The sequence below is a fragment of the Sphingomonas plantiphila genome (assembly GCF_046000505.1).
In the GTDB taxonomy this organism is placed as follows: Bacteria; Pseudomonadota; Alphaproteobacteria; order Sphingomonadales; family Sphingomonadaceae; genus Sphingomonas; species Sphingomonas plantiphila.
In genome coordinates, this window is sequence record NZ_JBELQC010000001.1 from 2,102,896 (window position 1) to 2,159,201 (window position 56,306).

Consider the following 56,306-nt stretch of genomic DNA (forward strand, 5'->3'; position numbering starts at 1 on the left):
GGTTCTTCCAAGAGAAATGCCTGCGCCTCGATCCAATCAGCGAAGAGCTCGATTCTTCGGCGAGTGGGATAGCGGGCAGGACCATAGCCTGCGCCTGGAAGCTCAAGCTGCATTGAGCAAATCTCGTGCGTTCACGAGGTTGTCGCCCTTGGTCGCAAGCGCGAGCTGTAAGCCCCCTTCGATTACCGGCCAGGCTTCGGTGCGTACATCCTCCGCTTCACTTCGGTCGCCCAGGCCGGAAAGAGCCAAGGTGATGTGGCGTCTTGCTTCGCGCAGTGGATCGATAACGAGGTCGGTCGAACCCTTAGTCAATTGATAAGCGATATCGAATTGCGGCTCAGCGGTATCCTTTAGATAGGCGACCGCGCGCGGCTCAGCCAGCATCTCCCCAAATCGATCAACTTGACGCGAATCTCGAACCAGCGGCTTTTTGTCCTTGGTCCCGAACAGCCAGTTCACAAACCGGGTCAGATCTTCCTTTTTCTGGTCGGGTATCGGATCGTGACGGCCGGCGGGAGGGGCGTTTAGGTCAAGGCCGAGGAACTCACGTACACCTTGTGATCGCAAGGAAAGAAACAGCACTGAGAACTTATCCTCGACCTCGGCCCATTCATCTTGGTCGAGGGTTGCTTCTAGTTGGAGAAGTATCTTAAAGGCCACATAATTCAGGCGAACGCTGTCGGTTCTGCTTCCGATCTGCTTCGCCACTTCGCGGTACGAGAGCTGATGCTCCTCGATCAACCCTGTAATAAACTCGGCTTTTTCTGCTGGAGGCCACTCTTTGATACCAGTGACGTGCCTGAATCCCAGATAAGCAGCGATGTCGTCCCGGCTATCTGCGACTAGGAAAGGAACAGCCGTAAAAAGTTCGTTGTGCTCATCAAGGTCGGTACCCTGAAGTCGGTCCTTGAGCCAGCGAGGCGGGTCGATTTCCCCTCGCACCGCCTTCAGCATTAGTTTCAGCGCGGCAAGGCGTCGATTTCCTTCAACGACAGTCTGCACGTCGCCGATATCTGTCTTCTCCCGAACGACCATCAGCGCATCTTGGGTCCAAAATCCCCCAGCGCTTATGAATGAATCGACGAGTTCGTCGAGCGTCCACGCCGCCATGACGCGAAGTAGTTCGTTTTGTCCTAATCGCTCCTTACGTTTAGCGCGACCGATACGTGGATTTTCTGGGTCGAGGCTTAATTCGTCGATATGGGCATATTCAAGTACCTTGCTGATCGCCATGCTCGACCTCGTTCTGCGGTGTTCCGCGCTTCTCGCTGGTGAATTAGTGGAAAAAGTGCCGGTGCAACTGGTTCATGCGGCAAGACCCCGCGCTGGTGTCCTCTCCGATAGTGAGGCAGGCCCGATTAGCGAACGAGCCACCGCGCTGATGACATCTACGTTGACGGCATTGCCCAGTGCTTTGTGCGCAGCTGTCTGGCTGTCGGGAAGATTGGGCAATTCGCCCATGCTTTGCAGTCGAGCGCACTCCCGCATGGTCATGTAGCGACGTTCCCACGGAATGACCGGCACTTGGCTCGTGGTCAGCGCAACGAGCGACGGCGCCGCTGTCGGTCGCTTTATTCGAATACCGGAAGCCCGGAATTGGATGATGGCTTGCCACAAATCGCGCGGGCCAGCCTTCCAATTCCATTCTAGTTTCTGGAAGCTGGGCGCGAAATCGCGTATCGAGGGTAGCCACGCGTCAATAACCTTTCGATGCGTCCGGTAGAACTGCCGGTTCTGACGTATGAAGTCGATCTTCCATTTGGGAAATGTAGCGGTATCGTCTCGCGCATAACTTGGCAATCGAGCCAAAACATCTTCGTCATCGAGACCATGGAGTGATTGCCCGAAGGCTCCTTTGAAGGACCGAATGGTCGATAAGCCACGCTGCCGGGGGGTAGCCATGACTATTGGGTAGGTCGCGCCAAATTCCATCGCCCAAATCGGAAAGGACGGAAGCGCGGCATCGCGCGGCAATGCATCGAGCAACTTCTGCCAAGCTCCCAGATATTCCAGGAAACGCGATCCGAGTGGCCTAGCGCTTGACGGTTGCTCGTCGAGTATCGAGCGAATGTCGAGATCCTCGGCGCTGTGTGTGGGTTCGGGCCAGGCGAAGTGCTGGAGCCCTTTCCTAGCACCCACGATGATCGCCCGGTCACGCACTTGGGGCACGCCAAAGAGATGGGGAGACAGTTTGCCAGAATCGATATCGTAGCCGAGCGCGCGCAACCGATTTTCGATGTTTGTCCACGTCTGACCACCCTTGTGGCGCATTAGATTAGGGACATTTTCGATGAGGAGATAGGCGGGCTTGTGGCGTTTCAGGATTTGGACGACATAGTCGAACAGATCGCCCCATTGGGGGCATTCGAAGCCCAGTTGATCGCCCGCCTTTGAAAATGGCTGGCAAGGGAAACCTGCACACAAAATGTCGTGCGCGGGCACGTTTTTAGCCTCGGCACGAATGTCGCCGACAGGCTCAATGCCGAAGTTCTTTCTGTAAAGCGCCGCAAGCACAGGATCGATCTCAGACGCAAAGACACAGCGATGGCCTAGGCGCGAGAGCGCTTGGTGAAAACCACCAAGGCCCGCAAATAAATCAATAAAACGCAAAGAAGGCGTCATGCGATTATCTTCCGACGACCTTAAGTTTTGTGATAGTACCGTCTATTCTGCCCGCGTTCGGTAAATCGTAGGTGGCAAACCTCTCCATCCCCCGGCTTCATGCTACTCTATTTTCGCATTGATGAACGAAGTCTAAGCGATTGTCGAGCTGGTTTGCGTCCGAACCACGACGTGAAATTTCTGCGTCCCCCTCACCCCGCCGCCTTGGCCAGCCCCCGCGAAATCTGCAGCGCCGCGTTCAGCCGTGCCCTTGGCGTCGCGAACGCGCGCGCCACCACCAGCTTCATGTCCGGGCGCAGCTTGGCGGTGCCGTCCAGGCGCTCGACATAGGCGAGCAGCCCCTCGACGCTGGGGAACTTGTCTTCGTGGAAGGTGACCAGCGCGCCCTTTGGCCCGACGTCGATCTTGGCGATGCACGCCTTTTTGGCGTTCAGCTTGGCCTCGATCAGCAGCAGGAGGTTTTCGGTCTCCTCGGGCAGCTTGCCGAAGCGGTCGATCATCTCGGCGGCGAATTCCTCGATCCCCGCGCGGTCCTCGACATCGTTGAGGCGGCGGTAGAGGCCCATGCGCAGGTCGAGGTCGGGGACGAAGGTTTCGGGGATGAGGATCGGGGCGTCGACGGTGATCTGGGGCGAGAGGTCGCGCGGGCGGTCGCTGGCGATGCCGCCGGCCTTGGCGTCCATGATCGCCTCTTCCAGCATCGACTGGTAGAGTTCGTAGCCGACTTCCTTGATATGCCCCGACTGTTCGTCGCCGAGCAGGTTGCCCGCGCCGCGAATGTCGAGATCGTGGCTGGCGAGCTGGAAGCCCGCGCCCAGTGATTCGAGGTCGGAGAGGACCTTGAGCCGCTTTTCCGCCGCTTCGGTCATCAGCCGCTGGGGGGCGGTGGTCATATAGGCGTAGGCGCGGGTCTTGGCGCGGCCGACGCGTCCGCGCAGCTGGTAGAGCTGGGCGAGGCCGAAGCGGTCGGCGCGGTTGACGATCATCGTGTTGGCGCTGGGGATGTCGATCCCGGATTCGATGATCGAGGTGGAGACGAGCACCTCGTACTTCTTGTCGTAGAAGGCGGACATGCGCTCCTCGACCTCGCTCGGCGCCATCTGGCCGTGGGCGACGACGTAGCGGATCTCGGGCACCTCCTCGCGCAGATAATGCTCGATATCGGGCAGGTCGGCGATGCGCGGGGTGACGATGAAGCTCTGCCCGCCGCGATAATGTTCGCGCAGCAGGGCTTCGCGCAGGACGACGGGGTCCCAGGGCATGACATAGGTGCGCACGGCGAGGCGATCGACCGGCGGGGTCTGGATCACCGACAGCTCGCGCAGGCCCGACATCGCCATCTGCAGCGTGCGCGGGATGGGGGTTGCGGTGAGGGTGAGGACGTGGACGTCGGCCTTGAGGCCCTTGAGCCGTTCCTTGTGGGTGACGCCGAAGCGCTGTTCCTCGTCCACCACGACGAGGCCGAGGCGCTTGAAGTCGAGGCCCTTGGCGAGGACGGCGTGGGTGCCGACGACGATGTCGAGCGTGCCGGCGGCGAGGCCCTCCTTGGTCGCTTTCGCCTCCGCGGCGGGGACGAGGCGGGAGAGGCGGCCGATGCGCAGCGGGAAGCCTTCGAAGCGGGCGACGAAGTTGGTGTAGTGCTGGCGCGCGAGGAGCGTGGTGGGGCAGACGACCGCGACCTGATAGCCGGCCATCGCCGCGACGAAGGCGGCGCGCAACGCGACCTCGGTCTTCCCGAAACCGACATCGCCGACGACGAGCCGGTCCATCGGGCGGCCGGCGCCGAGATCGTCGAGCGTTTCGGCGATGGCGCGTTCCTGATCGTCGGTCTCGCTGAACGGGAAGCGGTCGACGAATGCGGGGTAGGCGCCGGGATCGGGCTCGATCACCTCGCCCGGGCGGACGGCGCGCGCGGCGGCGGTGGCGATGAGTTCACCCGCGATCTCGCGGATGCGCTCCTTCATCTTGGACTTGCGGCGCTGCCACGCTTCGCCGCCGAGCCTGTCGAGGGTCGCGCCCTCTTCGGACGAGCCGTAGCGGGTGAGGACTTCGAGGTTTTCGACCGGAACGTAGAGCTTGTCGCCGCCGGCATAGGTGAGCGCGACGCAGTCGTGCGGCGCCTTCTGCACGGGGATCTGCGTGAGCCCTTCGTAGCGGCCGATGCCGTGCTCGACATGGACGACGAGGTCGCCGGGGGAGAGGGTGGCGAGTTCGGCGAGGAAGGCGTCGGTCGACTTCTTGCGCTTGTTGCGGCGGACGAGGCGGTCGCCGAGCATGTCCTGCTCGGTCAGCAGCGCGATGTCGGGCGCGGTGAAGCCGTGGTCGAGGGGGAGGACGATGAGGGCGACGTTGGCGGAGTCGCGGCCGCCCGCCGCGGCGCCGAGCGCTTCCTGCCAGCCATCGGCGAGAACGGTGCTGGTCAGGCCGTGATCGGCGAGCAGGCCCTTGAGCCGCTCGCGCGAGCCGGTGGAGTAGCTGGCGAGGATCGGTTTCTTGCCGCCCTTGCGCAGCTTGCCGAGGTGATCGGTGACGGCGTCGTAGATGTTCGACTGGGCGGCGCGCTCGGGGGCGAAATCGCGCGGGCCGTCGACGTTGAAGTCGAGGACGGTGGGGCTTTCGGGCTCGTGGAACGGGGTGGCGAGATGGGCGCGGGCGGCCTTGAGGCGCGTCTCCCACTCGGCGGGGAGGAGGTAGAGCTGGTCGGTGCCGAGCGGGCGGTAGCTGCCGGCGTCGGTGGACTGGGCGCGGACGCGGTTGGCCTGATAGTCGGCGATCGCCTCGAACCGCGCTTCGGCGGCGCCGGCGTCCCCGGCGTCGCGGATGACGACGGCGTCGGCGGGGAGGTGGTCGAACAGCGTTTCCATCCGCTCTTCGAACAGCGGGAGCCAATGCTCCATGCCGGCGAGGCGGCGGCCGTCGCTGATCGCCTGATACAGCGGGTCGCCGGTGGCGGTGGCGCCGAACTTCTCGCGATAGCGGGCGCGGAAGCGCTTGATCGTGTCCTCGTCGAGCAGCGCTTCGCTGGCGGGGAGGAGGGTGAAGCCGTCGATGCGGCCGGTGGTGCGCTGGTCGGTCGGGTCGAAGGTGCGGACGCTTTCGATCTCGTCGCCGAAGAAGTCGAGGCGCAGCGCCTGTTCGGCGCCCGAGGGGTAGAGGTCGACGAGGCCACCGCGCACCGCGAACTCGCCCGAATCATGGACGGTGTCGGTGCGGACATAGCCATTGGCGAAGAGCAAGGCGGAGAGCTTGTCGAGCGAGATGCGCTCGCCGGGCGCGAGGCGCGCGGTCATCTGGCGGATGCGGAAGGGGGTCAGCGTGCGCTGGCTGGCGGCGTTGACGGTGGTGAGGATCAGGCGCGGGCGCTTCGGCGCGGTCTGCAGCGCGGCGAGCGCTGCCATGCGCTCGGCCATGACGCGCAGGGTGGGGCTGGCGCGGTCATAGGGCAGGCAGTCCCAGGCGGGGAACTGAACGATCTCGAGCTCGGGCGCGAAGAAGGTGGCGGTGGAGGCGACGGCGCGCATCGCGGCTTCGTCGGGGGCGATGTACACCGCACCGCTGGTCGAAGCGCGCGCGAGATCGGCGAGCAGCCAGGGGAGGAAGCCCGTGGGGACGCCGGAGAGGGTCAGCGGCGACTTGGCGGAGAGGATGCGGTTGAGGTCGGGCATCGGATCTTTCTAGCCCTCCCCCTTGAGGGGAGAGGGTTGGGAGAGGGGCGTTTGGAGAGTTCGTCGCACTGCCCCTCTCCCCGACCCTCTCCCCTGAAGGGGAGAGGGAGTTAGTCGGCGATCGGCACGTAGTTCAGCGTCTTGAGCGCGGCCATGATCGTGCCCTGATATTCGGGCGGAACGGGCTGCGCGCCCATCGCCCAGGCCATGATGTCGACATCCTGTTCCTCCAGCAGCGCTTCGAACAGTTCGATCTCGGCATCGTTCCAGCCGGCATGGTGCGCGTCGAAGAATCCGCCGATCATCAGGTCGGCTTCCTTGACGCCGCGGTGCCAGGCGCGGAAGCGAAGGCGTTTGATGCGGGTTTCGCGGTCCATTTTTCTCAACGCAAATTGGCCGACGGCGCTGGAATGCGCTGTCGGCTGGGGTCACTGGGCAAATAAGCAGGGCTGGCCAAAAAAGCCAGTTCCCCTGCGAACGCAGGGGGCCAGGGTCGCAAGCGATGCGCCCGATAACCTGGGCCCCTGCTTTCGCAGGGGAGCAAGATCGCCTAATCCAGTTTCCGATGCGGCCCGAAATCCTCAATCCATTGTTCGCCGAAGTGACCGCGCTCAAGGGCGTGGGGCCGCAGCTGGCCAAGCCGCTCGAGCGGCTGGGGCTGGCGCGGGTGGTCGACGTCGCGTTTCACCTGCCCAGCGGATATATCGACCGCCTGCCGCGCGAGGAGCTGGATCAGGCCGATGTCGGGCGGACGATCGCGATCCGGCTGACGCCGGTGAACTATCGCATGAGCGGGAGCGCGCGGGCGCCGGCGCGGGTCGAGGCGACCGATGCGCGCGGCAATTACGTGACGCTGGTGTTCTTCGGCGGGAATAGCGGCTGGGCGAAGAAGCAGCTGCCGCTGAACGAGGCCAAATGGGTGTCGGGCAAGCTCGACCAGTACGGTCAGGAGCTGCAGATCGTGCATCCCGAGGTGGTCGCGCTGAGAGAGCCGCGGCCGGGCGGGCGCGAGGCGGTGTATCCGCTTTCGGAGGGGATGACGTCGAAGCGGCTCGCCGATTTCGCCGCACAGGCGGTCGAGCGCGCGCCGGAGCTGCCCGAATGGATCGAGCCGAGCCTGAAGGATCGCAAGGGCTGGCCCGAGTGGCGTGAGGCGCTGGCGCGGATCCATGCCGACCCGGCGGACGCCAAGGCGCGCGACCGGCTGGCCTATGACGAGGTATTCGCCAACCAGCTGGCGCTGATGCTGGTGCGCGGCGCGGCGCGGGCGAAGAAGGGGCGGGCGTTGCAGGGCGACGGGCGGCTGCGCGATGCGCTGCAGCTGCCCTATGCGCCGACCGGGGCGCAGGCGCGCACGATCCGGGAGATCGAGGGCGACATGGCGCAGAGCCGCCCGATGCTGAGGCTGCTGCAGGGCGATGTCGGCGCGGGCAAGACGCTGGTCGCGGCGATGGCGCTGCTGATTGCGGTCGAGGCGGGGGCGCAGGGGGCGATGCTGGCGCCGACCGAGATCCTCGCGCGGCAACATTATGAGACGCTGCGCAAGCTGTTCGCGGGGCTGGGCGTCGAGGTCGCGATCCTCACCGGGCGCGACAAGGGGCGGGTGCGCGAGGCGACACTGATGGGGGTTGCGGACGGGTCGATCGACATCCTGATCGGCACGCATGCGATCTTTCAGCAGGGAGTCGACTATCGCGACCTTGGCCTTGTCGTGGTGGACGAGCAGCATCGCTTTGGCGTGGCCGAGCGGATGATGCTGCAGGCCAAGGCGAAGACCGCGCCGCACCTGCTGGTGATGACCGCGACGCCGATCCCGCGCACGCTGCAGCTGGCGACGCATGGCGAGATGGACGTCAGCAAGCTCGACGAGATGCCGCCGGGGCGGATGCCGATCGAGACGAGCGTGATCAGCGAGGAGCGGATCGAGGAGGTCGTCAACGGCCTCGCGCGGCATCTGTCGGGTGGGGGGCAGGCCTATTGGGTATGCCCGTTGGTCGAGGAGAGTGAGAAGACCGACCTCGCCGCCGCAGAAGCGCGGGCCGAGGCACTGCGCGCGCGGTTCGGCGAGCGGGTAGGGCTGGTGCACGGGCGGATGAAGGGGCCGGAGAAGGACGCGGTGATGGCGCGCTTTTCGGCGGGCGAGATCGGCGTGCTGGTCGCGACGACGGTGATCGAGGTCGGGGTCGACGTCCCCAATGCGACGCTGATCGTGATCGAGGCGGCGGACCGGTTTGGCCTCGCCCAGCTTCACCAGCTGCGCGGGCGGGTCGGGCGCGGCGGGGGGCGGTCGGTGTGTGTGCTGCTGCGCGGGGGGACGTTGAGCGAAACGTCGCGCGCGCGGCTGGCGCTGATGCGCGAGACCAATGACGGGTTTCGCATTGCCGAGGAGGATCTGCGGCTGCGTGGTGCTGGCGAGATGCTGGGGACGCGGCAATCGGGCGAGCAGACGTTCCGGCTGGCCCCGCCGGAGAAGTTCGCCGAGCTGATCGCGGCGGCGACCGACGATGCGCGGCTGCTGGTCGATCGCGATGGCGGGCTGGACGGCGCGCGCGGGCAGGCGGCGCGGGTGGCGTTGTATTTGTTCGAGCGGGATGCTGCGGTGGGGTTGTTGCGGGCGGGGTAGATCGGCTGCGATCAAAGCCGACATTAGTTCCGAAATAGCTGGTATATAAACCCCTTGCTACCCTTGCGGTCTGGGTGCCCCGCCAAGTGCGGGGCTATATATTTTCTGAGCAAATCGGCACACAGAAACTGAGATGTGAGCAGACTCTCAACCCAAGGAAGGCGTTCGATCATTGGGTAGATCATCGAGCCTTCCGCGAAATATGCAGCGTCGAGCAGCTTCTGGCGCGCTGTCTCGAAGGGAAGCTGACGTAGTTCTTCGATCCCGTCGATCATCAAACGTATTTCGGAAATCTCTTCTGGAGATTTCGCATAATCGATCCTGAACGCATCAGCTTCAGCGTACCAGTTCAGCCTATTCAGCTCCGCCTTGCTGATTTTCCCTGCAATCCAAGCTTCGGCGCCTCGCAAGCCATCTCTCAAACCGTCTTGCGGGATAAGATTCTGATGTTTCCAGCAGCAAGCAATGAGGAAGCGATGTAACTGCGGCACCTGCTTACGTAGAAAACGCGGTTGTTCGGCGTGCAGCGCCGCGAGCATTTCCGGCGCGTTGTTAGACGATTCCCATTCCTCGAAGGTCATCAGCGCACGATAGCGGGGCTGTCGCAATCCCGCATCTACAAGATTGGCCACTGAAAAATGGGTGCTCAGCCCGCCTTCAGCATCTGCGCGAGGAGCTCGTAATAGCTCGCCAGATCGACCGCGTGGTCGAAGCTTACCCCGATGCGGCCGCCGAGCGCCCAGCGGATTTCGGCGGGAACCGCGCCGGCGACGGGGAGCATGACCCGCAACCGGTCGCCCTCGGCGAAGGGGTGCTCGCAGCGGGCCATCAGGCCGTGAGGGGAGATGTTGACGATCAGCAGCGTTTGCGGCTGGGCATCGGGGCCGAAGGCGCGGGCGCGGTAGTGGACTTCGTCGCGGTCGCTGGTCCGACGGTCGGTGTCGACCGCAGTGGCGCGCACGATGGACGAGAACTGGTAACTCACACTGGACCCCAGGATTCGTGGCTCGATACCAATGTGGGTAGGCTGGCGAGCGTAAACACCTCCGCAACCAGATTGGTTACCAGTAGTTACTTACGTAGTTCTACGTGGGCGATTATTCCGCGCGGAGCAGTCCGTGATGCTTCTTGCCCGCCGAGACGCGCACCTCCGCCGCACGGACGGTGAGCGTCGCGGCTTCGTCGCTGACCTTTTCGCCATCGATGCGCGCGCCGCCGCCCTTGATCAGGCGGCGGGCTTCGCCCTTCGACGCGGCAAAGCCGAGACCGACGAGCGCGTCGACGACGCTGATCTCGCCGCTGACCGACAGGGTCGGGAGGGCGTCGCCCGAGGCGCCTTCCTCGAAGGTCTTGCGCGCGGTTTCCTCGGCCGCCAGCGCGGCGTCGCGGCCGCGGCACATGGCGGTGGCTTCGGTGGCGAGGATCTTTTTCGCCTCGTTGATCTCGGCGCCCTGCAGCGCTTCGAGCCGGGCGATTTCGGCCAGGGGCAGATCGGTGAACAGGCGCAGGAAGCGGCCGACATCGCGGTCGTCGGTGTTGCGCCAGAACTGCCAGTAATCGAAAGCGGGGAGCGCGTCTTCGTTGAGCCACACCGCGCCCGACATGGTCTTGCCCATCTTGCCGCCGTCCGCCGTGGTGATCAGCGGGGTGGTGACGCCATAGACTTCGGTGCCGTCGACGCGGCGCGAGAGTTCGATGCCGTTGACGATGTTGCCCCACTGGTCCGACCCGCCCATCTGCAGGCGGCAGCCGGCGCGGCGCGACAGCTCGAGGAAGTCGTAGCCCTGGAGGATCATGTAGTTGAATTCGAGGAACGACAGCGACTGTTCGCGGTCGAGGCGCAGCTTGACCGAGTCGAAGCTCAGCATGCGGTTGATCGAGAAATGCTTCCCGATGTCGCGCAGGAACGGGATGTACTCGAGCTTGTCGAGCCAGTCGGCATTGTCGACCATCACCGCGTCGGTGGGGCCGTCGCCAAAGGTCAGGAACTTCTCGAACACCGTCTTGATCGACGCGACATTGGCCGCGATGACCTCGTCGGTCATCAGCTTGCGGGCTTCGTCCTTGAAGCTCGGGTCGCCGATCTTGCCGGTGCCGCCGCCCATCAGCACGATCGGCTTGTGCCCGGTCTGTTGCATGCGGCGAAGCAGCATGATCTGGACCAAGCTGCCGACATGCAGCGAGGGCGCGGTGGGATCGAAGCCGATATAGCCGGGCACGATCTGCTTGGCGGCCAGCGCGTCGAGTGCGGTGGCGTCGGTGACCTGGTGGATGTAGCCACGGTCGGACAGGGTGCGGAGCAGATCGGATGCGTATTCGGTCATGGTGCGCGGGCGAATAGCCGAGGTGGGGCGGCGAGTCATCTGTTCGCTGGGATGGCTCGTTGACGGGGCGACTGGGTTGGGACAGGCTCAGGGCGAACGGGGCTGGGAGTGGGGATGGTTCAGCATAGGGTGCAACTGATCTGCCACCCGGATACCCCGGCCACTGCCGTCGAGCGGGTCTCCGTTCACCTATCGACGACCCCAATCCCGGGCGAGCTCTGGTGCGAGTTCCATGTCGCGTCGAATTCTCTGTTGCTGCCGCCTGCGGCCAGCCCCGAGCGGACCGACGGGCTGTGGAAAACGACTTGCTTCGAGCTGTTTGCCAGGCCGGCCGGTGGCGACGCCTATTTCGAATTCAATTTCTCACCGTCCTTTCGCTGGGCGGCATATTCGTTCGATGGATATCGATCGGGGATGCAGGATTTCCCCGCGGAGGATCCAGATATCTGGGTGACGCCGGGACCTCCGCATTTCTTTCTGGCCGTTGAGGCAATGCCGCGGTTGCCTAGCGTCAGCACCGCGATCGCACTCTCCGCCGTGATCGAGGAGACCGACGGTACCAAATCCTATTGGGCGCTGGCGCATCCGTCCGACAAGCCGGATTTTCACCATCCGGACGGGTTCGTACTGGAACTGCCGGCACCGTAATCGCGCTGACACTAGATCGTTGCAAAGATAAACCATCTGTGCGCCGCCCGAATAGTTTCGTCGCATAACTGTTATTGACAAGAACAATTGCGGATGTGAGTAGTATCGCACCGCAGATCGCCAAGAATCGCGGGTGACAGGGGAGTGTGACGATGGGCCGAGAACAGTTTCGCGCGCGTGGCCGCGCCGCATCCAGCATCACTGCAATTGCAGCATTTCTGAGCTTTACCGCGGCCGCCCCGGCGCTTGCGCAGGACGTGGCGGAGGAGGCCGCACCGGCAGCCGCCGACGAGATCGTCGTCACCGCGCGCCGCCGCGAGGAAAGCCTTCAGGATACGCCGGTCGCCATTTCCGCATTCAGTGCGGAGATGCTGCAGGACCGCCAGATCACGCAGACGCAGGACCTCGAGCGGATCACGCCGAGCCTGCAGTTCAAGCCTGCCGGGCAGCTGTCGGGCAACAGCGCGTCGTCGGTGGTGTTCATCCGCGGCGTGGGACAGGTCGACCCGACCGCGGCGGTCGATCCGGGCGTCGGCGTCTATCTCGACGAAGTGTATCTCGGCCGCGCCGTCGGCGGGGCGATCGATTTCGGCGATATCGCCGGGGTCGAAGTGCTGCGCGGGCCGCAGGGGACATTGTTCGGCCGCAACACCATCGGCGGCGCGATCCTGGTGCGAACGCAACGGCCGATCCTGGGCGAGTTCAGCGGCCGTGCGCGCGTGCGCGGCGGCAGCGACAATCTGATCGAAGGCTTTGGCGTGGTGAACGTGCCGCTGGGCCGGACGGTCGCGGCGCGCGTGTCGGCCGGGGTGCGCAAGCGCGACGGCTATGTCATCCGCGCGTTCGATGGGCTCGATCTGGGTAACGAGAACCGTTACTCGCTCGCCGCGTCGATGCTGTGGGAGCCGTCGTCGGACTTCGACCTGTATCTGCGCGCCGACTACAGCAAGCAGGACGAGAATGGCGCGCCGTTCACCTTTGCCGGGGTGAACGAACAGGCGCCGGTCGCGGCGATCGCCAGTGTCGCGGCGGGCTGCCCGGGCGCGACGATCCCGTTCGCGCCGCTGACGCCGGGCGACCCGCGCTTCGGCGCGCCCAACGTGCCGATGATCAACGACGCGCGCTGCGCCAACGACTTCCAGAACCGCGGGCCGTTCGTGAATGGCGGCACCGCGCCGGTGCAGAGCACGTCGGAAGTGTGGGGCGTCGGCGCCACTGCCAATATCCGGCTGACCGATGTCGCGTCGGTGAAGCTCATCTCATCCTATCGCGAGACCGAATCGCGCGGCATTCGCGACGGCGACAACACGCCGCTGCTGCTGATCACCACCGATGTCGGTGCGCAATCGGCGCAGTTCAGCCAGGAGGTCCAGCTCCAGCTCGACTTCGGGTCGGTCAACGCGATCGTGGGCGGATATTATTTCAACGAGGTCACCGACGAGCGCGCGACCGTTCCGCTCGCCTTCCCGCCCTCGCCGCCGGTGATCGGATCGCTGCTGGCGGGCGGGCCGGGGTCGCGCGACCTTCAGCTCTCGCGCCTCAAGACCGATTCGGTTGCGGCGTTCGGCGAGGTGACGTGGAACGTGACCGACGCGCTCGAGGTCAGCGGCGGCCTGCGCTATACCAGCGACCGCAAGACCTATCGCGGGACGGTGCTCAACCTGTTCCCGGCGACCCAGCCCGACCCCGATCCGCTGCCCACGCTGGCGACCTCGCAGGGCGGGCCGCTCTTCATCTTCAACCGTCCGTTCAAGCAGGACTTCTCGGCGCTGACCGGTTCGGCGAGCATCCAGTATCGCTGGAGCGACGCGATCAGTACCTATGCGTCCTACGCCAAGAGCTTCAAGTCGGGCGGGTACAACACGCGGTACAACGCGGCGCCCGCGGGCAATCTGCCGGTGCCGTTCGACGAGGAAAGCGTCACCAGCTACGAGATCGGCGCGAAGACCAATATCGGGCGGCTGCGGCTGAACTTCGCCGCGTTCCAGGCCGAATATCAGGATATCCAGCTGATCTTCCGCCAGGGCGTCGTGCCGCTGCTGTTCAATGCCGGCGAGGCGCGCATCCGCGGGCTCGAGGGCGAGGCGAGCTATCGTGCGCCCTGGGGCCTGATCCTCGACGCAGGGTTCAGCGTCCTCGACGACAAGATCAAGAGCATCACGCCCGTGCCGGGTGCGACCGCGACGGTGACGCCGAACGACGATCTGCCGTTCACGCCCGACCTGCAGGCGAATTTCGGCATCGGCTACAAGATCGACCTGGGCGGCGGCACCACGCTGACGCCGCGGGTCGATGGCAGCTACACGTCGAAGATCACCTTCATCACCGGGAGCATTCCGCTGATCGAGGAGGACGGCTATTTCCTCGGCAACGCGTCGCTGACGCTCAAGCTCGACAACGGGATCGAGGTGAGCGGCGGGGTGAACAACGTGTTCGACGAACGCTACCTGATCCAGGGCAACGCCAGCCTGGCGACGCTGGGCTATGCCGAGCGGATCTATGCCCGCCCGCGCAGCTGGTACGTGCAGGTGGCTGCGTCGTTCTGATCGGTTGAAGCGGGGAGGCGGTCCGGGCAACCGGGGCGCCTCCCTGTTCCGTCCGCGTTCAGCGGGCCGTCGCGGCGGCTATGGCGGCGGGGACGACGATCGCATCCTCCACCAGGCCGGTCGTGGCCAGGCTGTGGCGCTCCATCGCGGCCTTGCGCAGGCGCCAGCTGACATAGGAAGCGGCTGCGGCAGTCGTGCCGGCGATAGCCGCTGCGGCCCAGCGTCGGCGCCGGGGGGCCAGCATGGCGCCTGCGAACGCCGCGTTGAGCGTGCGCACCACCACCGCCGGGGTGACGATGCGGTCGCCCGTCGTATCCTGTTTGTCGGCGACCAGTTCGAGCAGCGCGAGCGCACCCGATCCGGCCGCGACCATCGGATGCCCCAGCAGCGCGGGAGCAGCGCTGTCGCGCGGCAACCGCCCCGCGCGCGCGGCATTGGCGACAGCGGCCAGCGGGGTCATCGCGCGCGAACCGGCGGCGAGACCGAGCAGGATCGATCTGAGCATCTTTTGTCCTTCCTTTGCCCGTCCAACGGATGAAGCGTGGGACGGGTCCGCCGCATCGCGACAAAGCCGATTGCTTTGCGCGCCAAGTCCCGGCACCCAGCACGCATGGAATTCGGTATCGACCGGCTGCTTGCCGACCCCGCGCTTCTCGGACACCTCAAGGGCCGCCGGGTCGCGCTGCTCGCGCATCCGGCGTCGGTGACGGCGGACCTGACCCACAGCCTCGACGCGCTGGTCGCGGCAGGGCTGAACGTGTCGGCGGTGTTCGGGCCGCAGCATGGCGTGCGCGGCGACCTGCAGGACAATATGATGGAGTCGCCGGACTATACCGACCCGACCTACGGGATGCCGGTGTTCAGCCTGTATGGCGAAGTGCGGCGGCCGACCGGGCAGTCGATGCACACGTTCGACGTGGTGCTGATCGACCTGCAGGACTTGGGCTGCCGCATCTACACCTATGTCACGACATTGCTGTACATGCTCGAGGCGGCGGCGGCGCATGGCAAGGAAGTGTGGGTGCTCGATCGCCCCAACCCGGCGGGGCGCCCGGTCGAGGGACTGACGCTGCTGCCCGGGTGGGAGAGCTTCGTCGGCGCCGGGCCGATGCCGATGCGCCACGGCATGACGCTGGGCGAGATGGGCGCGTGGTTCATCGATCACTTCGGGCTCGACGTCGAGTATCGCGTGATCGCGATGCAGGGGTGGGAGCCGGATGCCGCACCGGGCTTTGGCTGGCCGCCCGAGCGGGTGTGGATCAACCCCAGCCCGAATGCGGCAAACGTCAACATGGCGCGCGCCTATGCCGGGACGGTGATGCTGGAGGGCACCACGCTGTCCGAAGGGCGCGGAACGACGCGGGCGCTCGAGCTGTTCGGCGCGCCGGACATCGACGGCAAGGCGGTGATCGCCGAGATGCGGCGGATCGCGCCGGAGTGGACCGCGGGCTGCACGCTGCGCGACTTCTGGTTCCAGCCGACCTTCCACAAGCATGTCGGCGCGCTGTGCAACGGCGTGTTCATCCATGCCGAGGGGGCGGGGTACGACCATGATGCGTTCCACCCGTGGCGCCTGCAGGCGCTGGGGTTCCGCGCGATCCGGTCGCTGTACCCCGACTACGCGCTGTGGAGGGACTTCCCGTATGAATATGAGTTCGAGAAGCTGGCGATCGACGTGATCAATGGCGGGCCGGGTCTGCGCGAATGGGTCGATGATTCCGCGGCGGCGCCGGGCGATCTGGATGCGGCTGCCGGGGCGGACGAGACGGCGTGGGTCGAGGCGCGCGCGCGGTTTCTTCTCTACTAAAAGCACGTCACCCCCGCCTTGTGCCGGGGTCCACCTGGCCTCGTGCCCGATGCTTCAGCCTCTTGCTTCGCGCCTGCCGCCCGGTGGACCCCGGCACAGGGCCGGGGTGACGAGGGGATTTGGGCGCACGGCGGCACTTCCCCCGCCGAATCAATTCGCCTAACCGGATCGTCATGCTGGCGGGGCTGATCTTTGCGACCGAGGATGCGGGGGACCGGGCGGGGACGCTTGCGGCGACGCTTCCGTTCGGGGGCATGACGCTGCTCGAATATCAGGCGCGGCTGCTGATCGGGGCGGGGGCGGGGCATATCCTGGTCGCCGTCACGCGCGTGACCCCGGCTTTGCTCGGCGCGGTCAATCGGGCGGCAAAGCGCGGCGTGCCGGTCGATATCGTGCGGTCGGCGGCGGAGGCGGCGGCGCGGGCGCATCCGCTGGCGCAGGTCGTGGTGATCGCCGATGGGCTGGTCACCACCGACGATGTGATCGACAAGATGGCGCATGAGGGCAAGGACGCGATCCTGGTGACGCAGGAGCCCGCGGCGTCGCTCGAGCGGATCGACGCACGCAATTGCTGGGCGGGGGTCGCGTGCACGCCGTCGCAGCGAATCAAGGACATCTCCGCCTTTCCGCCGGACTATGATTTTCAGTCGACGCTGTTGCGCGCGATCGTGCAGGCGGGGGCGCAGCAGGTGGCGTTGTCGGCGGGAGCGTTGCGCGCGGGGCATGGCGTCGAGCGCGAGGGCGCGGCGCTCGCCAGCCGCAGCAATGCGGTGCTGGCGGCGCTGACCGAGCGGCGGACGAGCTGGGCCGACCGCTGGGTGTTCACGCGAATCGCGCGCTGGGTGCTGCCCAAGGTGGTCGAGAAGGGCGTGCCGGGCTGGGCGCTGATGATCGGCGGCGCGCTGACCGGGGCGGGCGCGACCGCGCTGATCGCGTTCGGCTTTGCCTGGGGCGCGGCGGTCGCGATCCCCGGGGTGGCGGCGCTGGCGACCGGGGCGGCGCTGTCGGCGCTGCGCGGCGAGGAGAAGCGGGCGCTGACCCAGGAAGCGCTGATCGGCCTGATCGTCGGCGCGGTGGTGGGCGCGCTCGGCCTGATGGAAATGCGCATCGACAAGACGCTGGACGGCGCGATCCTGGCGCTGGTGACGATTGCCGCGACCGCCATCGCCGAGCGGACGCAGGCAGTGATCCGTCGCTGGTGGGGCAGTCCGGCGGCGTATCTGCTGATTGCGACGCCCTTTGCGATCGCCGACCGGGCGAGCTGGGGACTGGCGGCGATTGCGATCTACGCATTCGTCACGCTCGCCGCAGCGGTTGAGGCGCGGCGGGAAAAGCCTTAGTTCGCTCTTAACCGCATTCCGTTATTTCGGAGACCATGTCCGACCCGAATGTCGACATGAGTGACGGCGCCGCCGATCGGGGCGCCCGCACGTTGCTCGCGCATGTCGCGAGCGCGGACGCTGCCGCATATCGCGGGCTGGCGACGGCGATCGACGATTTCTTCCTGCCCGAAGCGGGCCGACTCGACGAGCGGAGCCGCGTCGCGCTGGACCGGCTGATCCGTGCACTCGTCGAGACGATCGAGGGCGAGATTCGCGGCCATGCGGTGCGCCAGCTGGCGACGCAGGGCGCGGGGGGGCTGGCCGATACGCTGGCTGGCGCGGATGGGACGCTGGCGGCGCTGCAGGCCGCAGGGGTGCTGCGCGACCGCGAGCTCATGACCGAGCTGATCGCACAGGTGCGACAGGACCTGCTGGCGAACGCGATGCCGGTGCAGGCGCATGACGATCCCGAGCGTCCGAGCCTGATCAACCGCTTCGTCCAGCATCCCGACCGGGTACTTGCCCAGGGCGCGATGGCGGTGCTGATCGCCGAGAGCCGGCGGCGCAGCCTGCCCGAGGACGGACCGCTAGCGCAGACCGACCTGCCGGCCGAGCTGCACCACAAGCTGGTGTGGTGGGTGGCGGCGGCGTTGCGGCTGCGGGTCGGCGAATCGACCGCAGTCGATGCGGCCGATGCCGCCGTGCTCGACCGCGCGCTGGCCGATGCGGCGCAGCGCAGCCTCGCCGCGCATGACGAGGGCGACCGGCTGGAGGCGGCGGTGATGCGCCTCGCGGTGGCGATCGACGCGCGACCGGACGAACTTGCCGAATTGATGACCGAGGCGCTGGGCGACCGGCGCGTGACGCTGTTCGCGGCGCTGCTCGCGCATGCGCTGGGCGTGGACTATGCGGTCGCGCGCGGGATCGCGTTCGATACCGAGAGCGGCCAGCTCTGGGTGGCGCTGCGCGCGCTGGGGCTGGACCGCGCGGCGATCGCGCGGCTGGGGCTGGCGCTGACCGAAGCCGATCCGCGCCGCGATATCGAGGCATTCGCCGATACGCTCGATACGATCATGGCGGTGGGCGTGGACGACGCGCGCGAGGCGATGGCGCGGCTGCGCCTGCCCGCGGACTATCGCACGGCCCTGATCGCACTGGGGAGCGCCGCATGAACGCGATCGATCCCCATCTGCCGATCGCCATCGGCCGGGTCGGGCGGGACGGGCGGCTGGTCGAAGCCGAGCCACGGCTGGCGGACCTCAACGCGCGCGCGGGTGGCAAGCAGGGCGAACCGCTGGCGATCCCGCAGATCGCGGCGATCGCGCGGCTGACCCAGCGACTGGGCATCGCCATCTCGCGCAATATCGTCGCGGCGGACGGCGAGGACGATATCGACCTGTGGGTCCGCGCCGAGCCCGACGAACTGGGCGTGCGGATCGAAGTGAGCGGATGGCGCCCGCGTGCGGCGTGGCGTGCAGCGGAGGACAGCACGCGCGAGGGCGACTTCCTGCGGGCCGAGGCCGATTGGGTGTGGGAAACCGATTCGGCGATGCGGATCACGCACCTGTCGATCGAGGCGGGCGCGCTGCACGGGTTCGACGCCGGCAAGATGCTGGGCCAGCCGCTGACCCTGCTGTTTGCGCTGGAGGCCGATGACGAGGGCGCGCTGCCGATCCTGACCGCTGCGGCCGAGCAGTCGCGGTTCGAGGGGCAGATCGCCGAACTGCGCGGCACGGGCAAGCGCGTACGCCTGTCGGCCAGCCCGCGCATCGATGCGCAGGGGCGTTTTGCCGGCTTTACCGGTGCCGCCGAGATGGATGAGCCGGAGGCGGAAGCGCCCGCCCAGCCACCCGCGCCGCCCGAGGCGGTGTTCACCACCGAATTCGGCCAGCGGCTCGACCGCGCCTTGCGCCAGCCGCTGACGCGGATCATCGCCAATGCCGACAGTATCAGCGCGCAGGTCGAGGGGCCGTTGCGGACCGATTATGCCGAATATGCCGGCGATATCGCCAATGCCGGGCGGCATCTGCTGTCGCTGGTCGACGATCTGGCGGACTTGAGCGCGATCGAGCGCGACGATTTCGAGGTGGAGTCCGAACCGATCGACCTCGCCGATGTCGCGCGCCGCGCCGCCGGGCTGCTCGCCGTGCGCGCGAGCGAGGCCGATGTGCGGATCGACAAGCCCAAGGCGGACGAATCGATGCCCGCCACCGGCGAGTTCCGCCGCGTGCTGCAGATCATGGTCAATCTGATCGGCAATGCAGTGCGCTATTCGCCCCCCGGTGGATGGGTGTGGGTGCGGATGGAGCGCGAAGGCCCATTTGGCTGCGTGATCGTCGCGGACCAGGGCAAGGGGATTGCAGAGGACGATCAGGCGCGCATCTTCGAGAAGTTCGGCCGCGTCGATCCGACCGAGCCGGGTGGAAGCGGCCTCGGCCTCTATATCGCGCGCCGGCTTGCCCGCGCGATGGGCGGTGATATCACGGTCGACAGCGCGCCTGGACAGGGCGCGCGGTTCGTTCTGACGCTTCCAGCCCGCGAGTAACAGCCATGCCCACCCGCCGTGTGACGCTAGCCGGCCTTGCCGCCGGCCTGACCCTTCCTGCGTTCGCGAAGGAGCCGCCACACGACATCTCGATGGCGCAGGATTTCGACGAGATGTGGGAGACGCTGGCGGCGCGCTACTGCTTCTTCGGCGAGAAGGCGACCGACTGGGCGGCGGTGCGGCGGACTTACCGTCCGATGGCGCTGGCCGCGCCCGACTGGGATGCGTTCGCGGTGGTGATGCGCGGCGCGCTGGGCGAGCTGTACGATCCGCACACCAATATCCGCACCGCGCCGGATGGGACGCCGCGGATGCCGCCGTTCGACCTGATCGTGGCGCGGGATGGGGATGCGCTGCGCGTCACCGCGGTGCGCGCGGACTCAGCTGCGAGCGCGGCCGACATCGCGATCGGGGACCTAGTCACGGGGATCGAGGGACAACCGGTCGCGGAAGCGATCCGCCAGGCGGCACTGCGTTGTCAGGCGCGGCGCGATCCGGAGGCGGATGCCTTCGTCATCAATTCGGTTGTCGCGGGCGGGCGGGCGACCCCGCGTCGGTTGCAGGTCCAGCGCGGGGCGATGGTGCGCGACGTGGCGCTGCCGTTGCGGCAGGGCGGGGAGGTCCCCGATGTCAGCCATCGCCGTCTCGACCACGGCATCGGGCTGATCGCGATCCACAGCTTCTCCGACGATGCCGCGATCGCGGCGTTCGATGCGGGGCTCGCCGCGTTCCGCGAAGCGCCCGCGCTGATCATCGATGTGCGCGACAATGGCGGCGGCGACACGGCGGTGGCGCGCCCGATCATGGGGCGGTTCATCACGCAGACGCGGCCCTACGCACGGATGCGCCGCCGGGCCGGCGCGGGGCTGGGGCCGGCCTGGACCGAAATGGTCGAGCCGCGCGGGCCGTTCACCTATGAGCGCCCCGTCGTCGTGCTGTGCGATCATTGGAGCGCAAGCATGGCCGAGGGCTTTCCCATGGGGATGCGCGGCCTGGGGCGTGCGCACATCGTCGGCACGCGCATGATGCGTCTGGGCGCGGCGGTGTTTCCGCTGCGGCTCGACCGCAGCGGGCTCGAACTGCAATATTCGGCCGAGCCGGTCTATGACGTGCAGGACCGGCCGCGCTGGCTGCTCGAGCCCGATGTGGCGGTACCCGATGGCGCAGACATCCTAGCGGCCGGGATCGCCGAGGCGCAGAGGATGATGGCCGCGGGCTGATCGCTCAGCGCAGCAGCATCCAAAGCGCCATCGCGACCATCATCACATTTTCGGTGAGCGAGACGAAGCCGAGCGGCACGTTGCTGTCGCCGCCCATGCACGCGCATTTGAGCTCGCGCTTCTCGACATAGACCGCCTTGAACACCGACACCGCGCCGACCGTGCCGATAAAGGCGGCAAGCGGGATCGACAGCCAGTGCAGCGCCTGCGCGGTCATCAAGATGCCTGCCAGCCCCTCGGCGAAGGGATAGAGATAGGCATAGGGCACCCAGCGTCGGGCGAGCAGGTCGTAGCCAAGGAACATGGTCGAGAAGCTCTCGACGTCGCGCAGTTTCTGGATCGCGAGCGCGACCATGCTGAACGAGATGAACCATTCGGCCGTGCGAATCGTGAACGGGGTGCCATAGGCGGCATGGCTGGCGGCGAGCGCCATCAGCGCCATCATCCCGAACAGCGCGATGACGGGCGCGTAGCTGGTCTCGCCCTTTTCGCGGACATGCAGGCCGAAATGGCGGCGCAGATCGTCATGGCCGCCGATCCGCTTGCCGTCGATGAAGGTCTGGGGCGTCGTCTTGACGTCGTGCTCGGCCTTGAATGCGTCGGTTTCCGCGCGCGTGCGTAGCCAATGGTCATCGACCGTGAAGCCCTTTCGCTCGAGCAGCGCCTTGGACTTGAGGCCATAGGGACAGATGTGGCCGGGCATGACCATGCGATAAAGGGTGGCGGTGGGGCGGGCGGGCATCGGGTCACTCCTTGGATCGCGAACGTGCCACCCCCAGATAGGGTCCGTACCATAGTACGGAGTCAAGCCATGACCGCGAATGCTTCCGACATGACCATCGGCACGCTGGCCAAGACCGGCGGGGTGGGGGTGGAGACGATCCGCTACTATCAGCGGCGCGGGCTGCTGAGCGAACCGCCGCGGGCCGGCGGTGTGCGGCGCTACGGCGCGGCGGACGTGAAGCGGCTGCGCTTCATCCGCGGTGCGGCAGAGGCGGGATTCACGCTGGCGCAGATCGGCGAGCTGCTGGAGCTCGACGCCGGGGAGGATCGTGCCGCGGCGCAGGCGATCGCGCAGAGCCGCATCGCCGCGATCGATGCGCAGATGGCGGCACTGGCGCAGGCGCGCGCGGCGCTGGAAGGGCTGGCGCGGCGTTGCGCGGCTGGTGAAGGGGAGGGATGTCCGATCCTGGAGGCGTTCTGATCTCAAGAGGAAGCGGAGCGGGCGAAGCCATCGGCAACCTTATGGCTCGCCCGATGGTTGGTCGGGAGAGCACCCTTCAACTGGCCGGGAATTACCTATCGAACTCCATATGTTCATCACCTATCTACTCTCCTCCGTTATCGCGCTGATGCTCGGTGTGTGCGTTTATGCGCTGGTGACCAAGGCGCGCGCGCATGCGGCCAAGCGCCGGAGCGCCGACGCTTCGGGTTGATGCGGCGAGCTACGCTGCGCGCGGTTTGACCGGGATGCGCAGGTAGCGAACGCCGTTGGCCGTTGCCTCAGGCAGTTTTCCGCCGCGCACATTCACCTGGATCGACGGCAGCAGCAGCTTCGGCACCGCCAGCGTCGCATCGCGCGCCTCGCGCATCGCGACGAAATCGTCCTCGCTCACCCCGTCATGGACATGCACGCTTGCGCGGCGCTGTTCGCCGACGGTGGTCTCCCATCGATACTCCTCCCGTCCCGGCGCCTTGTAGTCGTGGCACAGGAACAGCCGGGTCGCGTCGGGCAGCGACAGCAGCTTGCGGATCGAGCGGTACAGCGCGCGCGCGTCGCCACCCGGGAAATCGGCACGCGCGGTGCCATAGTCGGGCATGAACAACGTGTCGCCGACGAACGCCGCGTCGCCGATGCGATACGCGATGTCGGCGGGCGTATGCCCGGGGACGTGCATCACCGTCACCTCCAGATCGCCCAGCATGAAGCGGTCGCCATCGGCAAACAGCCGGTCGAAGTCCGACCCGTCGGTCTTGAGATCGGTGAGGTCGAAGACGGGGCGAAAGATCTTCTGCACGTCGCGGATATGCTCGCCGATGCCGATCCATGCCCCCGTCCGCGCCTTGATCAGCGGCGCGCCGGAAAGGTGGTCGGCATGGGCATGGGTTTCGAGCACCATCGCGATCCGCCAGCCGCGCGCCTCCGCCGTGGCGAGCACGCGATCGACCGAGGCCGAATCGACCTCGCCGCTGGCGGGGTCAAAATCATGGACCGGGTCGATCACCGCCGCCTCGCCCGTGGCGGGGTCGGCGACGAGATAGGTGATGGTGTTGGTCGGTTCGTCGAAGAACGCTTCGATCACGGGTTGCATGGCTTCCTCCATTCGATGCTTGACAATATATAAGCATGATCTAAATTAGCAATACCTAATGTAAGGAAGTGCAGATGCTCAAGGCTCCGATGGACCTCGCGACCTTTGCGAAGAAGGCGGACGGCGTCGCCGCGCTGCTCAAGGCGATGGGCAATGGCCGCCGCCTGATGGTGCTGTGCAAGCTCGTCGAACATGGCGAGATGAACGTCACCGACCTGGCGCGCGACGTCGCGCTGTCGCAGTCGGCGCTGTCGCAGCACCTCGCCAGGATGCGCGACGAGGGGCTCGTCGCCTTCCGTCGCGAGGGGCAGACGATCTGGTACCGTATCGCCGATCCGCGGACCGAGGCGCTGCTCGCCACCCTCTACCAACTCTATTGCAAGGATTGATGCGATGACGATCAGGGCGATTGCGCCTGCCGATGCGCGGCGCGAAGTGGAGGCCGGCGCGGTTCTGGTCGATATCCGTGAGGCGGACGAGCATGCGCGCGAGAAGATTCCGGGTGCGATCAATGTGCCGCTGGCGCGGATCGGTGAGGTGGCGGCGCTGGGGCGTCCGCTGGTCTTCCATTGCCGATCGGGAATGCGGACCCAGGCCAATGCCGAAGCGTTGCGCGCCGCGGCGGGCGACGCGCCCTGCCACCTGCTCGACGGCGGGATCGACGGCTGGCGCAAGGCGGGACTGCCGACAGCGGTCGACACCCGGCAGCCACTAGACCTGATGCGCCAGGTGCAGATCGGCGCGGGAATGCTGACGCTAATCGGCGTCGTCCTCGGCTTTCTGGTCCATCCCGGATTTTTTGGGCTCTCGGCCTTTGTCGGGGCGGGGCTGACGCTGGCGGGGACGACCGGCTGGTGCGGTATGGCGCTGTTGCTGCGGCGGATGCCGTGGAATCGCGCGCTGCAGGCCGGGTGAGACCAGCATGGGCGCCGCCATCCTGTTGGCGACCATCGCATCGGGCGCGCTGATCGGGCTCGTGCTGGGACTGGTCGGCGGCGGCGGGTCGATCCTGGCCGTGCCGCTGCTCGTGCATGGCGTCGGCGTGACCTCCGCGCATGCGGCGATCGGTACGGCGGCGGTGGCGGTCGCCGCCAATGCGCTGGCGGGACTGGTCGGCCATGCGCGCGCGGGAACAGTGAAGTGGCGCTGTGGCCTGTTGTTCGCGGCGGCCGGAATGGTCGGCGCGGCGGCCGGTGCCGAGATCGGCAAGGCGGTCGACGGCGAGCGCCTGCTGATGCTGTTCGGGCTGCTGATGATCGGCGTCGGCCTGTCGATGTTCCGCAGGCGGCGTGGCGTCGACATGCCCGACGTCCGGCTGACGCGCGATACCGCGCGGCACCTCGTCCCCCGGCTGGTTCCGGCGGGGCTGGGGGTGGGGCTGGCCTCGGGCTTTTTCGGGATCGGCGGCGGGTTCCTGATCGTTCCCGCGCTGATCGCGGCGACGCGGATGCCCCTGACCTATGCGGCGGGAACCTCGCTGGTGGTGGTCAGCGCGCTCGGCGCGACGACCGCCGGCTCTTATGCGCTGTCGGGCTATGTCGACTGGCGTGTCGCCGGGTTGATGCTGGTCGGTGGGGTGGCGGGAGCAGCGACGGGGATCGCGCTCGGCAAGCGGCTGGCGGCGCGCAGGGGGCTGCTGGAGCGGATGTTCGCGATTGTGGTGATCGTGGTCGGCCTCTACCTGATCGTCGCGCGCTGACCGGTCAGCGGCGGCGCATCGCCGCGACCAGGATCGCGCCGACGCCGGCGAGGACCGCGCCGCGCAGTGCCCATTGCCGGTCAGCGACCATGAAGCTCTGCGGTGGCCAGTTGAGCAGATCCAGCCCCTGCGCGACCCACAGCAGGCCGATCAGGATGGCGACAATTCCGGCGAGGACGATGATCGTGCGGCGCATGGAATCTCCGGATCAGAACAGCCTCAAAACGAAAAAGGGACCGCCGCGTTGCGACGATCCCCTTTCTCATGCAAGGCGAGTCTGCCTCAGCGCTGGCCGACGGGCACGTAATCGCGCTGGGTCGGGCCGGTGTAGAGCTGACGCGGACGACCGATCTTCTGGTCGGGATCGCTGATCATCTCGTTCCACTGCGCGACCCAGCCGACGGTGCGGGCCAGCGCGAACAGCACGGTGAACATCGTCGTCGGGAAGCCGATCGCCGACAGGATCACGCCCGAGTAGAAATCGACATTCGGGTAGAGCTTCTTGTCGATGAAATACTGGTCGCTGAGCGCGATCCGCTCTAGCTCGCGCGCGGTGTCGAGCACCGGATCGCTGATGCCGAGCTTGTCCAGAACCTCGGTCGCGGCCTTGGACAGTACCTTCGCGCGCGGGTCGAAATTCTTGTACACGCGGTGGCCGAAGCCCATCAGGCGGAACGGATCGTCCTTGTTCTTGGCGCGGGCGATATATTCCGGGATGCGGTCGGGATGACCGATCTCGCGCAGCATGTTGAGCGCCGCCTCGTTCGCGCCGCCATGCGCCGGGCCCCACAGGCAGGCGATGCCCGCCGCGATGCACGCGAACGGATTGGCGCCCGACGAGCCGGCGAGACGCACGGTCGAGGTCGATGCATTCTGCTCGTGATCGGCGTGGAGGATGAAGATCTTGTCCATCGCCGCTTCGATGACCGGATCGACCTCATATTCCTCGGCCGGGACGCCGAAGGTCATGCGCAGGAAGTTGCCGGTGTAGGACAGCGAATTGTCCGGATACAGGAAGGGCTGGCCGACGCTGTACTTGTACGCCATCGCCGCGATCGTCGGCATCTTCGCGATCAGCCGGTGGCTGGCGATCATCCGCTGCTGAGGATCGGTGATGTCGGTCGAGTCGTGGTAGAAGGCCGAGAGCGCGCCGACCACACCGCACATGATCGCCATCGGGTGCGCGTCGCGACGGAAGCCGCGATAGAAGGTCGCCAGCTGCTCGTGCAGCATCGTGTGGCGGCTGATCGTGTAGGTGAACTTGTCGAGCTCGTCCTTGTTCGGCAGCTCATGGTTGAGCAGCAGATAGGCGACTTCCATGAAGCTCGACTGTTCGGCCAGCTGGTCGATCGGGTAGCCGCGGTGGAGCAGCACGCCGGCATCGCCGTCGATATAGGTGAGGCCGCTCTCGCACGACGCGGTCGAGGTGAAGCCGGGATCATAGGTGAACTTGCCCGTCTGGGCATAGAATTTGCGGATATCGACGACCTCGGGGCCGACGCTGCCCTGCCGGACGGGGTAGGCCTGGTCCCCCATGTTGAGCGTGGTTTCGGTCATCGTCACTTCCTTTCCTTCAGCCGTCCGTTTCATTCGCCCGGGGAGGCCGTCATCTGATCCGCAATACGTCCAAGGCTCTCGTCGCGTCCCAGCAGGACGAGCACGTCGAAAATCCCCGGTGAGGTGCGCTTGCCGGTAAGCGCCGCGCGCAATGGCTGTGCCACCGCGCCCAGCTTGACCCCCGCCGACTCCGCAACTTCGCGTACCGCAGTTTCGAGTGCTTCCGTATTCCAGTCCGCCACCGCGTCAAGCGCGCTGTGCAACTGCGAAATAAGGTTGCGTGCCGGGCCTTCAAGCAGCGGCGCCGCATCGGCGTCGATCCGGAGCGGGCGCATGGCGAAGAGGAAGGCGGCACCGTTTGCGATTTCGATCAGGCTGGCCGCACGCGGCTTGAGCGCGTGCATGCTGCGCTGCAGAAGATCGCGCTGTTCCGCGCTGGGTTCGAACGGAAGGGATTTTGCCGCCAGTTCAGCCAGCCGGGCATCGTCGGCGGCGCGGATATAATGGCCGTTGAGGCTGTCGAGTTTCTTGAGGTCGAAGCGTGAGGGCGACTTGCCCACGCCGTCGAGGGTAAACCATTCGATCGCCTGGGCGCGGTCGATTATCTCGGCATCGCCATGGCCCCAGCCGAGGCGGAGCAGGTGATTGAACAGCGCCTCAGGCAGCACGCCGAGTTCGTCGCGATAGGAATCGACCCCCAGCGCGCCGTGACGTTTCGACAGCTTCGCCCCATCCGCGCCGTGGATCAGCGGGATATGCGCATAGGTCGGCTCGGGCCAGCCCATTGCGCGCAGGATGGTGAGCTGGCGGAAGGCGTTGTTGAGGTGATCGTCGCCGCGGATCACGTGGGTGACGCCCATGTCGTGATCGTCGACCACCACCGCGAGCATATAGGTCGGCGTGCCGTCCGAGCGGAGCAGGACCATGTCGTCCAGCTCGGCATTCTGCACCGTCACTTCGCCCTGGACGAGATCGCGGATCGTCGTCGCGCCCTCACGCTCGGCGCGGATGCGCACGACGTGCGGCTGATCGAGCGGGCCGTCGCTGCGGTCGCGCCACGGGCTGCGAATGCGATAGGGCTGCTTCGCCGCCTGCGCCGCTTCGCGCTGGGCGGCGATCTCCTCCTGGCTCATCCAGCAGCGATAGGCATGGCCGCTCTCGAGCATCGCGTGCGCGACCTCGGCATGGCGGTCGGCGCGGGCGAACTGATAGACTTCCTCGCCATCCCAATCGAGGCCGAGCCAGCGCATCCCGTCGAGGATTGCGGCGATCGCGGGTTCGGTCGAGCGGGCGCGGTCGGTATCCTCGATCCGCAACAGGAACTTGCCGCCGTGGTGGCGGGCGAACAGCCAGTTGAACAGCGCGGTGCGCGCGCCGCCGATGTGCAGGAAACCGGTGGGCGAGGGCGCGAAGCGCGTAACGATGGACGTGCCCGAAGCGGGCTCAGTAACTGCGCTCAAAACCGCGCGACCTCCAACAGGATGCAAGACGGGCCGGACGGGCCCGCGCGCGCCCTAGCACGCAGTTTGGCGGGCATCAAACCGCAGTGGATCGGGGGGATTTCGCGCCGCTTGCCCGCGGCGCGATCCTCCCGCAGTGTCGCATCCGATGGGGAGCCGAGCCGTGAGCGCGCCGGGGGCGGCGCGGGCGATGCCGGGGCCGCCCGGCGCACGTGCCGGCGCGGCGCTGGAACGCTGGCTGGAGATCGAGCGCGGTCAGCTGTTCCTGTGGGTCCCGGTGATGCTCGGCGTCGGGGTCGCGCTGTGGTTCGTGCTGCCCGATACGGCGCGCTGGCGGGCGCTGATCCTGGCGGCGCTGGCGGTGGCAGCGGCGGCGCTGGCAGTTGGACGAGGCGGGCGCGGGGCGCGGGCGCTGGCCTGGGGTGCGGCGCTGGTGGCGCTGGGCTGCGCGCTGGTGTGGTGCCGTGCCGAGCGCGTGGCGGCGCCGGTGCTGGCGCGGCCCGCGGTGGTGCAGGTGATCGGGACGGTCGAGCGGATCGAGCCGCTCCCGGCGCGCGAGCTGGTGCGGCTGCGGATCGCCATCGATGCGGGGTTGCAGCTCCCCCCGCTCGTGCGGGTCAATCTGGCGACCAGGGACATGCCGGTGGGGCTCACTGCGGGCGCGCGTGTGCGGGTGCGGGCGCGGCTGATGCCGCCCGCGCCGTCGGCAGTACCGGGGGCCTATGATTTCGAGCGGGTGGCGTGGTTCGACGGTCTGGGCGCGACCGGGCGCGGCTTCGCACCGGTCGCGGTGATCGCGCCGGGGCGGCCGGACAGCGGGCTGCGCGCGCGGCTGACGGCGCATGTCCAGTCGCGGGTTGCGGGCAGCGCGGGCGGGATCGCGGCCGCGCTGGTGACCGGCGACCGCGGGGCGATATCAGAGGAGGATGCCGAGGCGCTCCGCCGCTCCGGCCTCGCGCATCTGTTGTCGGTGAGCGGGCTGCATGTCACCGCAGTCGTCGGCGCGACGATGCTGTTGGTCCTGCGGCTGCTCGCGCTCAGCCCGACGCTGGCGCTGCGCTGGCCGCTGCCGGTGATCGCGGCGGGTGCGGCGGGGGTGGTGGCGATCGGCTATACGGTGCTGACCGGCGCGGAGGTGCCGACGGTGCGGTCGTGCATCGCCGCGCTGATGGTGCTGGCGGCGATGATGCTGGGGCGGCAGGCGATCACGCTGCGGCTGGTGGCGTTCGGGGCACTCGTCGTGCTGCTGCTGTGGCCCGAGGCGCTGATGGGGCCGAGCTTCCAGATGAGCTTCGCCGCGGTGACCGCGATCGTTGCGCTGTACGAAAGCGAGCGCGTGCGCGGCTGGTTCGAGCGGCGCGAAGAAGGGTGGGGGAAGCGGCTGGCGCGGGGGATCGCCTCGCTGCTGCTCACCGGCCTGGTGGTCGAGATCGCGCTGTCGCCGATCGCGCTCTACCATTTCCACAAGTCTGGCCTGTACGGAGCGCTCGCCAATATCGTCGCGATCCCGCTGACGACGTTCGTGGTGATGCCTTTCGAGGCTGCGGGGCTGGCGTTCGACCTGGTCGGGCTGGGCGCGCCCTTCTGGTGGGTGGCCGAACAGGGGCTGCGCCTGTTGCTGTGGATCGCGCACAGCGCCGCCAATGCGCCCGGCGCGCTGGCGATGCTGCCCGCGATGCCGGGTGGGGCCTATGCGCTGATGGTGGCGGGCGGGCTATGGATCGCGCTGTGGCGCACGCGGGTACGGCTGGCCGGGATCGTCCCGGCGGCAGTCGGTGCAGCCTGGGCTTTGGCGACGCCGATGCCCGACCTGCTGGTCACCGGCGACGGGCGGCATCTGGCGCTGCGCATGCCGGGCGGCGCGCTGGCGCTGCTGCGCGACCGGGCGGGGGATTATGTCCGCGACACGCTGGCCGAGAATGGCGGGGTGGACGCCGAGCTTCCGGCGCTGGCCGAGCAGCGCGACGCACGGTGTAGCGCGGACCTGTGCGTGGTGACGGTGGAGCGCGGCGGGCGCAGCTGGCGAATCGCGGCGACGCGCAGCGGCTATATGGTGCCGTGGCGCGAGATGGTCGCGCTGTGCGCATCGGTGGACATTGTCGTGGCGGACCGCTGGCTGCCCAAGGGGTGCGTGCCGCGCTGGCTGAAGCTGGACCGTGGGACGCTGCGCGAGACCGGCGGGGTGGCGATCACCTTCGGTGCGCGGCCGCATGTCGAGACCGTGCGCAAGCCCGGCGCGCGGCACCCCTGGCTGACGCCGCCGACGGTGATGCCGCCGCGCCCGCCCAGGTCCTGACCCGGCCTAACCGGTGACGCGCGATCCCAGCCGTGCGGCGAGATATTCGAGGTTGGCGACGCGGCGCCACACCGCGCTGTCGGTGATCGCGTCGACGTTGAAGAAGGGGCGCATCGCCGGGAAATCGAGGTCGATCACCCGCGCCATATAGTCGTCGCCCATCGCGCCGCCATGTTCGTCGCCCATCGGGCCGAGGCGGCGGCGCAAGGCGTAGCTGTGGCGGCGGAGCCAGACGGGGCGGATACGGGTCATGAATTCGGTGCGGCGGTGCGCCAGATTGGGCGGGCCGGTGAAGTCATGGCCATAGGCCGAAGGCTGGGCGGCGAGCACCGGGTCGATCGCGTCGAGCAGCATCGCCTCGAACCGCCCGGCATATTTGAGCGGCAGCGGCAGTGTCATCGCCTCGGCCACAACGCGGTGGTCGAGGAACGGCATGAGATAGGGGCTGAAACGCGCCTCCAGACTGATCTCGCGCCCGAACAGCGCGCGGCAGCGGATGCGCGGGTAGAGCTGCTCGATCCGGTTGCGGGGGAGGCGGCCGGTGGCGGGCGGCGGTCCCAGCGCCTCGGCCATCTTACCTGCGATGCGGTCGAGGAAATCGCGGGGGACGAAGCGGTCGGTCGCGTCTGCGGGCGTGAAGCGGGCGAAGAAGGTGCGGGCGATGTCGTGCGTCGTGTAGCGCCGGTCGGGCAGATAGAAGAAATTGCGATAGATCTCGCCGCACCCGCCCGACACTGCGAGCGCGCCGTCGGCGTGGCGGGCGAGCTGCGCGGCGCCGTTGGTGCCGTTGTCGAACAGGTTTCCGAAGGTCGGCAGCCCGTCAAATTGCCGGTAGTTGCGGTCGACCAGTTCGGGGAAGGCGTCGGGCGGCACGCGCCCGTCCTCCTTGTCCAGCCATTCGACCGGGAAGCCGAGCTCGGCGCCGATCGCGTGGGCAATTACCACGTCCTCGTCGGCCGGCACGCCATAGACATAGATGTGCGGCGCGCAGCCGCGCGCGCGCAGGGCGGCGAGGACCAGCCGCGAATCGAGTCCGCCGGACAGCGGCGCGCGGACATTGCCGCCGAGCGCGTCGACATGCGCGCCGACGATGTCGAGCAGCCGGTCGCGATGCTGTGCGATCCGTTCGGGCAGCGGCAGGGCGTCGGCGGCGTCGGGCAGCGGCTTGGCGATCGCATGGCGCACCACGCCGTCCGCCGTCAGTTCGACAACGACGTTCGGGGAGAGCGTCTTGAGCTGTTCGAAGATCGTGTCGTCGCCGGTCGGCATGACGTTGAACACCAGCTCATAGACGCCCTGTGCGTCGAAGCTGAGCCGGGGCTGCGCGCGCGCGGCGGCAAGGAAGGCGGTGGCGAAGCTGCGATCCTGGGTGTCGTGGAACAGTTGGAAGGCCGCGAAATAGTCGCCGAACAGGAAGGTGCGGCCCTGTCGCCGGACCAGCGCCACGAACTGGCCGCCGAGCCGGTCCCAGTCGAGCGCGAGCGGGTCCATGTCGAGCAGCGCGGCGAGGGCGGGCTGGCCGAGCTTTCCGTCGGCGACGAGCGTGCCGGCGATCGCGACGAGATCGTCGCCTCGTTGCATCAGCGTGGGCGGCCCGGCGACGATGTGGCCGGCATGGAGCAGCGTCCAGCTAGGCAGCGCCAGTTCGGTGGGGGCGGGGAAGCCCTGTTCGCCCAGAACGGCGCGCGCTTCGTGCAGCGCGGCCTTCGCGAAGCGCGGATCGTCGTTACGGACGAGGAACAGGTTCGCCATGCTCGCGCCTCTAGCCGATCATGCCGCCGCTGGCGCGGACGAAGTGTCGCGCGGCTTCTGCATCGGCCGCACGCCCGCTTCGGCGCGCTTGCGGGCGAGATAGGTGTCGAGGCCGATCTGCGCGCCGACGAGCATGTAGACAAACGGATTGAGCGCGATGCCGACGAACAGCGATCCCGACAGATAGATGATGTGGCCGTGCTGGAGCGCGGTGGCGAGCGGGGCGATCCAGGCCTGGTCGGGCGGCACGGTGCGATAGCGACGGCGCAGTACCTCCATGCGGAAAATCCCGCCGAGATGGATCATCAGCCACAGGATGAAGCCGGGCCAGCCCTGTTCACCCAGCATCTCGAAAAAGGCGGAGTGATAGGCGCGCGACTTGTCGATTTCCGGGGTGCGGACGACGGTGCGGCTTGCGCCTTCGCCGATCACCTCGACCTTGTCGTACTTGATCTCGTTCTGGCGATAGGCCTCGAACCCGCCGCCGAGCGGATGCTGCTTCACATAGTCCCAGGTCCACTTCCACACCTCGATCCGGGTCGAGGCGGAGGCGTCGGCCTGATAGCTGCCGATCGTGCCCATGCGTTCGGTGAAGCTGGCGGGCAGGAACGGGATCGACGCGACGGCGAGGAAGCCGGCGGCGGCGATGTAGAGGATGCGCCGTTTGACGTCGCGCAGCATCAGCACGGCGAGCAGGGCGATGCAGACCAGCCCGGTCCGCGCCTGCGTTCCCACCGGCATCAGCAGGCAGGCGAAGACGAGCGCATAGCCGAATGCCTTGACCCGCCAGTCGGGCGGGAAGATCGTACCGTAGCGGGTGAACCACAGGATCAGCGGGATGACGCAGATCGCAACGGCGGAAATGATGCTGCCTTCGAATAGGCCCGAGTTGTTGTTCACCAGCAGCTTGAGCTCGCCATAGCCGCCACCGCCGAGCACGGTCTTGACCCCGCCGACGATGATGATGGTCGAGAGCGCGAGGAGCATAAACAGCAGCAGCGCCTCGATCCGCAGGCGCGTGCGCAGGGTGAGGGGGAGGAAGATGGCGAAGGCCAGCGCCTTCCACACCCAGTCCCATTTGAACACGGCGTCGAGCGGGAAATCGGCATTGATCGTTGTGTAGTAGCACCAGCCGAGCAGCGCGAGCATCAGCCCTTGGCGCGGGGCGACGCGGGTATCGCGCTTGTCGTCCATCGCCGCCCAGGACAGCACGGCGAACGCAACCGCCATCGCCGAGATCGGGAAGGCGTTGAGCAGGAAATAGCTCATCCGCTGGGGCGAGACGACGTCGATATAGACATAGGCGAGCACAAAGATGAACGGCCGGCGCAGGCCGAGCGCGAAGATCGCCGCGAGGAAGCCGATAAAGGCGAGATCACGCACGCGGGCGATTCCATCCGCGCTTTGGCGCAGGCGGCTTGCCGTCGGCGCTGTCGTCGTCCAGCGCGTCGCTGTTAAACAGGCGCCAGGCGGTGAGCAGCAGCAAGCCGTGCGTCAGGCCCAGAACCAGATTGTCGATCATCGCGGCGTGCGCCCCTGCTTGCTCCGATCCCCCGTAGCCCGGTTTCGGTTGACGGGCCGTTAAGTGATCGCATGGCAAGGAGGCTGCGATGCGGATTCTTCACGTCCTCGACCATTCGCTGCCATTGCACAGCGGCTACACCTTTCGCACGCGCGCGATCCTGAAGGCGCAGATCGAGCGCGGCTGGACCGTCGCGGGGGTGACCGGGCCGCGCTACAATACCGGCGACGCGCCGTTCGAAACCTATGAAGGCATCGATTTCCATCGCACGCCACAGATGCGGCGGCTGCCACCGGTAATCGGCGAACTGGCGGAAATCGCGGCGTTCGCGCGCCGCATCGACGACGTGATCCGGAAATTCCGCCCCGATATCCTGCACGCCCACTCGCCGGTCCTCGACGCCCTGGCGGCGATGCGCGCAGCGAGGTCCAACGGGCTGCCGCTGCTCTATGAAATTCGAGCCTTCTGGGAGGATGCGGCGGTCGGCAACGGCACCGGGACCGAGGGATCGGCCAAATATCGCGCGATCCGGGGCCTCGAGACCTGGGCGGCGCGGCGGGTCGATGCGGTCGCCGTGATCTGCGAAGGCCTGAAGCGCGACCTGATCGCGCGCGGGGTCGATCCGGCCAAGATCATGGTGTCGCCGAACGGCGTCGATCTGCACCTGTTCGGCGACCCGGCGCCGCGCGACGACGCGCTGGCGGCGCAGTTGGGACTGAAGGACGCCGACACGATCGGCTTTATCGGCAGCTTCTACGATTATGAGGGGCTCGACGATCTGATCGCCGCGATGCCCGCCCTGCTGGCACTGCGGCCGAAGGCGCGGCTGGTGATGGTCGGCGGTGGCCCAATGGAAGAGGCGCTGCGTGCGCAGGCCGCTGCGTCGAGCGCGGCGCATGCCATCCACTTCGTCGGGCGCGTGCCGCATCAGGAGGTGGAGCGCTATTATTCGCTGATCGATCTGCTGGTCTATCCGCGCAAGCACATGCGGCTCACCGATCTGGTGACGCCGCTCAAGCCGATCGAGGCGATGGCGCAGCAGCGGCTGGTCGCTGCGTCCGACGTCGGTGGGCATCGCGAGCTGATTCGCCATGGCGATACCGGCACGCTGTTCCCGCCCGATGATCCGAAGGCGCTGGCCGAGGCGGTGGCGGGCGTGTTCGCGGATCGCAGTGGCTGGGACGCGCAGCGCGCGCGCGGCCGCGCCTTCGTCGAGGCCGAACGTAACTGGTCGTCAAACATTTCCCGGTACGAACCCGTTTACCAAAAACTGATCGATGCCCGCATTCCGGAAGATTCATGGTCGCGTACAGCTTCGTCCACCGCCTGACCCCCAATATCGCGCTCGCGCTTGCAGGCGGAGCCGGCGCCCTCGTGGCGCTGGCGAGCCTGTCGATCCCGGGTCCGACGCTCGAGGACATGGTTCTGGCCAGCGGCATCGCGGCGTTCGTGCCGGCCGCCGAGCCGCCGCTGGGGCTGACGGCGCGCATCTGCATCGGATTGTTCGCGGGCGGGGTGGTCTCGCTGCTGGCGTGGTTCGCGCTGTCCGCGTTGCTGGCGTGGACGCATTCGCGTGCGGTGACGCTGGACGATAATGGCGAACGGCGGCCGGTCGTGCGTCGCGCAGATGCGCATCCCGATGCGCGCCCGCGCGTACCGCTGCGGGCCAGCGAGCTGGAGGCGCCGTCCCGTCGCAAGGGCAAGCCGGTCGAGCCGGTCGCGCAGAATGACGACGTGCTCGAACTGGCGGACGATATCTTCACCGAAGAAGCATTGCCGGGCGAGCCGGTGATCGCGATGGGGCCGCCAAGCGAGGAGACGCGCCCGGTCGCCGTCGAACCTCCCGAGGCGCAGGAGCTGCCCGACAATCTCAACCTGCCCCTGTCGGCGTTCGATCCCGCGGCGATCCCCCCGGTGCCGATGGCACCGCCGCCGCCGTTGCGCCCGCTGCGCAAACGCCATGCGCGCGCATCGATCTATGACGAAGGCGAGCGATTCGAGACGTTCGAGCTGACCCCCGCGGTGCGACCCGCCCCGATGGGCGCGCCCGAAGTCGATCCGTCCGCCATCGCGCATCCGCGGACCGAGGCGAGCGTGCATGCGTTGCTCGAACGCCTGGAACGTGGGCTGGCAGGGCGCAATGCTCCGCCGCCACCTGCACCCGAGCCCCCGCGCGAGCCGCCGCCCGAGCGCCAGCCCGAAGCGAGCCATGGCCTGGAAGACACGCTGTCGCAGCTGCGTCGCATGGCGATGCGCGCCTGAGGGCTAGTCGGCTTCGACCGTCAGCACCGCAATGCGCAGGGTGATCGTATCGCCGACCCGGGCCCGCGAGGTGATGGCAAGATCCGCGACGAGATGTCCGCGCACCGTGAACTCGGCCTCCGGCAGTGCTCCCAGCCACGCGTCGAGCGTGGGTGAGGGGCCGGTTGTCACGGAGAGGTCGTGGCGCGCACCGGTGAAGGTCGCGCTTGCCCAGCGGCTCCAGCTCGCATCGGCGATGGTCAGGTCGATCTTCACCGCCGCCGCCATCTGCAGCAGCGCCCGTTCGAGCAGCACGCCGACATCGGCACCGCGGCTCACGGCGTGGCTCCCGGTCCGGGAAGCGCCGGCGGGTTGGCCAGGAACGCCTCGACTCGCTTGCGCGTGACCTCGCGCAGTTCGCGACCGCGGCGCAGATCGCCGACCAGTCGCGGGTCGTTTACCGCAAGCCGTCCGAATTTGGTCTGCGGCATGTCGTGCCGCCGCAGGAACCGCTCCACCTTTCCCAATATCGCCATCGTCCATTCCTCGTCTCGATGCGTCTCGACTCGAATGTTCAATAAATGTTCTCATTTCCAACTTGTCTAGGAAAAATCCTGCGACTATGGTCCGGTCATGGAGTCAGGCGAGCAACGACAGGCATTGGCGGCGGCGGCGGAGCGGCGCGGGGAATCGCTTGCCGCGCTGTCGCGCCTGATCGGACGCAACGCCGCCTATCTTCAGCAATTCGTGACGCGGGGAAGCCCGCGCTTGCTGGCGGAAGCGGACCGGCGGCGGCTGGCGCGCTATCTCGGCGTGAGCGATGCGGCGCTTGGCGGGCCGGTGGCGGAAGGGCTGGTCGCCGTTGCGCGCGTCGATGCCGGGGCGGCGGCGGGGCGCGGCCGGGTAGTCGATAGCGAGCGCCGGAGCGCCTTGCTGCTCGACCCTGCGCTGCTCAGGCGCCTGGGAGTGCGACCCGACTCGGCGTCGACCATCCGGGTCGAGGGCGCATCGATGGAACCGACCTTATGCGATGGGGACGAGATCCTGGTCGACGGCGCGCGTCGCACGCCCGGACCGCGCCCGGCGATCTACGTGTTTCGCCGCGATGCGATGCTCGCGGTCAAACGCCTGCGGACACTGGGAAGCGAGATCGAACTGGCCAGCGACAATCCCGACTATGGGTGCGAGGTCATATCCGGCCATGCGATCCAGATCGTCGGTCGTGTCGTTTGGATGCATCGCGCGCTGGTCTAGTTTCCAAGCTCCCAGCGGAACCGGAGCGTCTTGCTGGACCGGATCGCCGCCCCCGACGCATCGCGCGCGGGGCGGAATTTCGCGCGTTCGGTCAGCAGGATGCAAGTTTGCGCATCGATCGTCGCAACGCCGCTCGACTGTTCGATGGAGCAGTCCTTGATGGCGCCGGCGTCGTCGATCAGCAAGGAGACGGCGGTCAGGCCGCCGCGATACTCCTTCCGCGCCTGGGTCGGATAGTCGTTGCCGGTGGCGACACGTTCGATCCGGATAGTTGGATCGGCGGCTACGCTGATACTCGCCTTTCCGGCCTCGTCCGCATTCCAATGCTTGCGAAGGTCGACGCCGCACGAGTCGAGCGCCTTGATGGCTGCGCCGAACCCCGTGGTGGACAGTGTCAGCGCGATGCGATCTCCCTTGAACGGGACTGCGGGCAAGGCGGCGATGCGATCAAATTCCGGTCGGGGCAGGTCGATCCAATAGACCACCAGCTTCTTTTTGGGCGGTGTGAACCGCAAGGCCGTCGCCTTGAATCCGGCGATGTCGACCGGGAGGTGGACAGCGGATTGCCGGCTTCCGGGACCGGACAAGATCAGACGCACCATCGACCCGTCGAGCGAAGGTTTGATGATCAGCACGCGGCGCTGCTCGTCGGTGCCGTAGCTCTGGAGGGCGAGGCAGGAGGTTTCATTCCAGTCGACATGCCATTTGCCGCTGGGCGACAGCGGGGCTGGATCAGCCGCAAGCGGAGCACTGAGCCCCGCGCCGAGCATCGCGAGAAAATCGATCATGCGCGAAGCCTGACACGGCTCCCTCGAACCGGCAACGGTGCGCTTGCGTCAGCGCGATCCGCGCATCCGGTCGATCAGCGCGACGAGCAGGACGAGCGCGATGCCCGCGCCCAAGCCGTAGATGAACCCCAGCGATGGCTGGCCCTGGCGCACGCCGATCACTGTGCCGACGATCAGGCTGAGGGCGAGAAGGGCGCCGCCGGCGATCGGGGCGGGTTTCGATGAACGGCTCATGCGCGCGCCATGCCACGTCCCGCGTCGGGACGCCACCGTCCCGTTGCGAAACGCGCGGTACGGCCAAACTCCTATGGTTTCCAGCGATTTACCCTCGAGACGCGCGGAAAGCCCCGGTTCGCGCGCGCTGGCACGCGCGGTGCGTGCAGGCGCGCGAACCTTCGCAGGAGCCTTCATGTCGCCGATCCCCTATCTTGCCGACCGCGCCCATGTGTTCGACGCTGCGGACCTGATCCGCGCGTTCGGGGACGATGCGGGGCTGGAAGCGGCGGCGCGCGCGGATCGGTTCCGCGATCTCGGCAACCACATCAATTTCTGCCGCTGGCGGCAGATCGAGCGGTTGATTGTGTTGATGAGTGTCAACCGCGCGGTGGGGACCGTGCACTGAGCGAGGCAACCGGCTAGCCCCCACCGCGTTTAGCGCGGATGGGGGGCACATGACGTTACCGCAAATCCTGTCCGTCACGGTGTTGGTCGGAATGATGGGCCTCTTTCTGTGGGGGCGCTTCCGGTACGATGTCGTCGCCGTAATGGCACTGCTCGCTGCGGTCGCGGCGGGCATCGTCGCGCCCGAGGATGCGTTCACCGGTTTCTCCGACGATATCGTCATCATCGTCGGTTCGGCGCTGGTGCTGTCGGGCGCGGTGCAGCGATCGGGCGTGGTCGAGCGGCTGATGCGGCTGTTGCAGAAGCGGGTGACAGGGGTGCGTTCGCAGCTGTTGCTGCTCTCCGCCAGCGTCGGGTTCGGATCGGCGCTGGTCAAGAATATCGGCGCGCTGGCGATGATGATGCCCGCCGCGTTCCAGATGGCGAAGAAATCGAACAGCTCGCCCAGCGTGTTCCTGATGCCGATGTCGTTCGCCTCGCTGCTCGGCGGGCTCATCACGCTGATCGGTACCTCGCCCAACATCATCGTCAGCCGGGTGCGCGCGGAGATGACGGGCGAGCCGTTCGGCATGTTCGACTATGCGCCGGTGGGGATCGGGCTGACGCTGGTCGGGCTGACATTCCTGTTCTTCGGCTATCGCCTGCTGCCCGCGGATCGCCGGGCCGCGCCGACGATGGGCGAGGCGCTCGACGTCCACGACTATGCGACCGAGGCGAAGATCGTGGAGCAATCCGCGCCCAATGGCGAGACGGTGGCGGAGTTCATCGAGCGGCACGAGCATGAGGTGGCGATCACCATGTTCCTGCGCGACGGCGTGCGCGCGACACCGCTGCCCGATACCGTGCTCAACGCGGGCGACATCCTGATCCTGGGCGGCAACCCCGACAGCCTGGAGCGGGCGATCGCGCGCGACAGGCTAGACTTTGTCGGGACGAGCGAGGCGCCCGAAAGCCCCGAAGGCGAGGAGATCGGGGTGATCGAGGCGGTGGTCGCGGCCGGGTCGGCGCTGGTCGGCGGCACCGCAGGGTCGCTGATGCTGCGCCAGCGCTATGGCATCAACCTGATCGCGGTGTCGCGCCAGGGCGAGCGCATCGTGCGGCGCATGCCCAATGTCGTGTTCCGCGCGGGCGACGTGGTGGTGCTGCAGGGACCGCTGGGCATCCTGCCCCAGACGCTGAACGAACTGGGAGCGCTGCCGCTCGCCGAACGCGAGCTGCGGCTGGGGAGCGTGCGCAAGGGGCTGTTGCCGATCGCGGTGCTCGCCATCGCGATGGCGGCGACGGCGGCCGGGGCGGTGCCGGTGACGATCGCCTTCTTCGCGGCGGCGGCGGCAGTGGTGCTGTTCGGCGCGCTGCCGGTGCGCGATGCCTATGACCATGTCGAATGGCCGATCCTGATCATGCTCGGCGCGTTGATCCCGGTCAGCGATACGCTGCGATCGACCGGGGTGACAGAGATCATCGGACAATGGCTGTCGGCGACTGCGGCGACCTTGCCGCCCTGGGGCGCGGTCGCGCTGATCATGGCGGCAGCAATGGCGGTGACGCCGTTCCTCAACAACGCCGCGACGGTACTGGTGATGGCGCCGATCGCCGCCACCTTCGCCGGCGATCTGGGGCTGCGTCCCGAGGCGTTCCTGATGGCGACCGCGGTCGGCGCGGGATGCGATTTCCTGACCCCGATCGGGCACCAGTGCAATACGCTGGTGATGGGGCCGGGGGGATACCGGTTCAGCGACTATGCCCGGCTGGGCGCGCCGCTGTCGCTGATCGTGCTGATCGTCGGGCCGCCGCTGATCCTGTGGTTCTGGCCCGTCGCTTGAGGGTCACCTGAGGCCGTGGCCGGCCCTCCCCCGCGGTGCGCGGGGGAGGGCAGAGCTCATGCCAGCGCGCCGACCAGCGACTTCACTTCCATGAATTCGGCGAGGCCGAACTTGCCGTGCTCGCGGCCATTGCCCGACTGTTTGTATCCGCCGAACGGAAGGTCGGGGCTGGGCTGGCCGCCGTTGATATAGACCATGCCGGCACGCAGGCGGGGAGCGACGCGCTTGACCGCGTCGGGCGAGCCGAACACCACTGCCGACAGGCCGTAATCGGTGTCGTTGGCGATGCGGATGGCGTCTTCCTCGTCCTTGTAGGGGATGATCGTGACGACCGGGCCGAAGATTTCCTCGCGCGCGATGGTCATGTCGTTGCGCACGCCCGAGAACAGCGTCGGCTTGACGAAATAGCCGGTCTCGATCCCGTCGGGGCGGCCGGGGCCGCCGGCCTCCAGCGTCGCGCCTTCCTCCATGCCCTTGCGGATCAGGCCCTGGATCTTCTCCCACTGCGCCTTGTTCACGACCGGGCCGAGGTGACGGCCCTCCTCGGCAGGATCGCCGCAGGTCGTCGCCTTCATCATCGCGGCGGCGGCCTCGGCCGCTTCCTGCTCCAGCTCGGCCGGGACGAGCAGACGGGCCGGGGCGATGCAGCTCTGGCCCGAGTTCATCAGCACGCTGAACAGCGTTCCCTTGACCGCCGCGCCGACATCCGCGCCCTCGAGCATCAGCGAGGGCGACTTGCCGCCCAGCTCCTGGTGCACGCGCTTGACGGTGTCCGCGGCGTTCTTGGCGACCGCGATGCCGGCGCGGGTCGACCCGGTGAAGCTCACCATGTCGACGCCCTTGTGCTGGCTGAGCGCGGTGCCGACGCCGGGTCCGTCGCCATTGAGCAGGTTGAACACGCCGGCCGGAACACCCGCGGCGTCGAGCACTTCGGCGAAGATCACAGCGCAGCTCGGCGCTTCCTCGCTCGGCTTCAGGATCATCGTACAGCCGGCGGCAAGGGCCGGAGCGACCTTGGACACGATCTGGTTGAGCGGCCAGTTCCATGGCGTGATCATCGCGACGACGCCGATCGGTTCGTGCACGACGAGGCTGTTGCCGATGGTCTCTTCGAAGCTGAATTCCTTGAGCGCGCGCGCGGCCGACATGAGATGGCCGATGCCGGCGCCGACCTGCGCCGTCTTGGCCAGGCTGAGCGGGGCGCCCATCTCGGCACTGATGGCCTGTGCCATATCTTCGGAGCGCTTCTTATACTCTTCGAGGACACGCTCGATCAGTGCGATCCGGTCCGCGACGCTGGTGCGCGAAAAGCTTTCGAACGCGGTGCGCGCGGCGGCGACGGCCTTGTCGACATCGGCCTGCGAACCCAGCGTAATCTCGGTCACCGCATTTTCGGTGGCCGGGTTGATCACTTCATGGCGGGTGCCGCCCTCGCTTTCGATCCACTGGCCGCCAATATAGTGTTTGAGATAGCTGCGCATCCTCGCCTCCGGATTTTTGAGTTTCGGGTATGGTGGATATGTGGCGAGGGGCGGCAAGGGTTGCAACCTGAAACTGGAGACTGACAATGGCGCGCACCGCGAGGATCGAACGAACCGGCGGACCCGAGGTGATCGAATGGGTCGACGTCGAGCTGCCGCCGCCCGGTCGCGGCGAGTTGCAGGTGCGGCACGAAGCGGTGGGCCTGAACTTCATCGATACCTATCACCGGTCGGGCCTGTACCCGGTGGCGCTGCCGAGCGGACTGGGCAGCGAAGCGGCGGGCGTGGTCGAGGCGGTGGGCGAGGGTGTGGACGGGTTCGCGGTCGGGGATCGGGTCGTGACGTTCGGCCCCGGGCTGGGCGCCTATGCGACTGCGCGCAATGCCAGCGCGGACATCTGGTCCAAAATCCCCGACGGCATGTCGTTCGATCTGGCGGCGGCGGTGATGCTCAAGGGATGCACCGCCGAATATCTGATCGAGCGGTGCGCGCGGGTGCAGCCGGGCATGACCGTGCTGGTGCACGCCGCCGCAGGGGGTACCGGACAGCTGCTGGTCCAGTGGCTCAAGCATATCGGTGCGCAGGTGATTGGCACGGTGGGGTCGCCCGAAAAGGCCGAGCGGGCGCGTGCGCTAGGTGCGGACCATGTGATCGAGTACAAGAAAGAGGATATCGCCGCGCGGGTGCGTGAGATTACCAGCGGCGGTGGAGTTCCGGTCGTGTTCGACGGGGTCGGCAAGTCGACGTGGGACGCGTCGCTCAAATCGGCGGCGCGGCGCGGGCTGATCGTCAGCTTCGGCAATGCGAGCGGACCGGTGACCGGCGTCGATCTCGGTGCGCTCAGCCAGCACGGATCGCTGTTCGTGACCCGTCCGACCGCGTTTCATTACTATGTCACGCCGGAAGAGCGCGCGGCCGGGGTGGCGCGGGTGTTCGATCTGGCGATGCGCGGGGTGCTCAAGGTCGAGATCGGGCAGCGCTATGCGCTGGAGGACGCGGCCGAGGCGCATCGCGCCATCGCCGCCGGGGAGACGATGGGCGCGACGCTGTTGGTCCCGTGAGCCTCAGCCCTGGCCGGGATAGGGCTCGGCCTTGAGCAGCCCGGCGAGGTGCGCGGCATTGCCGGCGACCATCGCGGCGGTGTCCGTGACCTTTTTCGGTGTCTTGTCGAGGTCCTGAAAGTCGGTCGAGCCCATCGCCTCGCCGACCCAGTAGCAGGCGGCGACGGCGGGGACGGTGTAGCCGACATCGTTCAGCGCCTGGAACAGCTGCGCCGAGCTGAAATGCGCGCCGTCCTCATTGCCGACGATCGCCGCGACCGCGACCTTGCCATAGCTCGGCATGCGGCCCTGATCGTCGGTTTCGGAGATGAAGGCGTCCATCCGTTCGAGCACGCGCTTGGCGACGCTGGAAATCTGGCCCATCCAGATCGGGCCGCCGAAGATCAGGATATCGGCGGCGAGGATCTTCTCGCGCAGCGCGGGCCATTCGTCGCCGTCGCCCTCGTCGGACGAGACCCCGGGCTTGATGTCGAGCGCGGCGACGCGGACGGTTTCGCTGATCTCGACGTCGTGTTTGGCGAACGCGTCCTTGAGGACGGCGATCATCGCATCGGTGGAGGATGGCTCGGCCGTGTCGGCCTTGAGCGTGCAATTTAGGGCAAGGGCTTTGAGCATGCCGCACCGACGCATGGCATGGCGAAGCGTTCCGTCAGTTGCGCTTTTCGCGGCTGAGCCGGGTGATGAAGGCGGCGCTGCGCAGCGCCTGGAGCGGGATCGAGGTGAGGTCGACCCACTCGCCCTCGGCATGCGCGCCACCGCCCGCGACGCCTAGCCCAGCGAGCGTATCGACGTCCGCCGCGACGAAGGCGCTGTCGGCGGCACCGCGCTTCGCCGGATCCATGTCGGCCATTTCGGGCAGCTTGAGGTCGCGGTTGACCGCATTGAGCTTGGCCAGCAGCGCGCGGTTGCCGTCGGTGGGGGCCATCGGCGGATAGCCCTCCTGAAATTCGAGCTTGGCGGTCGTGCCGGGCAGGCTCTTCGCGACGATCGCCTGCATTCCCGCGCGCGCCTTAGCTTCCTGCTCCGGGGTCAGCGCGCGCAGATCGCCGCGCGCGACGGCCTGTGCCGCCACGACGTTGGTCTTGCCGGCGGCGCTCATCTGATAATTGTTGTCGGCGAGCGTCGCGGGCGTCCCGGCGGCCATCACCCCGACGTTGAAGGTGAGGTTCGTCTCGGGCAGCGTGCGGCGAAATTCGTCGAGGATGCGCGCCAGCTCATAGGCCGCGCCATAGCCGAGCGAGGCCCCGAACACGGCGCTGGAATGGCCCGTCCGCCCGGTGGTCGTAAGCGTCCAGTTGACCGAGCTGCGCCGCGCGACGGTGCCGGTATCCTTGCCGTCCTCGCGCGCCAGATTCTCATATTCCAGAGCCACGTCGGCCCATTTCCCCGCCGCGATCAGGTCCCGACGCGCGATCGCGAGCGGCGATCCGGTGCGCTCCTCGTCGCCGGTCAGCACGATCTTGATATCGGCGTTCCTGAGCGTGCCGGCCGCCTGCATCGCGCGCATCGCGGCGATGATGACGACCACCCCGCCCTTGTCGTCGCCGATGCCGGGGCCGCTCGCGCGGTCGCCGTCGCGGACGAATTTCTGGAAGGCGCTTTCGGGTTCGAACACGGTGTCGAGATGGCCGATGAGCAGGACGCGCTTGCCCTTGCCATTGCCCGTATGCGTGGCGACCAGATGCCCGGCGCGGCCGGTCTCCTTCATGTCGATCCATTCGACCGCGAAGCCGAGCGGTTCCAGCTCCGCGCGGACCATGGCGCCGACCTTCGTGACGCCGTCGATATTGAGCGAGCCGCTGTTCTGGTTGACGAGCTTTTCGAGCAGCGCGACGTGGCGGTCGGTCTCGGCGGTGACGGTCGCGGCCATCTTCGCTTCGGGACCGGTCTGCGCGGTGGCGGGCAGGGCGGTGGCGAGAAGGGCGAGCGGAGCGAGGAACTTGAGCATGTCCACTCTTAGAGCCGCCAGCCTCCGCGGTCGCAAGGGCTAGCTCGGGGTCACTTGAAAGATATCTCCGTCGAGGTCGACCAGATAGAGGTTGCCCGCGCTATCCTCGCCGAATGAAACCAACTGGTTGATCGCTCCCGCATCCGGCGCGAAGTCCTCGTTGCGGCGTTCGTACCTGCTCGACGCGAGGGTGCTTCCCGCGACGAGCGATGCCGCCGGAACGCTCCAGATGTTGCCACTGACGAAATCGCCGAACACATATGCGCCCGCGAGCGAGGTCACGGGTCCGCGATAGACATATCCGCCGATCACCGACTGGCCCTGACGCGGTCCGCTCCCGTGGCTGTATTCGGTGACTGGGTCGGTCAGCCCGGTCGGCGCAGTCCCGCTATAGGGCTGCGTGCCTTCAAGAAAGCGCCAGCCGAAGTTGAGCCCCGGCTGATCGGCGCGCAGCACGTTGATTTCCTCGCGCGCGCCTTGCCCGACATCACCGATGAACAGCCGCCCGTCCGGGGCGAATGACGCGCGGAACGGATTGCGTAGCCCGTAGGCGAACACATAGGGATCTCCACCGCCGGCCAGGAACGGATTGCCGGGGGCTGGACTGAAGAAGGTGGGAGACGCTCCCGCATAGGGATCGTCGACGACGTTGATCCGAAGGATCTTGCCGAGCCGTACGTTACGGTTCTGGGCGTTGTTACCGGGATCTCCCGCGCCGCCGCCGTCCCCGATTGCCGCGTAGAGATAGCCGTCGGGACCGAACCCAATCCAGCCGCCATTGTGATTGTTCGCATCCGGGTGCGGGATCGATAATGTCCCGAACGCGTCGGGCGGGAAGCCCGCTGCGCGCAGGATATATTGGCGCAGTTCGATTGTCCCCCCGGCACCTGTCGCGAAGACTATGAAGCGCCCCGTGGTGGCGAAATTGGGAAGCAGGGCCATTCCCAGCAATCCGCGTTCGCCGTCGGTCGTGAGACCTCCAACCGTGAACAACAGCGTCTTCACACCCGTTGTCGGATTGAGCCGCCAGACTCCGCCGCCCTTTTCCGCAACATAGACGTCCGCGCTGCCGGGAATGGGACTGACATAGACCGGTTGGGCAAAACCCGTTCCGACGCGACGTACGGCAATACCCTCGTGGCTGTTGGTTACGGTGACGCTGATGTCCTGGGTCGCGGAGAGGCTGCCATCGCTGACCCGCAACTGGACCTGGTAGATGTTGTTCCCGTCGGCATCGGCCGGAAGGTCGAAATTTGGAGCCGATGCAAAGCTGAGCGCACCGGCGGTCGTGATGGTGAAGTGCGCGGCATCGGCCCCGCCAGCAATCGAGAAGGTGAGCGGATTGGCGTCGGGATCGGTCGCTGCAGCGGTCATCACCGTGGTGCCGTTTTCCACGATCGACGCCGTCGCCGCGGAGGTGAAGCTGGGCGCGCGGTTGGTGGGGGGCGTGACCGTGCCGCCGCTACCGCTACCTCCACCGCCGCACGCGGTGACCAGCAACGCCGCTGCACAAATCCCTGTCGATCGCATCGATCATGTCCCCTTTTGATTTGTTTTCAATGGCCTGTTCATCGGGACATTGCAAATCTCGGGGTGCTGTCAGTCAATTCATCGAAGGTGGGCGGCGCATCAGGGGTGCGCCGCCCACCTTGTCGGCTCACTCGATCCCTAGCGCCGCCTTGATGTCCGCCCAGGCGACATATTTGAAGTTCTGGGCCCTGGGCGGGTTGTAGCCGTCCTGGGCCACGAACAGGCCGCCGGGATAGGCGGGACCGAAATCGCCCGGGGCGAAATCGATCCCGTCGGTCTCTTCCGTAGCGCCGATGCTGCCCGCGGCGATCCGGAAGCGACCGACATAGCTGTCGTCGGAGAGGCGATAGATGCTGTAGGCGTTGTCGCCTTGGCTGGAGACGATGACATAGCCGCCCGTGCCGGTGCCTTCGGGGGCGAGCGTTACGCCCTCCACATCGGCGACCAGTCTTTCGCCGTCGACGGGTGCGACCAGCGTGCCGTCGGTCGGGCCATCGGCGCGGGCATCGAAGCGCCACAGGCCGACATTTTCCTCACCGACATAGAGGCGCTGGGTGCGCGCATCGGCGGCGCAGCCCTCGGACTGGGTGGCGAGCTTTAGCGTGCGGACGATCGTTCCGGTGGGCGTGGCGCCGGTCAGGTCGAGCGCGACCTGGCGGATCGTGCCATCCTTGATCACATTGAATGCGTGGAGCGTGGTGCCGTCCGCCATCAGGCACAGGCCATAGGCCTCGCCCGCGCCGACCGGGACGGTGCCGAGCGGGATCAGCTTTACCGCCGCAGGATCGAGGCGGAAGAGCGCGAGCCGCGCATTCTTGCGATCGTTGCGGTCGCTCGCCGCGACGATGATGCCGAGCGGGCCCATGTCCTTGAGGTCGACATTGTTGACCTGGCCCACGTCGATGAAGAAGCGGTCCTTGCCGGCGAGGTCGTAGACGTGCAGCCCGGCTTTCTTGTCGGTCGCGACGATCAGGCTGGCGGCGGGGTCGGCGGGGTTGCGCCAGATCGCGGGGTCGTCCGCCGCATCGGCATTGGCGGTGCCGACCGCGTCGGTTTCCCCACGCGCCTGCACGCTGGCGGCGGGGGTGGTGGGGACCAGCGGGACGTCGCTCTTGCCGGCCATGCAGGCGGCGAGCGGGAGCAGGGCGGCGGCGGTCAGCAGGTGCTTCATCGGGTCAGTCCTTGAACTCGGCGACGCAGCGCCCGCCATCGGGGCCGATCGTCTGGCTGCCGCTGGCATCGCGCGGGCCGGAGCAGAAGCGTTCGGCGATCTTCGGCTCGGCAATTTCGCTCAGCCGGTTGCGGCCATCGGCGCCCTTGGACAGATCGAACCCGTCATAGAGCTTGCCCGAGGCGGTGTAGGTGCGGAATTTGAGGGCCGCGCCATCGACATCGACGATCTGATAGAGTTCGGTCGCCTCTGCCGTCCGGTCGGGCTGGGTGCGCGCGCGATCGTTGACCCCGTACATCTTGGACCCCGTGACCGAGACGAGATAGACCGGACCCTGGACCGACCCGTCGGCGCGCGCTTTCGCGCTCGCCTCGCGCCCCGCCTCGCTGGTCAGGCGCGCGTAGCAATGGTCGTGGCCCTGCAGGACGAGATCGACCTTGCGCGCCTCGAACACCGGTTTCCACGCTGCCTTGATCTTGGCGGTGTCCTTGGGGCGAGCGCAGGTGAACACCGGCTGGTGGAACAGCACGACGTTCCACTTCGCCGTGCTCGAAGCGAGCGTCGCGTCGAGCCACGCCGTCTGCTGCTGCATCGCGCCGAGATCGATCGCCGCCGTGCCGTCGAGCACGATGAAGCGGACGCCCTGATAATCGACGAAATAGGTGGTCGCCTTGACCGGATCGACGCCGTTCTTCGGCAGCGCGAACTGGGCGTGCCAATAGGGGCCGAGGATGCGGCTTTCGCTGCCATCCGGCGCGATCAGATCGGCATATTCATGGTTGCCGGTGGCGGGGAGCTGCGGGACGCTGGCATAGTTGTAGCCGCCCGCCTGGTTCCACTCGCCCCATTCGTCGTCATGGTCGAGATCGTCGCGCTGGCCGACCAGATCGCCGGCATGGACGGTGAGGCGGATGTCGCCATGGCTGAGAAACGCCTGACGGATCACGCGGCTGGCATAGCTGAGAATGCCGTTCTGGACGTCGCCGAGATAGAGGAAGCGGAACGGCTTGGCCTGCGCCGCAGCGGTGCGGAATTGATACCATTCGCTCCAGCCCGCCGCACCCTTGACGCGATAGGCGTAAACGGTGTCGGGCGTCAGGTCGGTGAAGCGCAGTTGATGATAGAGCGCGCGGCCATAGCTGCTGTCGATCGGCAGCGTGATGCCGGTGACGGTCTTTGCCTGCTCCTCCAGCGTCGGGCCATCGACCGCGATCGCGATCTGCGCCTGGGCGCTCGCCTGCGCCGTGTCGGTGCGGAAGGCGACCGCCATTTCCCGCGACGGGTCGGCGCCGGGGGTCAGGACGATGCGGTCGGCGAGGTTGCGCGGCGCATAGGGCTGGCCGGGCGATCGAGGGATGGGAGCACCATCCTCGGTCCTGGTCGGGATCGGAAAGCCGGTGGTGCGGGGCAGCGGGCTGGCAGTGGGCGCCGGAGGCTTCTGCGCCGCGGCCCCGTTGCTCACGGCCGCGACGAGCGCGACCGTGAGTGGAAGGGCGAGGATCGTCGAGAAACGGACGCGCATCAGAAGTTGGCGCTTACACCGAACTTCGCGGTCCAGCTGTACTTTTCATATTGCAGGATGCGCTTGGCACCTTCGTAATTCTGATAGGCGAAATAGGGCGCGTCGGTGACGTTCACCCAGTCGGCGAACAGGCGGACGCCCTTGATCACGCGGAACTTGGCCGACAGGTCCAGCTGGAAATGCTGGTCGGCGTAGCGGTCCTGATCGGCGGCGTCGCCAACTTCCTCGAGCAGCTTGCTGCGATAGGTGCCCGCCGCGCGCAGCGAGAGCGGACCCTTTTCATAGCCGAGCACGACGTTGAACGTGTGCTTCGATGCGGCGGGCAGCGGGATTTCACGCGGGTCGGCCGGGTCGCCGTTGTTGAAGATCGTGCCCTTGGCATCGGTGTAGGTGTAGTTGGCGTTGAGCAGCAGCCCGTCGAGCGGCGCGGGCAGGAAGGTGAAGCGCTGCGCGAACGAGAGTTCGACGCCCTTCACATGCGCGGTGTCGCCGTTCTGGAACGTGTCCGCCTCGTCATAGGGGACGCCATAGATGGTGCCGGCGGTGTCGGTGTGGACGGTGGTGATGAAGTCCTTGATCGACTTCCAGAACACGCCACCGGTCAGCGCCGAGTTGTTGCCGAAATACCATTCGGCCGACGCGTCGATGTTCCAGGCGCGATAGGGCTTCAGGTTCGGATTGCCGAATTCGGCCTCGTCATCCTCGTTCACCAGCACGCGCTGGGCTAGATTCGAGAGCTTCGGGCGCACCAGGCTCTTATAGCCGGCGAGGCGCAGCACGACGTTGCGCTGCGGCTCGAAGCGCAGCGTCAGGCTGGGCAGCCAGTCGGTGTAGCTGCGCTCGATCCGGTTCGGGGTGACGAAGACGTCGTCGCCGTCGGTGGTCGTAGTGAAGGCGCGGATGTCGTTGTACGTGCGCTCGACGCGGACGCCGCCGACCGCGCGGAAGCCGGTGCTGTCGTAGCGGCCGAGCAGATAGCCGGCCAGCACGTCCTCATCGATCGCATAGTCCGAGGTTGCCGAGTTGAGGTCGGTGTCGACCTGGTTCAGCTCGAAATCGGTGCGGTTGCTGTTGAAGAAGTCGGTCGGCGCGGTGCGGCCGGGCAGGGGCCCGAGATTCTGGATGCGGTAGGTCTGGTCGCCCAGCACGTTGGCGAGCGTGTAGCTGCCGTCATAGCCGTCATAGACCAGCGCTTCGAGGTCGTACGACTTGGCGCGCCAGCGCGACTTCACGCCGCCCTGGACGGTGAAGGTGCCGCTATCGAGCGCGAACTCGCGCGACAGGTCGGCGCGCGCGGTCCATTCCTTGTCCAGCGAGTCCGACAGCGCGGTATATTCAAGCTCGTTGAAGCCGTAGGTGGCGGGGTTGTTGAACAGGGTGGTGTTGCCCGACACGCTGAACAGCGGACGGCGGATGTCCGAATAGTCGAAATCGACCAGCACGGCATTGGCGCCTGAGCCGCTAAAGCGCGCGCGGAAGCGGGTGGGGTCGACCGAGCCGTTCTCGCGCTCGCTCGATTCGGCATAGGCGCCCGACCAGGTCAATTTCCACGGACCGGTTTCGGTTTCACCGCCCAGGATGAGCGACTGGATCTTCTGCTTTTCGAAGCGATCCTTCATGCGGCGGCGCACTTCGATGCGGCCGTCGGCGCTGGAGAATTGCGCCGAGGTGGCGTCGCCCGCACGTGGATCGCCGCTCATGATGAAGGTGACGTCGCCGCGATATTCCTGGTCGGAGAATTCGCTGTAGATGCCGCGTGCGTAGAGCTTGGTCGTGTCGCTGGCGCGGAAGTCGAGGCTCAGCGAGCCGCCGATGCGTTCACGCTCGACGTCATAGTCGCGATACTGGACCTCCTCGGCGTAGACGATGCCGCCGTCCTCGTTCCAGTCCGACGCCTCGATATTGTCGGTTTCGAACTTGCGGCGATAATAGCTGACGCCGCCGGCGATGCCGAAATTGTCGCTGAGCTTGGTCGAGAAATCGACGCTGGCCTTGGGCGTCAGCGCGTCGGCATAGTTGTTATAGCTGCCTTCCAGCTTGATGCCGAGCAGGTCCTTCTTGCGGTCGAACGCGCTGGTCGTGTTGATCTCGATCGACGCGCCGATCGTGTCGCCGTCCATGTCGGGGGTCAGCGACTTCTTGATCTCGATCGATTCGATCAGCTCGGCGGGAATAACGTCGAGCGCGACCGAGCGGACGTCGCTTTCCGGCGCGGGCAGGCGCACGCCGTTGACCGAGGCAGCGTTGAGTTCGGGATCGAGGCCGCGGACCGAGACGAAGCGGCCTTCGCCCTGGTCGTTGAGGATGTTGACGCCGGGCACGCGGCGCAGCGATTCGGCGACATTCTGGTCGGGGAACTGGCCGACCGCGTCGCGGGTCAGGACGTTCTCGACGCCGTCGGCGGCGCGCTGGCGCGAGAGCGAGCTGGTGAGGCTCGCCGACTGGCCGACGATCAGGATCTCATCGTCCCCGCCGACGCGCAGGTCCGCGGTGGCCACCGCATCGTCGGCGACGGTGATGCGGCTGCGCACGGGATCGGCGCCGATATAGCTCGCCTCGATCGTGTAGGTGCCGGCGGGGACATCGCCGAAGCGGAAGCTGCCGTCGCGGCCGGCTTCGGTGACGCGGTCGAGCTCGACGATGCGGACCTGCGTCCCCTGCAGCGCACGCACGCCGCGCGCGTCGGTGACGGTGCCGGTGACGTCGCTGGCGAAGGCGGCGGCAGGCGCGAAGATCGCTGCGGCAAGGCAGACGCCCTGGAGCAGGCGCGTGCGGCGAAGAGTCATGGAAGTCCCCCGAAAGTGCGTGTCCCGTCACGGCGACGGGATCGAGTCGAGCGGCTGCTAGGGGGCGGCGATGTCAGTTGAGTGTTGTTTCGGTAGCAGATTCATTGCGGAATCGTGACGGTTCGATGACGTTGCCGTGGAGACACGCTGCGCTGCACAACGAAAAACGCCCGGGCCTTTCGACCCGGGCGTCTCGCTGTCCGGCGCCGCCTCCCCCGAAGCGGCGACGAAACGGGATCGTCGCTTATGACGAATAGTACATGTCGTACTCGACCGGCGACGGGGTCATCTCCCAACGGGCGACCTCCTCGCGCTTGAGTTCGATATAGGCCGCGATCTGGTCGGCGGTGAACACGTCCCCCTTGAGCAGGAAGTCCATGTCCGCCTCGAGGCTGTCGAGCGCTTCGCGCAGCGAGCCGCACACGGTCGGGACCTGGCTCAGCTCCTCGGGCGGCAGGTCGTACAGGTTCTTGTCCATCGGGTCGCCCGGATGGATCTTGTTCTGGATGCCGTCGAGGCCCGCCATCAGCAGCGCGGCATAGGCGAGATACGGGTTCGCCAGCGCGTCGGGGAAGCGGAATTCGACGCGCTTCGCCTTGCTGCCCGCACCGTACGGGATGCGGCACGATGCCGAGCGGTTGCGCGACGAATAGGCCAGCAACACCGGCGCCTCATACCCCGGGACCAGCCGCTTGTAGCTGTTGGTCGACGGATTGGTGAAGGCGTTGAGCGCCTTGGCATGCTTGATCACGCCGCCGATGAAGTAGAGGCACATTTCCGACAGGCCGGCATAGCCGTTGCCCGCGAACAGGGGCGAACCCTTGTCCCAGATCGACATGTGCGTGTGCATGCCCGAGCCGTTATCTTCCTTGATCGGCTTGGGCATGAAGGTCGCGGTCTTGCCATAGGCATGCGCGACCTGGTGCACGACGTACTTGTAGATCTGCATGCGGTCGGCGGTCTCGACCAGCGTGCCGAAGGTCAGGCCCAGCTCGTGCTGTGCGGCGGCGACTTCGTGGTGATGCTTGTCGCACGGCAGACCCATTTCGAGCATGGTCGAGACCATCTCGCCGCGGATGTCGACCGCGCTGTCGACCGGCGCGACGGGGAAATAGCCGCCCTTCGCACGCGGGCGGTGGCCCATGTTGCCGCTCTCATAGTCCTTGGACGAATTGCCCGGCAGCTCGATGTCGTCGATCGCGTAATAGCTGGTCGAGTAGCTGTTCTCGAACTTCACGTCGTCGAACATGAAGAACTCGGCTTCCGGGCCGACATAGACGGTGTCACCGATGCCGAGCGACTTGAGATAGGCTTCCGAACGCTTGGCGGTCGAGCGCGGATCGCGGCTGTAGAGCTCGCCGGTCGACGGCTCGACGATGTCGCAGACCAGGATCAGCATCGGCGTGGCCGAGAACGGATCGACCCATACCGCGTCGAGATCGGGCTTGAGGATCATGTCGGATTCGTTGATCGCCTTCCACCCGGCGATCGACGAGCCGTCGAACATCAGGCCGTCGGTCAGTTCGTCCTCGCCGATCACCGAGGCGACCATGGTGAGGTGCTGCCACTTGCCCTTGGGGTCGGTGAAGCGCAGGTCGATCCACTCGATCTCCTGATCCTTCACCATCTTCAGAATGTCGGCTGCGCTGTTAGCCATTGGAACCAAGCCCCTTTCTTTCGCTCTTCAGGTCCGGCGCCGGAATCGGATCGCCGGAGAATCATATTGCGCTGCGGTGCAGCTTCGTGAAGTTTTTGCAGTGCGTCAAATCGCCGTTCAGATGGCGTTGTCGTCGCGCTCCCCGGTGCGGATGCGCAGCGCGGTTTCGATCGCGGTGACGAAGATCTTGCCGTCGCCGATCCGGCCGGTCTGCGCGGCGGTGGCGATCGCCTCGACCACCCGCTCCGCCAGTGCGTCCTCGACCACCACCTCAAGCTTCACCTTGGGCAGGAAATCGACGACATATTCGGCGCCGCGATACAGTTCGGTATGCCCTTTCTGACGGCCGAACCCCTTGGCCTCGGTCACGGTGATGCCCGACACGCCGACATCGTGCAGCGCCTCCTTCACCTCATCCAGCTTGAACGGCTTGATGATGGCTTCGATCTTTTTCACGGTCTCTTCCCTCTGTGACGCCGAAGCGAATCCCGATCGGCCGGTCTGCCGTCAGGGTGACGGCGGATTGGATCACGATCAAGCGGAACGCCCCTGGCGCGCGACAGTGCATGGGGCATGCCAGTTTGCCGGATCGCGCAAATGCTTGGTGCAGCGCCTTGGCGCGTTAACAACTGCCTAACAAATGGGCAGCGCGGCGACTGGGTTGCGCGATTGCGGTGCAGCCTTGCGCGAGGTCGGCGCGAGTGTAATGTCCGGCTATCACACCAAGGTTCAAGGAATTCCCCGATGCGCGTCCCGCTTCTTCTTGCCGTCCTGCTCGCGGGCATGTCCGCCATGCCCGCCGTCGCGCAGCAGCAGCCCGCCCCGGCGGCATTGCCGGGCGAGGGAGCGGAGGACGCGAAGCTCAAGGCGCTGTTCCACGCCAGCGACGAGGCGTCGCTGAAGCGCAATCCGCTGATGGCGCTGTTCCGCGGCGACCTGCGCTATGCCGACCGGCTCGGCAGCTATTATACCGACGCCTATCTGGCGGCGGAAAAGGCGGCGGCCGAGGCGGATCTGGCGGCGCTGCGCAAGATCGACCGGACCAAGCTGACCCCGGTCAACAAGATCGCCTATGACGTGTTCGAGGCCGATCAGCTGCGCGGGCTGAAGGGCTTTCGCCCGGAAATCCTGTCGGTCTCCAAATATCTGCCGATCGATCATTTCACCGGTTTCCAGTCCTTCTATCCGGACTTCGCATCGGGGCAGGGCGCGGCACCGTTCAAGACGGTCGCTGACTATGACAACAACCTGAAGCGCAACGCGGAATATGCCGCGATGTACGATCGCATCATCGCGCTGTTCCGCGAGGGCATGACGCGCAAGATCGTGCAGCCCAAGCTGGTCGTCACCAACATGATCGAGCAGTTCGACAATCTGATGGCGCAGGGTGTGGAAGAGTCGGTGTTCTATGCGCCGGTGACCAAGTTCCCCGACGGGATTCCCGAAGCGGACCAGACGCGGCTCAAGGCCGCCTATGCCCGCCAGGTGCGCGACGTCATCCTGCCCGCGCACAGGAAAATCCGCGATTTCCTCGCCAACGACTATCTGCCCGCAGCGCGCGACAGCGTCGGCACCTCGGCACTGCCCGGCGGCGCGGCGCTGTACGCCTATGCGATCGAGAGCAACACGACGCTGCCGCTGACCGCCGACTATGTCCACACTCTTGGCCTGTCGGAGGTGAAGCGGATCACCGCCGAGATGGAGCAGCAGAAGGAGAAGGTGGGGTTCAAGGGCACGCTCCAGGAATTCTTCACGCATCTGCGCACCGACAAGCGGTTCCAGCCAGCGAGTGCGGAGGCGCTGCGCGACGAATATGAGGCGATCGGCAAGCGCGTGGATGCGCGCGTGCGCGAGCAATTCTCCCTGATCCCGAAGAGCCCGCTCGAAATCCGGCCGGTGCCCGCCTATCGCGAAAAAACCGACGCGGCAGGCAGCTACATGCAAGGGACGCCCGACGGGTCGCGGCCGGGCGTATTCTATTACAACACCTATGACCTGCCGACGCGCTACACCTGGGGTGCCGAGACGCTGTATCTGCACGAGGCGGTGCCGGGGCATCATTTCCAGATCAGCCTGGCGCAGGAGAATGCGGCGCTGCCCGCGTTCATGCGCTTTGGCGGCAATACCGCCTATGTCGAGGGCTGGGCGCTCTATGCCGAGACGCTGTGGCCCGAACTGGGGATGGAGACCGATCCCTATCAGCGCATGGGCGGCCTGACCGACGAGATGCTGCGCGCGATGCGGCTGGTGGTCGACAGCGGGCTGCACGCCAAGGGGTGGAGCCGCGATCAGGCGATCGACTATATGGTCACCAACTCGCCCATGTCTAAGACCGACGCCACTGCCGAGGTCGAGCGCTATATCGCGATGCCGGGGCAGGCGCTGGCCTACAAGATCGGCCAGCTGACGATCCTGAAGGCCAAGGCGAAGGCGAAGGCGGCGCTGGGCGGGAAATTCGATCCGCGCGGCTTTCACGCCGCCGTGCTGGATACCGGCGCGCTGC

General features: G+C 66.9%; 51 protein-coding genes (2 of these 51 only partly in view). 21 read left to right on the forward strand and 30 right to left on the reverse strand.

Annotation, left to right across the window (positions count from 1 at the left end):
• The 5 genes from ABS767_RS09975 to ABS767_RS09995 form a co-directional block, all read right to left on the reverse strand.
• A protein-coding gene (locus ABS767_RS09975) for a hypothetical protein (protein ID WP_408078203.1) crosses the window boundary here: on the reverse strand, positions 1-113 show its 5' end (the start). Its footprint begins 790 nt before the window's first position; only the first 113 of its 903 coding nucleotides appear in the window; the start codon lies at positions 111-113; its stop codon lies beyond the left edge, outside the window.
• Positions 103-1,233 carry a hypothetical protein gene (locus ABS767_RS09980; RefSeq protein ID WP_408078204.1) on the reverse strand — a complete coding sequence of 377 codons (1,131 nt, stop codon included), beginning with the start codon at positions 1,231-1,233 and terminating at the stop codon, positions 103-105. Before ABS767_RS09980 ends, ABS767_RS09975 begins: the two co-directional genes overlap by 11 nt.
• Before the next feature lie 72 nt (positions 1,234-1,305).
• A complete protein-coding gene (locus ABS767_RS09985; RefSeq protein ID WP_408078205.1) occupies positions 1,306-2,622 on the reverse strand; it encodes a DNA cytosine methyltransferase in 1,317 nt (438 codons plus the stop codon).
• A gap of 191 nt (positions 2,623-2,813) precedes the next feature.
• Positions 2,814-6,287, reverse strand: a complete 3,474-nt coding sequence (gene mfd / locus ABS767_RS09990; RefSeq protein WP_408078206.1) for a transcription-repair coupling factor — start codon at positions 6,285-6,287, stop codon at positions 2,814-2,816.
• A 110-nt stretch (positions 6,288-6,397) separates the two neighbouring features.
• Positions 6,398-6,664: an FAD assembly factor SdhE gene (locus ABS767_RS09995; RefSeq protein WP_408078207.1), complete on the reverse strand. Its 267-nt coding sequence runs from the start codon at positions 6,662-6,664 to the stop codon at positions 6,398-6,400.
• 188 nt (positions 6,665-6,852) lie between these two features.
• On the opposite strand from ABS767_RS09995, the gene recG reads away from it, so the two are divergent.
• Entirely contained in the window at positions 6,853-8,910 is a 2,058-nt protein-coding gene (gene recG / locus ABS767_RS10000) for an ATP-dependent DNA helicase RecG (protein ID WP_408078208.1), read from the forward strand.
• Positions 8,911-8,933: 23 nt separating this feature from the next.
• On the opposite strand, the gene ABS767_RS10005 is transcribed toward recG, so the two are convergent.
• From ABS767_RS10005 to tyrS, 3 genes are all read right to left on the reverse strand, one after another.
• Positions 8,934-9,491 (reverse strand): hypothetical protein, encoded by a 558-nt coding sequence (locus ABS767_RS10005; protein ID WP_408078209.1) that lies wholly within the window; start codon positions 9,489-9,491, stop codon positions 8,934-8,936.
• Positions 9,492-9,556: 65 nt separating this feature from the next.
• A complete protein-coding gene (locus ABS767_RS10010) occupies positions 9,557-9,895 on the reverse strand; it encodes a PilZ domain-containing protein (protein ID WP_408078210.1) in 339 nt (112 codons plus the stop codon).
• A 112-nt stretch (positions 9,896-10,007) separates the two neighbouring features.
• Positions 10,008-11,234, reverse strand: a complete 1,227-nt coding sequence (tyrS, locus tag ABS767_RS10015; RefSeq protein ID WP_408078211.1) for a tyrosine--tRNA ligase — start codon at positions 11,232-11,234, stop codon at positions 10,008-10,010.
• A gap of 129 nt (positions 11,235-11,363) precedes the next feature.
• On the opposite strand from tyrS, the gene ABS767_RS10020 reads away from it, so the two are divergent.
• On the forward strand, positions 11,364-11,882 hold the full coding sequence (locus tag ABS767_RS10020) for a DOMON-like domain-containing protein (RefSeq protein WP_408078212.1): 519 nt from the start codon (positions 11,364-11,366) through the stop codon (positions 11,880-11,882).
• A 152-nt stretch (positions 11,883-12,034) separates the two neighbouring features.
• On the forward strand, positions 12,035-14,428 hold the full coding sequence (locus tag ABS767_RS10025; RefSeq protein ID WP_408078213.1) for a TonB-dependent receptor: 2,394 nt from the start codon (positions 12,035-12,037) through the stop codon (positions 14,426-14,428).
• A 58-nt stretch (positions 14,429-14,486) separates the two neighbouring features.
• Here ABS767_RS10025 and ABS767_RS10030 read toward each other — a convergent pair whose 3' ends face one another.
• On the reverse strand, positions 14,487-14,933 hold the full coding sequence (locus tag ABS767_RS10030; protein WP_408078214.1) for a DUF4126 family protein: 447 nt from the start codon (positions 14,931-14,933) through the stop codon (positions 14,487-14,489).
• Between the two features lie 105 nt (positions 14,934-15,038).
• On the opposite strand from ABS767_RS10030, the gene ABS767_RS10035 reads away from it, so the two are divergent.
• From ABS767_RS10035 to ABS767_RS10055, 5 genes are all read left to right on the forward strand, one after another.
• Positions 15,039-16,235, forward strand: coding sequence for an exo-beta-N-acetylmuramidase NamZ family protein (locus ABS767_RS10035; RefSeq protein WP_408078215.1), 1,197 nt, complete (start codon positions 15,039-15,041; stop codon positions 16,233-16,235).
• A 173-nt stretch (positions 16,236-16,408) separates the two neighbouring features.
• A complete protein-coding gene (locus ABS767_RS10040) occupies positions 16,409-17,575 on the forward strand; it encodes a hypothetical protein (protein WP_408078216.1) in 1,167 nt (388 codons plus the stop codon).
• A gap of 35 nt (positions 17,576-17,610) precedes the next feature.
• On the forward strand, positions 17,611-18,729 hold the full coding sequence (locus ABS767_RS10045) for a DUF2336 domain-containing protein (RefSeq protein ID WP_408078217.1): 1,119 nt from the start codon (positions 17,611-17,613) through the stop codon (positions 18,727-18,729).
• Positions 18,726-20,102: a sensor histidine kinase gene (locus ABS767_RS10050; RefSeq protein ID WP_408078218.1), complete on the forward strand. Its 1,377-nt coding sequence runs from the start codon at positions 18,726-18,728 to the stop codon at positions 20,100-20,102. Before ABS767_RS10045 ends, ABS767_RS10050 begins: the two co-directional genes overlap by 4 nt.
• A gap of 5 nt (positions 20,103-20,107) precedes the next feature.
• The gene (locus ABS767_RS10055) at positions 20,108-21,322 is read left to right on the forward strand and encodes a S41 family peptidase (protein ID WP_408078219.1); all 1,215 of its coding nucleotides are present in this window, start codon (positions 20,108-20,110) and stop codon (positions 21,320-21,322) included.
• A gap of 4 nt (positions 21,323-21,326) precedes the next feature.
• Here ABS767_RS10055 and ABS767_RS10060 read toward each other — a convergent pair whose 3' ends face one another.
• Positions 21,327-22,064, reverse strand: coding sequence for a MauE/DoxX family redox-associated membrane protein (locus tag ABS767_RS10060; protein WP_408078220.1), 738 nt, complete (start codon positions 22,062-22,064; stop codon positions 21,327-21,329).
• Positions 22,065-22,133: 69 nt separating this feature from the next.
• On the opposite strand from ABS767_RS10060, the gene ABS767_RS10065 reads away from it, so the two are divergent.
• Together ABS767_RS10065 and ABS767_RS10070 are read left to right on the forward strand one after the other, a co-directional pair.
• Positions 22,134-22,526, forward strand: a complete 393-nt coding sequence (locus ABS767_RS10065) for a MerR family transcriptional regulator (protein ID WP_408078221.1) — start codon at positions 22,134-22,136, stop codon at positions 22,524-22,526.
• 109 nt (positions 22,527-22,635) lie between these two features.
• A complete protein-coding gene (locus ABS767_RS10070) occupies positions 22,636-22,758 on the forward strand; it encodes a hypothetical protein (RefSeq protein ID WP_408078222.1) in 123 nt (40 codons plus the stop codon).
• 9 nt (positions 22,759-22,767) lie between these two features.
• On the opposite strand, the gene ABS767_RS10075 is transcribed toward ABS767_RS10070, so the two are convergent.
• Positions 22,768-23,634, reverse strand: coding sequence for an MBL fold metallo-hydrolase (locus tag ABS767_RS10075; protein WP_408078223.1), 867 nt, complete (start codon positions 23,632-23,634; stop codon positions 22,768-22,770).
• A 74-nt stretch (positions 23,635-23,708) separates the two neighbouring features.
• Between ABS767_RS10075 and ABS767_RS10080 the strand changes: the two genes are divergently transcribed.
• The 3 genes from ABS767_RS10080 to ABS767_RS10090 are packed head-to-tail and all read left to right on the forward strand — an operon-like array spanning position 23,709 to position 25,333.
• Positions 23,709-24,023, forward strand: a complete 315-nt coding sequence (locus ABS767_RS10080) for an ArsR/SmtB family transcription factor (RefSeq protein WP_408078224.1) — start codon at positions 23,709-23,711, stop codon at positions 24,021-24,023.
• 4 nt (positions 24,024-24,027) lie between these two features.
• Positions 24,028-24,549 carry a rhodanese family protein gene (locus ABS767_RS10085; RefSeq protein WP_408078225.1) on the forward strand — a complete coding sequence of 174 codons (522 nt, stop codon included), beginning with the start codon at positions 24,028-24,030 and terminating at the stop codon, positions 24,547-24,549.
• A 7-nt stretch (positions 24,550-24,556) separates the two neighbouring features.
• Complete coding sequence (locus tag ABS767_RS10090) at positions 24,557-25,333, forward strand: sulfite exporter TauE/SafE family protein (protein WP_408078226.1); 777 nt, start codon at positions 24,557-24,559, stop codon at positions 25,331-25,333.
• A 4-nt stretch (positions 25,334-25,337) separates the two neighbouring features.
• On the opposite strand, the gene ABS767_RS10095 is transcribed toward ABS767_RS10090, so the two are convergent.
• The 3 genes from ABS767_RS10095 to gltX all read right to left on the reverse strand — a co-directional run bounded on the left by ABS767_RS10095 (position 25,338) and on the right by gltX (position 28,350).
• Entirely contained in the window at positions 25,338-25,529 is a 192-nt protein-coding gene (locus ABS767_RS10095) for a hypothetical protein (protein WP_408078227.1), read from the reverse strand.
• Between the two features lie 86 nt (positions 25,530-25,615).
• The gene (gene gltA / locus ABS767_RS10100; protein ID WP_408078228.1) at positions 25,616-26,890 is read right to left on the reverse strand and encodes a citrate synthase; all 1,275 of its coding nucleotides are present in this window, start codon (positions 26,888-26,890) and stop codon (positions 25,616-25,618) included.
• A 29-nt stretch (positions 26,891-26,919) separates the two neighbouring features.
• Positions 26,920-28,350, reverse strand: a complete 1,431-nt coding sequence (gene gltX / locus ABS767_RS10105; protein ID WP_408078229.1) for a glutamate--tRNA ligase — start codon at positions 28,348-28,350, stop codon at positions 26,920-26,922.
• A 148-nt stretch (positions 28,351-28,498) separates the two neighbouring features.
• On the opposite strand from gltX, the gene ABS767_RS10110 reads away from it, so the two are divergent.
• On the forward strand, positions 28,499-30,646 hold the full coding sequence (locus ABS767_RS10110) for a ComEC/Rec2 family competence protein (protein ID WP_408078230.1): 2,148 nt from the start codon (positions 28,499-28,501) through the stop codon (positions 30,644-30,646).
• A 6-nt stretch (positions 30,647-30,652) separates the two neighbouring features.
• Here the strand turns inward: ABS767_RS10110 and ABS767_RS10115 are convergent, their stop codons facing one another.
• Genes ABS767_RS10115 through ABS767_RS10125 form a run of 3 tightly spaced genes read right to left on the reverse strand, consistent with a single transcriptional unit; the run spans position 30,653 to position 33,920 of the window.
• Positions 30,653-32,398 carry an asparagine synthetase B family protein gene (locus tag ABS767_RS10115; protein WP_408078231.1) on the reverse strand — a complete coding sequence of 582 codons (1,746 nt, stop codon included), beginning with the start codon at positions 32,396-32,398 and terminating at the stop codon, positions 30,653-30,655.
• 18 nt (positions 32,399-32,416) lie between these two features.
• Positions 32,417-33,781, reverse strand: coding sequence for a DUF5935 domain-containing protein (locus tag ABS767_RS10120; RefSeq protein ID WP_408078232.1), 1,365 nt, complete (start codon positions 33,779-33,781; stop codon positions 32,417-32,419).
• Positions 33,774-33,920: a hypothetical protein gene (locus tag ABS767_RS10125; RefSeq protein WP_408078233.1), complete on the reverse strand. Its 147-nt coding sequence runs from the start codon at positions 33,918-33,920 to the stop codon at positions 33,774-33,776. The genes ABS767_RS10120 and ABS767_RS10125 overlap by 8 nt, the downstream gene beginning before the upstream one ends.
• Before the next feature lie 88 nt (positions 33,921-34,008).
• Here ABS767_RS10125 and ABS767_RS10130 point away from each other — a divergent pair, with 88 nt between their 5' ends.
• Positions 34,009-35,250: a TIGR04063 family PEP-CTERM/XrtA system glycosyltransferase gene (locus ABS767_RS10130; RefSeq protein WP_408078234.1), complete on the forward strand. Its 1,242-nt coding sequence runs from the start codon at positions 34,009-34,011 to the stop codon at positions 35,248-35,250.
• Entirely contained in the window at positions 35,220-36,182 is a 963-nt protein-coding gene (locus ABS767_RS10135; protein WP_408078235.1) for a hypothetical protein, read from the forward strand. The genes ABS767_RS10130 and ABS767_RS10135 overlap by 31 nt, the downstream gene beginning before the upstream one ends.
• Positions 36,183-36,185: 3 nt before the next feature.
• Here ABS767_RS10135 and ABS767_RS10140 read toward each other — a convergent pair whose 3' ends face one another.
• Together ABS767_RS10140 and ABS767_RS10145 are read right to left on the reverse strand one after the other, a co-directional pair.
• Positions 36,186-36,500, reverse strand: a complete 315-nt coding sequence (locus ABS767_RS10140; protein WP_408078236.1) for a hypothetical protein — start codon at positions 36,498-36,500, stop codon at positions 36,186-36,188.
• On the reverse strand, positions 36,497-36,697 hold the full coding sequence (locus ABS767_RS10145; protein ID WP_408078237.1) for a hypothetical protein: 201 nt from the start codon (positions 36,695-36,697) through the stop codon (positions 36,497-36,499). Before ABS767_RS10145 ends, ABS767_RS10140 begins: the two co-directional genes overlap by 4 nt.
• Before the next feature lie 97 nt (positions 36,698-36,794).
• Here ABS767_RS10145 and ABS767_RS10150 point away from each other — a divergent pair, with 97 nt between their 5' ends.
• Positions 36,795-37,415: a LexA family transcriptional regulator gene (locus tag ABS767_RS10150; RefSeq protein ID WP_408078238.1), complete on the forward strand. Its 621-nt coding sequence runs from the start codon at positions 36,795-36,797 to the stop codon at positions 37,413-37,415.
• On the opposite strand, the gene ABS767_RS10155 is transcribed toward ABS767_RS10150, so the two are convergent.
• Both ABS767_RS10155 and ABS767_RS10160 read right to left on the reverse strand, forming a co-directional pair.
• Positions 37,412-38,203, reverse strand: coding sequence for a TonB family protein (locus tag ABS767_RS10155; protein ID WP_408078239.1), 792 nt, complete (start codon positions 38,201-38,203; stop codon positions 37,412-37,414). The two genes, ABS767_RS10150 and ABS767_RS10155, sit on opposite strands and share 4 nt — an antisense overlap.
• Positions 38,204-38,251: 48 nt before the next feature.
• The gene (locus ABS767_RS10160; protein ID WP_408078240.1) at positions 38,252-38,437 is read right to left on the reverse strand and encodes a hypothetical protein; all 186 of its coding nucleotides are present in this window, start codon (positions 38,435-38,437) and stop codon (positions 38,252-38,254) included.
• A gap of 175 nt (positions 38,438-38,612) precedes the next feature.
• Between ABS767_RS10160 and ABS767_RS10165 the strand changes: the two genes are divergently transcribed.
• The gene (locus ABS767_RS10165; RefSeq protein ID WP_145846266.1) at positions 38,613-38,825 is read left to right on the forward strand and encodes a hypothetical protein; all 213 of its coding nucleotides are present in this window, start codon (positions 38,613-38,615) and stop codon (positions 38,823-38,825) included.
• A 49-nt stretch (positions 38,826-38,874) separates the two neighbouring features.
• Positions 38,875-40,647 (forward strand): SLC13 family permease, encoded by a 1,773-nt coding sequence (locus ABS767_RS10170; RefSeq protein WP_408078241.1) that lies wholly within the window; start codon positions 38,875-38,877, stop codon positions 40,645-40,647.
• 56 nt (positions 40,648-40,703) lie between these two features.
• Here the strand turns inward: ABS767_RS10170 and ABS767_RS10175 are convergent, their stop codons facing one another.
• On the reverse strand, positions 40,704-42,128 hold the full coding sequence (locus ABS767_RS10175) for an aldehyde dehydrogenase family protein (RefSeq protein WP_408078242.1): 1,425 nt from the start codon (positions 42,126-42,128) through the stop codon (positions 40,704-40,706).
• Positions 42,129-42,214: 86 nt separating this feature from the next.
• Here ABS767_RS10175 and ABS767_RS10180 point away from each other — a divergent pair, with 86 nt between their 5' ends.
• Entirely contained in the window at positions 42,215-43,189 is a 975-nt protein-coding gene (locus ABS767_RS10180; RefSeq protein WP_408078243.1) for a quinone oxidoreductase family protein, read from the forward strand.
• Positions 43,190-43,192: 3 nt separating this feature from the next.
• Here ABS767_RS10180 and ABS767_RS10185 read toward each other — a convergent pair whose 3' ends face one another.
• The 8 genes from ABS767_RS10185 to ABS767_RS10220 form a co-directional block, all read right to left on the reverse strand.
• A complete protein-coding gene (locus tag ABS767_RS10185) occupies positions 43,193-43,804 on the reverse strand; it encodes a flavodoxin family protein (RefSeq protein ID WP_408078244.1) in 612 nt (203 codons plus the stop codon).
• Positions 43,805-43,838: 34 nt separating this feature from the next.
• Positions 43,839-45,137 (reverse strand): M20/M25/M40 family metallo-hydrolase, encoded by a 1,299-nt coding sequence (locus ABS767_RS10190; protein WP_408078245.1) that lies wholly within the window; start codon positions 45,135-45,137, stop codon positions 43,839-43,841.
• A gap of 39 nt (positions 45,138-45,176) precedes the next feature.
• The gene (locus ABS767_RS10195) at positions 45,177-46,667 is read right to left on the reverse strand and encodes a PQQ-dependent sugar dehydrogenase (RefSeq protein ID WP_408078246.1); all 1,491 of its coding nucleotides are present in this window, start codon (positions 46,665-46,667) and stop codon (positions 45,177-45,179) included.
• A gap of 127 nt (positions 46,668-46,794) precedes the next feature.
• Positions 46,795-47,838: a phytase gene (locus tag ABS767_RS10200; protein WP_408078247.1), complete on the reverse strand. Its 1,044-nt coding sequence runs from the start codon at positions 47,836-47,838 to the stop codon at positions 46,795-46,797.
• A gap of 4 nt (positions 47,839-47,842) precedes the next feature.
• Positions 47,843-49,360, reverse strand: coding sequence for a fibronectin type III domain-containing protein (locus ABS767_RS10205; protein WP_408078248.1), 1,518 nt, complete (start codon positions 49,358-49,360; stop codon positions 47,843-47,845).
• On the reverse strand, positions 49,360-52,146 hold the full coding sequence (locus tag ABS767_RS10210) for a TonB-dependent receptor (protein ID WP_408078249.1): 2,787 nt from the start codon (positions 52,144-52,146) through the stop codon (positions 49,360-49,362). The genes ABS767_RS10205 and ABS767_RS10210 overlap by 1 nt, the downstream gene beginning before the upstream one ends.
• 244 nt (positions 52,147-52,390) lie before the next feature.
• Entirely contained in the window at positions 52,391-53,803 is a 1,413-nt protein-coding gene (glnA, locus tag ABS767_RS10215) for a type I glutamate--ammonia ligase (RefSeq protein WP_408078250.1), read from the reverse strand.
• Between the two features lie 117 nt (positions 53,804-53,920).
• On the reverse strand, positions 53,921-54,259 hold the full coding sequence (locus ABS767_RS10220; RefSeq protein WP_408078251.1) for a P-II family nitrogen regulator: 339 nt from the start codon (positions 54,257-54,259) through the stop codon (positions 53,921-53,923).
• Between the two features lie 288 nt (positions 54,260-54,547).
• On the opposite strand from ABS767_RS10220, the gene ABS767_RS10225 reads away from it, so the two are divergent.
• Positions 54,548-56,306: the 5' portion of a DUF885 domain-containing protein gene (locus ABS767_RS10225; protein ID WP_408078252.1), read on the forward strand. 53 nt of this gene lie beyond the right edge of the window; 1,759 of the gene's 1,812 nt are visible here — the first part of the coding sequence; it begins with the start codon at positions 54,548-54,550; its stop codon lies beyond the right edge, outside the window.

Bases quoted from the DNA above. Each gene is read 5' to 3' on its own strand.
- ABS767_RS10110 (WP_408078230.1), top strand. From the start codon at position 28,499: ATGGGGAGCCGAGCCGTGAGCGCGCCGGGGGCGGCGCGGGCGATGCCG.
- ABS767_RS10155 (WP_408078239.1), bottom strand. From the start codon at position 38,203: ATGATCGATTTTCTCGCGATGCTCGGCGCGGGGCTCAGTGCTCCGCTT.
- glnA (WP_408078250.1), bottom strand. From the start codon at position 53,803: ATGGCTAACAGCGCAGCCGACATTCTGAAGATGGTGAAGGATCAGGAG.
- ABS767_RS10090 (WP_408078226.1), top strand. From the start codon at position 24,557: ATGGGCGCCGCCATCCTGTTGGCGACCATCGCATCGGGCGCGCTGATC.
- ABS767_RS10160 (WP_408078240.1), bottom strand. From the start codon at position 38,437: ATGAGCCGTTCATCGAAACCCGCCCCGATCGCCGGCGGCGCCCTTCTC.
- ABS767_RS10065 (WP_408078221.1), top strand. From the start codon at position 22,134: ATGACCGCGAATGCTTCCGACATGACCATCGGCACGCTGGCCAAGACC.
- ABS767_RS10135 (WP_408078235.1), top strand. From the start codon at position 35,220: ATGGTCGCGTACAGCTTCGTCCACCGCCTGACCCCCAATATCGCGCTC.
- ABS767_RS10130 (WP_408078234.1), top strand. From the start codon at position 34,009: ATGCGGATTCTTCACGTCCTCGACCATTCGCTGCCATTGCACAGCGGC.
- ABS767_RS10115 (WP_408078231.1), bottom strand. From the start codon at position 32,398: ATGGCGAACCTGTTCCTCGTCCGTAACGACGATCCGCGCTTCGCGAAG.
- ABS767_RS10050 (WP_408078218.1), top strand. From the start codon at position 18,726: ATGAACGCGATCGATCCCCATCTGCCGATCGCCATCGGCCGGGTCGGG.
- ABS767_RS10205 (WP_408078248.1), bottom strand. From the start codon at position 49,360: ATGCGCGTCCGTTTCTCGACGATCCTCGCCCTTCCACTCACGGTCGCG.
- ABS767_RS09985 (WP_408078205.1), bottom strand. From the start codon at position 2,622: ATGACGCCTTCTTTGCGTTTTATTGATTTATTTGCGGGCCTTGGTGGT.
- ABS767_RS10045 (WP_408078217.1), top strand. From the start codon at position 17,611: ATGTCCGACCCGAATGTCGACATGAGTGACGGCGCCGCCGATCGGGGC.
- ABS767_RS10175 (WP_408078242.1), bottom strand. From the start codon at position 42,128: ATGCGCAGCTATCTCAAACACTATATTGGCGGCCAGTGGATCGAAAGC.
- ABS767_RS10060 (WP_408078220.1), bottom strand. From the start codon at position 22,064: ATGCCCGCCCGCCCCACCGCCACCCTTTATCGCATGGTCATGCCCGGC.
- ABS767_RS10005 (WP_408078209.1), bottom strand. From the start codon at position 9,491: ATGACCTTCGAGGAATGGGAATCGTCTAACAACGCGCCGGAAATGCTC.
- ABS767_RS10095 (WP_408078227.1), bottom strand. From the start codon at position 25,529: ATGCGCCGCACGATCATCGTCCTCGCCGGAATTGTCGCCATCCTGATC.
- ABS767_RS10170 (WP_408078241.1), top strand. From the start codon at position 38,875: ATGACGTTACCGCAAATCCTGTCCGTCACGGTGTTGGTCGGAATGATG.
- ABS767_RS10180 (WP_408078243.1), top strand. From the start codon at position 42,215: ATGGCGCGCACCGCGAGGATCGAACGAACCGGCGGACCCGAGGTGATC.
- ABS767_RS10030 (WP_408078214.1), bottom strand. From the start codon at position 14,933: ATGCTCAGATCGATCCTGCTCGGTCTCGCCGCCGGTTCGCGCGCGATG.
- mfd (WP_408078206.1), bottom strand. From the start codon at position 6,287: ATGCCCGACCTCAACCGCATCCTCTCCGCCAAGTCGCCGCTGACCCTC.
- ABS767_RS10150 (WP_408078238.1), top strand. From the start codon at position 36,795: ATGGAGTCAGGCGAGCAACGACAGGCATTGGCGGCGGCGGCGGAGCGG.
- ABS767_RS10185 (WP_408078244.1), bottom strand. From the start codon at position 43,804: ATGCTCAAAGCCCTTGCCCTAAATTGCACGCTCAAGGCCGACACGGCC.
- gltA (WP_408078228.1), bottom strand. From the start codon at position 26,890: ATGACCGAAACCACGCTCAACATGGGGGACCAGGCCTACCCCGTCCGG.
- ABS767_RS10195 (WP_408078246.1), bottom strand. From the start codon at position 46,667: ATGCGATCGACAGGGATTTGTGCAGCGGCGTTGCTGGTCACCGCGTGC.
- ABS767_RS10080 (WP_408078224.1), top strand. From the start codon at position 23,709: ATGCTCAAGGCTCCGATGGACCTCGCGACCTTTGCGAAGAAGGCGGAC.
- ABS767_RS10145 (WP_408078237.1), bottom strand. From the start codon at position 36,697: ATGGCGATATTGGGAAAGGTGGAGCGGTTCCTGCGGCGGCACGACATG.
- ABS767_RS10075 (WP_408078223.1), bottom strand. From the start codon at position 23,634: ATGCAACCCGTGATCGAAGCGTTCTTCGACGAACCGACCAACACCATC.
- ABS767_RS10025 (WP_408078213.1), top strand. From the start codon at position 12,035: ATGGGCCGAGAACAGTTTCGCGCGCGTGGCCGCGCCGCATCCAGCATC.
- ABS767_RS10125 (WP_408078233.1), bottom strand. From the start codon at position 33,920: ATGATCGACAATCTGGTTCTGGGCCTGACGCACGGCTTGCTGCTGCTC.
- ABS767_RS10035 (WP_408078215.1), top strand. From the start codon at position 15,039: ATGGAATTCGGTATCGACCGGCTGCTTGCCGACCCCGCGCTTCTCGGA.
- ABS767_RS10040 (WP_408078216.1), top strand. From the start codon at position 16,409: ATGCTGGCGGGGCTGATCTTTGCGACCGAGGATGCGGGGGACCGGGCG.
- ABS767_RS10210 (WP_408078249.1), bottom strand. From the start codon at position 52,146: ATGACTCTTCGCCGCACGCGCCTGCTCCAGGGCGTCTGCCTTGCCGCA.
- ABS767_RS09995 (WP_408078207.1), bottom strand. From the start codon at position 6,664: ATGGACCGCGAAACCCGCATCAAACGCCTTCGCTTCCGCGCCTGGCAC.
- ABS767_RS10055 (WP_408078219.1), top strand. From the start codon at position 20,108: ATGCCCACCCGCCGTGTGACGCTAGCCGGCCTTGCCGCCGGCCTGACC.
- ABS767_RS10070 (WP_408078222.1), top strand. From the start codon at position 22,636: ATGTTCATCACCTATCTACTCTCCTCCGTTATCGCGCTGATGCTCGGT.
- ABS767_RS09980 (WP_408078204.1), bottom strand. From the start codon at position 1,233: ATGGCGATCAGCAAGGTACTTGAATATGCCCATATCGACGAATTAAGC.
- ABS767_RS10165 (WP_145846266.1), top strand. From the start codon at position 38,613: ATGTCGCCGATCCCCTATCTTGCCGACCGCGCCCATGTGTTCGACGCT.
- ABS767_RS10085 (WP_408078225.1), top strand. From the start codon at position 24,028: ATGACGATCAGGGCGATTGCGCCTGCCGATGCGCGGCGCGAAGTGGAG.
- ABS767_RS10200 (WP_408078247.1), bottom strand. From the start codon at position 47,838: ATGAAGCACCTGCTGACCGCCGCCGCCCTGCTCCCGCTCGCCGCCTGC.
- recG (WP_408078208.1), top strand. From the start codon at position 6,853: ATGCGGCCCGAAATCCTCAATCCATTGTTCGCCGAAGTGACCGCGCTC.
- ABS767_RS10190 (WP_408078245.1), bottom strand. From the start codon at position 45,137: ATGCTCAAGTTCCTCGCTCCGCTCGCCCTTCTCGCCACCGCCCTGCCC.
- tyrS (WP_408078211.1), bottom strand. From the start codon at position 11,234: ATGACCGAATACGCATCCGATCTGCTCCGCACCCTGTCCGACCGTGGC.